At 44.5% G+C, this 57,062-nt stretch carries 58 protein-coding genes and 1 pseudogene; 16 read left to right on the forward strand and 43 right to left on the reverse strand.

The window, feature by feature from the left end:
• Positions 1-13: 13 nt before the first annotated feature.
• The 12 genes from dnaJ to hrcA form a co-directional block, all read right to left on the reverse strand.
• Positions 14-1,141 carry a molecular chaperone DnaJ gene (dnaJ, locus tag KKOR_RS12030; protein ID WP_015781409.1) on the reverse strand — a complete coding sequence of 376 codons (1,128 nt, stop codon included), beginning with the start codon at positions 1,139-1,141 and terminating at the stop codon, positions 14-16.
• A gap of 158 nt (positions 1,142-1,299) precedes the next feature.
• A complete protein-coding gene (gene dnaK / locus KKOR_RS12035; protein WP_015781410.1) occupies positions 1,300-3,228 on the reverse strand; it encodes a molecular chaperone DnaK in 1,929 nt (642 codons plus the stop codon).
• 302 nt (positions 3,229-3,530) lie between these two features.
• Positions 3,531-3,812: a hypothetical protein gene (locus tag KKOR_RS12040; RefSeq protein ID WP_015781411.1), complete on the reverse strand. Its 282-nt coding sequence runs from the start codon at positions 3,810-3,812 to the stop codon at positions 3,531-3,533.
• Between the two features lie 57 nt (positions 3,813-3,869).
• Positions 3,870-4,145: a hypothetical protein gene (locus KKOR_RS12045; protein ID WP_015781412.1), complete on the reverse strand. Its 276-nt coding sequence runs from the start codon at positions 4,143-4,145 to the stop codon at positions 3,870-3,872.
• Between the two features lie 381 nt (positions 4,146-4,526).
• A complete protein-coding gene (locus tag KKOR_RS12050) occupies positions 4,527-5,243 on the reverse strand; it encodes a YebC/PmpR family DNA-binding transcriptional regulator (RefSeq protein ID WP_015781413.1) in 717 nt (238 codons plus the stop codon).
• A 91-nt stretch (positions 5,244-5,334) separates the two neighbouring features.
• Positions 5,335-5,862, reverse strand: coding sequence for a hypothetical protein (locus tag KKOR_RS12055; protein WP_015781414.1), 528 nt, complete (start codon positions 5,860-5,862; stop codon positions 5,335-5,337).
• A gap of 234 nt (positions 5,863-6,096) precedes the next feature.
• Positions 6,097-6,420, reverse strand: a complete 324-nt coding sequence (locus KKOR_RS12060; RefSeq protein WP_015781415.1) for a hypothetical protein — start codon at positions 6,418-6,420, stop codon at positions 6,097-6,099.
• Between the two features lie 91 nt (positions 6,421-6,511).
• On the reverse strand, positions 6,512-6,742 hold the full coding sequence (locus tag KKOR_RS12065) for a hypothetical protein (RefSeq protein WP_015781416.1): 231 nt from the start codon (positions 6,740-6,742) through the stop codon (positions 6,512-6,514).
• A gap of 386 nt (positions 6,743-7,128) precedes the next feature.
• Positions 7,129-7,464, reverse strand: coding sequence for a hypothetical protein (locus KKOR_RS12075; RefSeq protein ID WP_015781418.1), 336 nt, complete (start codon positions 7,462-7,464; stop codon positions 7,129-7,131).
• A gap of 482 nt (positions 7,465-7,946) precedes the next feature.
• Positions 7,947-8,594, reverse strand: coding sequence for a HutD/Ves family protein (locus KKOR_RS12080; protein ID WP_015781420.1), 648 nt, complete (start codon positions 8,592-8,594; stop codon positions 7,947-7,949).
• 55 nt (positions 8,595-8,649) lie between these two features.
• A complete protein-coding gene (gene grpE / locus KKOR_RS12085; RefSeq protein ID WP_015781421.1) occupies positions 8,650-9,273 on the reverse strand; it encodes a nucleotide exchange factor GrpE in 624 nt (207 codons plus the stop codon).
• Between the two features lie 57 nt (positions 9,274-9,330).
• On the reverse strand, positions 9,331-10,359 hold the full coding sequence (hrcA, locus tag KKOR_RS12090) for a heat-inducible transcriptional repressor HrcA (RefSeq protein WP_015781422.1): 1,029 nt from the start codon (positions 10,357-10,359) through the stop codon (positions 9,331-9,333).
• Positions 10,360-10,497: 138 nt separating this feature from the next.
• On the opposite strand from hrcA, the gene nadK reads away from it, so the two are divergent.
• Together nadK and recN are read left to right on the forward strand one after the other, a co-directional pair.
• Entirely contained in the window at positions 10,498-11,373 is an 876-nt protein-coding gene (nadK, locus tag KKOR_RS12095) for an NAD(+) kinase (RefSeq protein WP_015781423.1), read from the forward strand.
• A 41-nt stretch (positions 11,374-11,414) separates the two neighbouring features.
• A complete protein-coding gene (gene recN / locus KKOR_RS12100) occupies positions 11,415-13,073 on the forward strand; it encodes a DNA repair protein RecN (RefSeq protein ID WP_015781424.1) in 1,659 nt (552 codons plus the stop codon).
• Between the two features lie 40 nt (positions 13,074-13,113).
• Here the strand turns inward: recN and KKOR_RS12105 are convergent, their stop codons facing one another.
• On the reverse strand, positions 13,114-13,881 hold the full coding sequence (locus tag KKOR_RS12105) for a hypothetical protein (protein ID WP_015781425.1): 768 nt from the start codon (positions 13,879-13,881) through the stop codon (positions 13,114-13,116).
• A gap of 221 nt (positions 13,882-14,102) precedes the next feature.
• Between KKOR_RS12105 and KKOR_RS12110 the strand changes: the two genes are divergently transcribed.
• Genes KKOR_RS12110 through folA form a run of 4 tightly spaced genes read left to right on the forward strand, consistent with a single transcriptional unit; the run spans position 14,103 to position 17,093 of the window.
• Positions 14,103-14,909 carry a sulfite exporter TauE/SafE family protein gene (locus KKOR_RS12110; RefSeq protein WP_015781426.1) on the forward strand — a complete coding sequence of 269 codons (807 nt, stop codon included), beginning with the start codon at positions 14,103-14,105 and terminating at the stop codon, positions 14,907-14,909.
• Between the two features lie 21 nt (positions 14,910-14,930).
• Complete coding sequence (gene lgt, locus KKOR_RS12115; RefSeq protein WP_015781427.1) at positions 14,931-15,725, forward strand: prolipoprotein diacylglyceryl transferase; 795 nt, start codon at positions 14,931-14,933, stop codon at positions 15,723-15,725.
• A 48-nt stretch (positions 15,726-15,773) separates the two neighbouring features.
• On the forward strand, positions 15,774-16,568 hold the full coding sequence (gene thyA / locus KKOR_RS12120) for a thymidylate synthase (RefSeq protein WP_015781428.1): 795 nt from the start codon (positions 15,774-15,776) through the stop codon (positions 16,566-16,568).
• A gap of 9 nt (positions 16,569-16,577) precedes the next feature.
• Positions 16,578-17,093 carry a type 3 dihydrofolate reductase gene (folA, locus tag KKOR_RS12125; protein WP_015781429.1) on the forward strand — a complete coding sequence of 172 codons (516 nt, stop codon included), beginning with the start codon at positions 16,578-16,580 and terminating at the stop codon, positions 17,091-17,093.
• Positions 17,094-17,505: 412 nt separating this feature from the next.
• Here the strand turns inward: folA and KKOR_RS12130 are convergent, their stop codons facing one another.
• The 17 genes from KKOR_RS12130 to apaG all read right to left on the reverse strand — a co-directional run bounded on the left by KKOR_RS12130 (position 17,506) and on the right by apaG (position 34,671).
• Positions 17,506-18,075: a class GN sortase gene (locus KKOR_RS12130; protein ID WP_041296060.1), complete on the reverse strand. Its 570-nt coding sequence runs from the start codon at positions 18,073-18,075 to the stop codon at positions 17,506-17,508.
• Positions 18,076-18,097: 22 nt separating this feature from the next.
• Positions 18,098-20,167, reverse strand: a complete 2,070-nt coding sequence (locus KKOR_RS12135) for a marine proteobacterial sortase target protein (protein ID WP_015781431.1) — start codon at positions 20,165-20,167, stop codon at positions 18,098-18,100.
• A gap of 194 nt (positions 20,168-20,361) precedes the next feature.
• Entirely contained in the window at positions 20,362-20,760 is a 399-nt protein-coding gene (locus KKOR_RS12140) for a YccF domain-containing protein (RefSeq protein ID WP_015781432.1), read from the reverse strand.
• A gap of 114 nt (positions 20,761-20,874) precedes the next feature.
• Positions 20,875-21,384: a GNAT family N-acetyltransferase gene (locus KKOR_RS12145; protein WP_015781433.1), complete on the reverse strand. Its 510-nt coding sequence runs from the start codon at positions 21,382-21,384 to the stop codon at positions 20,875-20,877.
• Positions 21,385-21,545: 161 nt separating this feature from the next.
• Positions 21,546-22,523, reverse strand: a complete 978-nt coding sequence (locus tag KKOR_RS12150) for a malate dehydrogenase (protein WP_015781434.1) — start codon at positions 22,521-22,523, stop codon at positions 21,546-21,548.
• A gap of 140 nt (positions 22,524-22,663) precedes the next feature.
• Positions 22,664-24,766 carry an ATP-dependent DNA helicase RecG gene (gene recG, locus KKOR_RS12155; protein ID WP_015781435.1) on the reverse strand — a complete coding sequence of 701 codons (2,103 nt, stop codon included), beginning with the start codon at positions 24,764-24,766 and terminating at the stop codon, positions 22,664-22,666.
• Complete coding sequence (locus tag KKOR_RS12160; protein ID WP_015781436.1) at positions 24,766-25,683, reverse strand: LysR substrate-binding domain-containing protein; 918 nt, start codon at positions 25,681-25,683, stop codon at positions 24,766-24,768. Before KKOR_RS12160 ends, recG begins: the two co-directional genes overlap by 1 nt.
• A gap of 87 nt (positions 25,684-25,770) precedes the next feature.
• The gene (locus KKOR_RS12165; protein ID WP_015781437.1) at positions 25,771-26,622 is read right to left on the reverse strand and encodes a rhodanese-like domain-containing protein; all 852 of its coding nucleotides are present in this window, start codon (positions 26,620-26,622) and stop codon (positions 25,771-25,773) included.
• Entirely contained in the window at positions 26,591-27,814 is a 1,224-nt protein-coding gene (locus KKOR_RS12170) for a DUF418 domain-containing protein (RefSeq protein ID WP_015781438.1), read from the reverse strand. Before KKOR_RS12170 ends, KKOR_RS12165 begins: the two co-directional genes overlap by 32 nt.
• A gap of 107 nt (positions 27,815-27,921) precedes the next feature.
• Positions 27,922-28,617, reverse strand: coding sequence for a tRNA (guanosine(18)-2'-O)-methyltransferase TrmH (trmH, locus tag KKOR_RS12175; RefSeq protein WP_015781439.1), 696 nt, complete (start codon positions 28,615-28,617; stop codon positions 27,922-27,924).
• A 3-nt stretch (positions 28,618-28,620) separates the two neighbouring features.
• Positions 28,621-29,007: a RidA family protein gene (locus KKOR_RS12180; protein ID WP_015781440.1), complete on the reverse strand. Its 387-nt coding sequence runs from the start codon at positions 29,005-29,007 to the stop codon at positions 28,621-28,623.
• A gap of 48 nt (positions 29,008-29,055) precedes the next feature.
• Positions 29,056-31,164, reverse strand: a complete 2,109-nt coding sequence (gene spoT, locus KKOR_RS12185; protein ID WP_041296257.1) for a bifunctional GTP diphosphokinase/guanosine-3',5'-bis pyrophosphate 3'-pyrophosphohydrolase — start codon at positions 31,162-31,164, stop codon at positions 29,056-29,058.
• A 46-nt stretch (positions 31,165-31,210) separates the two neighbouring features.
• A complete protein-coding gene (gene rpoZ, locus KKOR_RS12190; RefSeq protein ID WP_015781442.1) occupies positions 31,211-31,459 on the reverse strand; it encodes a DNA-directed RNA polymerase subunit omega in 249 nt (82 codons plus the stop codon).
• A gap of 136 nt (positions 31,460-31,595) precedes the next feature.
• Positions 31,596-32,249: a guanylate kinase gene (gene gmk, locus KKOR_RS12195; RefSeq protein ID WP_015781443.1), complete on the reverse strand. Its 654-nt coding sequence runs from the start codon at positions 32,247-32,249 to the stop codon at positions 31,596-31,598.
• 213 nt (positions 32,250-32,462) lie between these two features.
• Positions 32,463-33,329, reverse strand: coding sequence for a YicC/YloC family endoribonuclease (locus KKOR_RS12200; RefSeq protein WP_015781444.1), 867 nt, complete (start codon positions 33,327-33,329; stop codon positions 32,463-32,465).
• 149 nt (positions 33,330-33,478) lie between these two features.
• On the reverse strand, positions 33,479-34,288 hold the full coding sequence (locus KKOR_RS12205; protein WP_015781445.1) for a symmetrical bis(5'-nucleosyl)-tetraphosphatase: 810 nt from the start codon (positions 34,286-34,288) through the stop codon (positions 33,479-33,481).
• A gap of 5 nt (positions 34,289-34,293) precedes the next feature.
• Positions 34,294-34,671 (reverse strand): Co2+/Mg2+ efflux protein ApaG, encoded by a 378-nt coding sequence (gene apaG, locus KKOR_RS12210; protein WP_015781446.1) that lies wholly within the window; start codon positions 34,669-34,671, stop codon positions 34,294-34,296.
• Positions 34,672-34,862: 191 nt separating this feature from the next.
• On the opposite strand from apaG, the gene KKOR_RS12215 reads away from it, so the two are divergent.
• The 3 genes from KKOR_RS12215 to KKOR_RS12225 are packed head-to-tail and all read left to right on the forward strand — an operon-like array spanning position 34,863 to position 36,587.
• The gene (locus KKOR_RS12215) at positions 34,863-35,645 is read left to right on the forward strand and encodes an SDR family oxidoreductase (RefSeq protein WP_015781447.1); all 783 of its coding nucleotides are present in this window, start codon (positions 34,863-34,865) and stop codon (positions 35,643-35,645) included.
• 28 nt (positions 35,646-35,673) lie between these two features.
• Positions 35,674-36,102 (forward strand): MAPEG family protein, encoded by a 429-nt coding sequence (locus KKOR_RS12220; RefSeq protein ID WP_015781448.1) that lies wholly within the window; start codon positions 35,674-35,676, stop codon positions 36,100-36,102.
• 2 nt (positions 36,103-36,104) lie between these two features.
• On the forward strand, positions 36,105-36,587 hold the full coding sequence (locus KKOR_RS12225) for an FKBP-type peptidyl-prolyl cis-trans isomerase (RefSeq protein WP_015781449.1): 483 nt from the start codon (positions 36,105-36,107) through the stop codon (positions 36,585-36,587).
• Between the two features lie 74 nt (positions 36,588-36,661).
• On the opposite strand, the gene rph is transcribed toward KKOR_RS12225, so the two are convergent.
• Positions 36,662-37,378: a ribonuclease PH gene (rph, locus tag KKOR_RS12230; protein WP_015781450.1), complete on the reverse strand. Its 717-nt coding sequence runs from the start codon at positions 37,376-37,378 to the stop codon at positions 36,662-36,664.
• A 281-nt stretch (positions 37,379-37,659) separates the two neighbouring features.
• Between rph and KKOR_RS12235 the strand changes: the two genes are divergently transcribed.
• Positions 37,660-38,532 (forward strand): DUF4382 domain-containing protein, encoded by an 873-nt coding sequence (locus KKOR_RS12235; protein WP_015781451.1) that lies wholly within the window; start codon positions 37,660-37,662, stop codon positions 38,530-38,532.
• Positions 38,533-38,591: 59 nt separating this feature from the next.
• Here the strand turns inward: KKOR_RS12235 and KKOR_RS12240 are convergent, their stop codons facing one another.
• Positions 38,592-39,467 (reverse strand): hypothetical protein, encoded by an 876-nt coding sequence (locus KKOR_RS12240; protein ID WP_015781452.1) that lies wholly within the window; start codon positions 39,465-39,467, stop codon positions 38,592-38,594.
• Positions 39,468-39,687: 220 nt separating this feature from the next.
• Complete coding sequence (locus KKOR_RS12245) at positions 39,688-41,484, reverse strand: choice-of-anchor B family protein (RefSeq protein ID WP_015781453.1); 1,797 nt, start codon at positions 41,482-41,484, stop codon at positions 39,688-39,690.
• Between the two features lie 176 nt (positions 41,485-41,660).
• On the opposite strand from KKOR_RS12245, the gene KKOR_RS12250 reads away from it, so the two are divergent.
• Positions 41,661-42,698: an alpha/beta fold hydrolase gene (locus tag KKOR_RS12250; protein ID WP_015781454.1), complete on the forward strand. Its 1,038-nt coding sequence runs from the start codon at positions 41,661-41,663 to the stop codon at positions 42,696-42,698.
• Here the strand turns inward: KKOR_RS12250 and KKOR_RS12255 are convergent.
• From KKOR_RS12255 to KKOR_RS12265, 3 genes are all read right to left on the reverse strand, one after another.
• On the reverse strand, positions 42,695-43,888 hold the full coding sequence (locus KKOR_RS12255) for an NAD(P)-dependent malic enzyme (RefSeq protein WP_015781455.1): 1,194 nt from the start codon (positions 43,886-43,888) through the stop codon (positions 42,695-42,697). The genes KKOR_RS12250 and KKOR_RS12255 overlap by 4 nt on opposite strands.
• Before the next feature lie 160 nt (positions 43,889-44,048).
• Positions 44,049-44,639, reverse strand: coding sequence for an HvfX family Cu-binding RiPP maturation protein (locus tag KKOR_RS12260; RefSeq protein WP_015781456.1), 591 nt, complete (start codon positions 44,637-44,639; stop codon positions 44,049-44,051).
• Between the two features lie 24 nt (positions 44,640-44,663).
• On the reverse strand, positions 44,664-46,184 hold the full coding sequence (locus tag KKOR_RS12265; RefSeq protein ID WP_015781457.1) for an FMN-binding glutamate synthase family protein: 1,521 nt from the start codon (positions 46,182-46,184) through the stop codon (positions 44,664-44,666).
• A gap of 189 nt (positions 46,185-46,373) precedes the next feature.
• On the opposite strand from KKOR_RS12265, the gene KKOR_RS12270 reads away from it, so the two are divergent.
• Positions 46,374-47,006, forward strand: a complete 633-nt coding sequence (locus KKOR_RS12270) for an RNA polymerase sigma factor (protein ID WP_015781458.1) — start codon at positions 46,374-46,376, stop codon at positions 47,004-47,006.
• A complete protein-coding gene (locus tag KKOR_RS12275; RefSeq protein ID WP_015781459.1) occupies positions 47,000-47,242 on the forward strand; it encodes an anti-sigma factor family protein in 243 nt (80 codons plus the stop codon). The genes KKOR_RS12270 and KKOR_RS12275 overlap by 7 nt, the downstream gene beginning before the upstream one ends.
• A 15-nt stretch (positions 47,243-47,257) precedes the next feature.
• Here the strand turns inward: KKOR_RS12275 and KKOR_RS12280 are convergent, their stop codons facing one another.
• On the reverse strand, positions 47,258-47,578 hold the full coding sequence (locus KKOR_RS12280; protein WP_015781460.1) for an outer membrane protein assembly factor BamE: 321 nt from the start codon (positions 47,576-47,578) through the stop codon (positions 47,258-47,260).
• A gap of 123 nt (positions 47,579-47,701) precedes the next feature.
• Between KKOR_RS12280 and fur the strand changes: the two genes are divergently transcribed.
• Both fur and KKOR_RS12290 read left to right on the forward strand, forming a co-directional pair.
• Positions 47,702-48,103, forward strand: a complete 402-nt coding sequence (gene fur, locus KKOR_RS12285; protein WP_015781461.1) for a ferric iron uptake transcriptional regulator — start codon at positions 47,702-47,704, stop codon at positions 48,101-48,103.
• A gap of 409 nt (positions 48,104-48,512) precedes the next feature.
• Positions 48,513-49,112 (forward strand): DUF938 domain-containing protein, encoded by a 600-nt coding sequence (locus KKOR_RS12290; RefSeq protein WP_015781462.1) that lies wholly within the window; start codon positions 48,513-48,515, stop codon positions 49,110-49,112.
• Positions 49,113-49,332: 220 nt separating this feature from the next.
• Here KKOR_RS12290 and rppH read toward each other — a convergent pair.
• Positions 49,333-49,809, reverse strand: a pseudogene (rppH, locus tag KKOR_RS12295) (RNA pyrophosphohydrolase); the annotation flags it as partial.
• Positions 49,810-49,887: 78 nt separating this feature from the next.
• On the opposite strand from rppH, the gene mutH reads away from it, so the two are divergent.
• Positions 49,888-50,559, forward strand: coding sequence for a DNA mismatch repair endonuclease MutH (gene mutH / locus KKOR_RS12300; RefSeq protein ID WP_015781464.1), 672 nt, complete (start codon positions 49,888-49,890; stop codon positions 50,557-50,559).
• 8 nt (positions 50,560-50,567) lie between these two features.
• Here mutH and KKOR_RS12305 read toward each other — a convergent pair whose 3' ends face one another.
• The 5 genes from KKOR_RS12305 to gcvP form a co-directional block, all read right to left on the reverse strand.
• Entirely contained in the window at positions 50,568-51,674 is a 1,107-nt protein-coding gene (locus KKOR_RS12305; RefSeq protein WP_015781465.1) for a tetratricopeptide repeat protein, read from the reverse strand.
• A gap of 9 nt (positions 51,675-51,683) precedes the next feature.
• Positions 51,684-52,658: a tetratricopeptide repeat protein gene (locus KKOR_RS12310; RefSeq protein WP_228638645.1), complete on the reverse strand. Its 975-nt coding sequence runs from the start codon at positions 52,656-52,658 to the stop codon at positions 51,684-51,686.
• A 202-nt stretch (positions 52,659-52,860) separates the two neighbouring features.
• On the reverse strand, positions 52,861-53,082 hold the full coding sequence (locus KKOR_RS12315; protein ID WP_015781467.1) for a hypothetical protein: 222 nt from the start codon (positions 53,080-53,082) through the stop codon (positions 52,861-52,863).
• Positions 53,083-53,158: 76 nt separating this feature from the next.
• On the reverse strand, positions 53,159-53,959 hold the full coding sequence (locus tag KKOR_RS12320; protein WP_015781468.1) for an SAM-dependent methyltransferase: 801 nt from the start codon (positions 53,957-53,959) through the stop codon (positions 53,159-53,161).
• A 63-nt stretch (positions 53,960-54,022) separates the two neighbouring features.
• Complete coding sequence (gene gcvP, locus KKOR_RS12325; protein ID WP_015781469.1) at positions 54,023-56,908, reverse strand: aminomethyl-transferring glycine dehydrogenase; 2,886 nt, start codon at positions 56,906-56,908, stop codon at positions 54,023-54,025.
• Positions 56,909-57,062 lie beyond the last annotated feature (154 nt).

A 57,062-nucleotide genomic window follows, 5' to 3' on the forward strand; every position in this document is an offset into this window, starting at 1 on the left:
GTAACTATTAGACCTAACCTGTCATATTTTCCCAGAATTTCTTCACTCCGTCGAACCAGCCTTTTTCTTTCGGACTGTTCTTGCCGCTGGCTAATGTCTCACCAAATTGTTTCAGCAACTCTTTTTGCTCCTTGCCTAAACTGACCGGAGTTTCGAGAACGACGCGACACATCAAGTCGCCGGTGTATCCCGCACGCATGGCTTTAACGCCTTTGCCTTTTAAGCGGAACATTTTGCCAGTTTGAGTTTCCGCTGGGATTTTTAATGAAACACGCCCTTCCAAAGTGGGTACTTCTATTTCACCACCGAGCGCAGCAGCCACAAAATTAACCGGAACTTCACAATATAAGTTAGCACCGTCACGAACAAAAATCGGATGCTCTTTAACATGCACCTGCACGTATAAATCACCCGTTGCAGCTCCAGGGCCACCGGCTTCGCCTTCACCCGACAAGCGAATGCGATCACCTGTATCAATACCGGCCGGAATTTTAACTTGCAAGGTTTTGGTTTTCTGAACACGGCCTTGACCATGGCAGTCCATACAAGGATCTTTGATTACTTGCCCAGTACCACGACAATCTGGACAGGTTTGCTGCACAGAGAAGAAGCCTTGGGTCATGCGCACAGCACCTTGGCCATGGCAGGTGGTACAGGTCGTAGTACCCGAACCCGGTTTTGCACCAGAACCTTCGCAGGTATCACAGTTAACCATGGTCGGAATACGAATGGTTTTGGTCACACCGGATACAGCTTCTTCCAGCGTGATCTCCATGTTGTACTGCAAATCAGAGCCGCGCGCCTGACGTCGGCCGCCGCCGCGACGACCACCACCAAAAATATCACCAAAAACATCGCCAAAGATGTCACCAAAATCAGCACCGTGAAAACCACCATGCCCACCGCCCATATTCGGGTCAACACCAGCATGACCATACTGATCATAAGCCTGGCGTTTTTGCGGATCATTGAGAACTTCGTAGGCTTCTTTGGCTTCCTTGAAGCGTGCTTCAGCTTCCTTGTCATCAGGGTTACGATCCGGATGGTTTTTCATAGCCAAACGGCGATAAGCCTTCTTTAACTCGGCTTTATCCGCAGACTTTGATACACCCAATACTTCGTAATAATCTCTTTTTGACATACTTAACTACTTTGGTTGTTGATCTTCAGGCTGACTTAAACAGCTCACTACAGCAAACGCAGGACGGTATCCCAAAGGACCCTATCCTGCGTTATCGTTTCGTTACTTTACTTTGCTAGACTCCAACAAAGTCAGAAGCAAAAAGGGCTAGTTAGAGCTTATTGCTTTTTATCTTCGTCTTTAACTTCAGTAAATTCCGCGTCGACCACATCATCAGCAGCGCCTTGACCTTGCGCCTGCTCACCACCAGCCTGCTGGCCAGCTTCTGCCTGCGCGTTAGCATACATACGCTCTGCTAACTTGGCTGATGCCTGACTTAAGGCTTCAGTTTTGGCTTTGATGTCTTCGATTTCATTGCCTTTAATCGCTTCTTCCAGCTCATTAGCAGCTGTTTCGATAGCTTCTTTTTCACCGTCTTCGAAAGTGATGTTCTCATCTTTTAGCGATTTACGAGTTGCGTGTACCAAACCATCAGCCTGGTTACGCGCTTCGACTAGCTCCTGGAACTTCTTATCTTCTTCAGCATGCGCCTCGGCATCTTTAATCATTTGATCAACTTCTTCGTCGCTCAAACCTGAAGAGGCTTTAATCTGAATCGATTGCTCTTTGCCAGTCGCTTTATCTTTCGCAGATACGTGCATAATACCGTTCGCATCAATATCGAAAGTCACTTCAATTTGTGGCATACCGCGTGGCGCAGGTGGAATGTCTGCCAGGTCAAAACGACCAAGTGACTTATTCTCTGAAGCCATTTTACGCTCACCCTGTAGCACGTGAACGGTTACCGCAGTTTGGTTATCATCTGCAGTTGAGAAAGTTTGCGATGCCTTAGTAGGAATCGTGGTATTTTTCTCAATTAGCGGAGTCATCACGCCGCCCATGGTTTCGATACCGAGCGATAATGGTGTAACGTCCAGTAGCAATACGTCTTTAACATCACCTGACAATACCGCACCTTGAATTGCAGCACCGACTGCAACCGCTTCGTCTGGGTTAACGTCTTTACGTGGTTCTTTGCCGAAGAAACCAGCAACGGCTTCTTGAACTTTAGGCATACGGGTTTGACCACCCACTAGAATCACATCATTAATTTCTGAGGTTGAAAGACCTGCATCTTTAAGCGCCTGCTTAACTGGCTCCATGCTGCGCTCAATCAAGTCTTCAACTAGCGCTTCTAATTTAGCGCGAGTCAATTTCAAGTTTAAGTGCTTAGGACCTGTTGCATCGGCTGTGATGTAAGGCAGATTGACTTCAGTTTGCGTGCTTGAAGACAATTCAATCTTAGCTTTCTCGCCCGCTTCTTTTAAACGCTGCATGGCTAAAGCATCGCCTTTCAGGTCGATACCTGAGTCTTTCTTGAACTCAGCTGCCAAATATTCGATAACGCGCATATCGAAATCTTCACCACCGAGGAATGTATCACCGTTAGTCGACAATACTTCGAAGGTGTGTTCGCCATCGACTTCAGCGATTTCGATGATAGAGATATCGAAAGTACCACCACCTAAGTCATAAACCGCAATAGTGCGATCACCGCGTTCTTTGTCCATGCCATAGGCAAGGGCAGCCGCAGTTGGCTCGTTGATAATACGCTTCACATCAAGACCCGCGATACGGCCAGCGTCTTTAGTAGCCTGACGTTGTGAGTCGTTGAAATAGGCAGGAACCGTGATAACCGCTTCCTTAACTTCTTCGCCCAGGAAATCTTCCGCTGTTTTCTTCATTTTCTTAAGAACTTCAGCAGAAATCTGTGGCGGAGCCATTTTCTTACCATTAGCTTCAACCCAGGCATCGCCATTATCAGCTTCGATAATGTTGTATGGCACCATACCTCTGTCTTTTTGAACGACGTCGTCTTTAAACTTACGACCGATCAAACGCTTAATAGCGTACAGAGTATTTTGCGGGTTGGTTACTGCCTGACGCTTCGCTGATTGGCCGACCAAAGTCTCGCCATCAGTAAAGGCAATAATAGAAGGGGTTGTACGCGTACCTTCAGAATTCTCGATAACGCGCGGCTTATCGCCGTCCATAACGGCGACACATGAATTTGTTGTACCTAAATCAATACCAATAATTTTGGCCATCTTACTACTCCAAAAATAACGTTAAAACTTGCTTGAAACATATATGGGGGGCGGGTTTTGGAGATCAACCCCTTGAACTTACTTTTTTTGGGGTTAATGGTTAATCACTAAAGCAGAATGGTATTTCGACCAACCCACCGAATATCAGGCTATATTGGTTTTAGGATCCAAATTTCAAGTGTGGAGAGGGATTGCGACTGGGAATGATAAAAAAAGCCGGCCCGAAGGCCAGCTTTTTAGACTTTTAAAGAAACCTCTAGCTAGGAGAGGCTCATGCTAAGCATGAATCTAAGGTTTCTTTATTAGCTACCGCGACAAGCTTGACGCGCCTTAGTCTTAACTTCCTGAACTTTTGCTGCATCGCCATTGCTCTCAGCTTCGACTATCGCTTCATAGTCAGTATTGTCGACGATACACTCGCAAGTTTTTTGCTGCTTCTCACGAACTTCTTCAGGTAACTGCTTAGCTTTTGCCTCACAGGTTTGTAGATCTTGCTGCTTTTTACTGTCAGCTTCATTTGCGTAAGATGTACCAGCTATAACAAGACCAATAACTGCACTTAGTGCTAATAGTTTCTTTTTCATGATAATCACCTTTTACATTTTAAAAGTATATGAGTGGGGGATAAGAGTTTTCCTTAATTATTCAGTACAAGCTTCTTTTGCTTCCTGCTTAATTTTCTGGATTTTCGCTAAGTCACCTTTTTTCTTAGCTTCGGCCAGCGCTTCATAGTCAGTATTGTCGATTTCGCACTCACATGACTTTTCAGCTTGCTGTCCTTTCTGATTGGCCTTTTGCTGTGTTTGTGCTTCACATGCACGCACATCTTGCTGTTTCAAAACATCTGCATCACCTGCATACGCAGCACCAGTTGCCAGACCAAAAATCACACTTAGAACCACAATTGACTTCTTCATAATGTTTCTCCTTTTGTCACAAGTGGAGTTATGTTTTAGCACGCAGAAAATTCAAGAAACACGATTCAGTTCACACTCAATTATTTGTAAGCCCAAGTTTATTGATTTGTTATTTTTATGTGAAAAGAGGCACTACGTTTATGGCTACCAATTGTCACAATGCATGCCAACTCAACCACAACAAAACTCAGGATAACCGATTGATTATAAAGATATTTTTATTGTAAAAAATGTTTGCTCTGTATACTTTGTCACGATTTTAAAGCGAACTTTTTTAGACGGGAACCTCTACCAATTAGCGAGGTCATAACGGGGATAAAAAAACCTCTTTAAGGCTCCAACACTTAAAGAGGTTTGATATAACAATGGCTAAAACGGGAGCTAATATTCTGCGCTGTGATAAACGTTCTGCACATCATCCTGGTCGTTAGCCATTTCTAAAAATTTCTCGAACATTTCCAGATCTTCGCCTGAAATCGGGGTCATAACTTTTGGTACAAATTGAATTTCGTCTACTTCGAATTCGATGTCTCCAAAATGCTCTTGCAGAGCCTGGCTGGCTTTGAAGTAGTCGGTTTGAGGAGCGAAGACCGTAATTTTGCCGTCTTCATGCTCAATGTCGGTGACGTCTACATCCGCCATCATTAAGGCCTCAAGAGCACCTTCTTCATCATCGCTTTTAAAGACGAAAATCGCACTGTGATCGAACATATGCATGACGCTGCCTTCGTTGCCAATCTTCGATTTGGTTTTAACAAAACACTGGCGTACCTCACCAAAAGTACGATTTGGATTGTCGGTCAGGCATTCAACAATCACCATCACATTACCCGGTGCATAACCTTCGTATCGAGCAACTGCAAAGTCTTCGCCGGCACCGCCTTGCGCCTTATCCAGAGCTTTCTGGATAACGTGCGCTGGCACCTGATCGCGCTTGGCGCGCTCCATCAAGCTGCGTAACGCCAAATTACTTTCGGGCTCTGCTCCGCCCTGCTTGGCGCAAACATAGATTTCGCGGCTGTATTTACTGTAAACCCGGGCATTTTGATCCGAGGTTTTGGCCATAGACTCTTTGCGGTTCTGGAAAGCGCGTCCCATAGGATTCTCTCTCAATAAAATGTGATGAATAAATAAGCGGAGTATTGTATTAGGGTTTAGGAAAATTGGGAAATATTAATATAACTCCCGTTTATTCACTCTGTGGTTTTTGTTGCTTCTGTTTATATAGGCCATCAAATATCGTCTTCCATTGCTCACCCCCATCCTGCGACACCTGCCAGACCTGGCGTACATGCTCTTCCTCCTGTGTCCAACGGATACGATTCAAAAGCTTACCCTTGTCACTCTGGGTTTCCCCAGTCAGCTCCATAGCGCCATCCTTAAAACCACCTTCAAGCCTTAACAAGGTTCCAGTATTGTCTACCCAGCTCTGGTGCCATACCCCACGAGAAGCATCATAAATGTTGTAACTATTGCCACGGAATGCGCCTTCACTGTGCCAGTTCTCATGCAAAGCACAGCCATCCAGCACCTGAGTGATCGTATTTTCGCCCACCTTCTGACCTTCAGGGTTGAACACCTCCCACTCCCCAATCCAGAAATCAAATTGCCGATGCTCCTTGCTCGAGCAACTTGGAGGTGGTACCGGATCGGCAGCAACAGCGACACCACAAAAGCAAATGGCAAGCAGTAAAATAAAGCGAACGAATGACATCATGATAGACAACCCTTTAATAACGATAACCCTATTTCTACCCACCGCAACAGATACTGTCAATGACATATTGAGTGGGCACAAAAAAAGCGAGCCAGAGGTCCGCCTTCAGTTTCAATTGACCCTTGTTGGGTTACGGATTAATAGTTTATGGGGAGCCGTCAGACTCTGACCCCATTAATTCAACAGCTTTAAGATTATTTTAATGATTGACATGAATGCACCTTCGGCAGTGAATTAATTCCATACAATTATTGGCTCGCCTGGTATTTCAAGCACTAAAGCTTCTGGTCCATTATAAGATTCATCATCTAAAAAAACTTTTATTGATATTTTATCATCAAATAAAAACTCTATGGATTTATCGCTTTCGTTTACTTCTAATAAATACTTACCTAATATAGTATCTTTGAAATCGTTTATATTTGAGGGCTGTGTTTGCCTTTCATTATGTATAGCTAATCCAATACCGCCTTTAAAGCCAAAATAAATACTTTCCCCATCAAACTCAAAATCAACCACTGTATTATTTATTATTTTATCTATCCCTATTGATCGCATTGCTATCCTCTATTTTTAGCTTATTGGGAAATGAAATCAATTGGATATAAGAACAAGGTGCATCAAGACGCGTCTTGCGCTTAAACTTCAATCACTCACTTCTGGGCCTTAATAGTTTAACTTCTTTTAATTCAACATAATGAATTAATCCGGATTCTTCGGAGTCAACTAATATTCCTGTCTTCAAATATTCCCAATCTTTTTGCTTATACATATCTGAATATATTGAGCCAGAAATGTTACAAACAACAGTGCCGCGAACACCATCTGACCACTCTACAAAATCACCTATTTTCAAAACCTTTCCGTGAGCATATTCCATACTTTACTCTGACCCCATTAATTCCTATTAATTTTCTGCATTAATTCTTGTTTTTTAATTATTTCTTATTAAGCATAACTAAAAGTATTATACTAATTATAATTAAAAAGAGATAAATTCCCGACGTCATAAAGAATTCAATGGGACTGTTTTCGTATAAAATACGACGCCCCCTACGAGTTGTAATCTCTAATGTAATCAAAGCAGAAATTACTTTAAAGGAACTAATACCAAAAAGCCCTAGTGCAAGGATAGAGCCGATTATTTTTGAACTATTATGGGCAGCCACAATTTTCCTCTTCATAGCCATTAAAGATTTCAAAAGTTACATTAATAGGCTTCTCACTCTGATCCCATTAATTCACGCTTACTCTAAATCCCAAAGACTAATAGTTTGATACGATGTCATATAATATCAAGCTATCAAGAAACAGCGCTAATGTTGATGAAATCAGAATAAAAGACACCTTTGATTCTTTTTTAAGAAGTTTACTTAACGAAAATGGTAAAGCGATAAGTAATATAACTAGCACAATAAAGGTTTGCTCCCACCAAAGTGCATCATAACTAGCTTCACCATCAAGTCCGAACCAAGTGGCAATGTAATTACCTGGAGCCCAAACATCGTGTGACATAGACAGATTAAACCAAATACTCCCTATCATCAGCGATAACAATGCCAATAGACTAGCAATAACAAGGCTCATAAATATTTTTTTCATATTACTTCCCAGGAATTAATGGGGTCAGAGTACATTTTATTCTTCTTTGTTCTTCCCGCTGCTCACAGAGTTAATTCTTACTTGGGGCAACCTTCTTATCCTCGAAGAGTCACTTTCAATCTTAAAAGAATGTATGTATAGCATATAACTGCACTAATAAGGGTAGTAGCCAACCCAAGGTAGAGTATCTCAATACATTAACGTATTGCAGAATATTTTCAGCTAGAACATAAGAAATGGGTAAAGTGAGATAAAATACAATATAAGCCTGAAGTTGAACCAGTCCCCTGTTTGAGGTTAGCTTAGAACCACAGCTCTGGCACTCAAATTCATTGACAATCCCATTGAACTTTAATCTTGCTGAGCAAGATGGACACTCAAATTTAATCATCACACTTCCATCCTTAGGTTTATGTACTCGGACTTCATTAACTCCCAAGTCGCGGTGCTTTACAGGTGCGCCCTGCTTGAAGGGCCGATGTTTACTCCTCTGCGGGATTGGTGCAAACTTTTTTCAATGCAACCACAATGGCTCGTTTGCCATCAACATCAATTAATGGCTTGGTTGAGAGGGATATCTTCGGTTCTATTTTTAGTAAACTACCTGACTCTAACAGTATGTTTTCTGTAGCGATTTCTTGTTGAGAACCACTCACTTGGCAATCGCCATTAACCGAATAGACAAAATTAATATCCGCTAGTGGAAAGCCTTCTATCGAACCATTATCCGCAATCACCTTTATCTTAACTTCAAAAGCACCCTGCTTCACCATCAGGTTAAAGTCAGTGATAGGACCATCAGTTAAAGTAGCGTTAGTTGTCAAGCCACCATCGAAAGTGGCTAAATCTAAGGGGGCTAACAAACGGTGAGAGCTTACCCTTTCAGTATTATCAGTCTTAGAGCTGGGCTGATGGGTAAGTTTGATGCCATTTCCGGTAAGTAAAAATAGATAGCGTTGTATACCTGTAAAGTTTGAAAAAGCGCCATCTTCAGTCACTCCCGCAATGCTCAATCGCCAGTCAAAGTCGTTTACATCTCCACCGTCACTAATTGCTAATTCAGTGGTCATTCCTTTGCCATTTTTCCAAGAGATCTGCTTGAACCGTTGGGGAGGTATTATAGTAAACAATCAACTAACCTTAGTGTCTATTTCAGTAGCTAAATCTGACCAGAAAGTTAGTCAACTACTGAGCGACAACAACTCGCGCTGGACGAATCAAGCGTCCATTCAAGGTGTAGCCTTTCTGGAAGACGTCGATCACGGTATTGGATTCATGCTCCGGGCTTTGCACCATGGTCATGGCTTCGTGCAGTTGCGGATCGAATACTTCTTCTAGCGGATTGAGTTGTTCAACGCCAAACTTCTCAAGAGTGGACAATGTCATTTTCAGGGTTAATTCCATACCATCCTGAATCGCTTTGCTTTCTTCGCTTTCTGCTTTTAGTTGCAGACCTTGTTCGATACTGTCAACCACGGCCAGCAGTTCAACGGCAAATTTCTCAATCGCGTATTTGCGTGCGCTTACCACATCATTCTCAGAGCGACGGCGAATGTTTTCGGCTTCGGCTTTGGTGCGAAGGGCTAAGTCTTTATTCTCGGCAGCTTCCTGACGCGCGGCTTCCAGCTCAGCTTCAAGCTCTGCAAATTTACGGTCTTCTTCAGTCATATCTTCAAATACCTGGCCTGGATCCACCTCAGATTGCTCAGCATCATTCTGTTCTGTTTCTGCGGCCTCTTGTTCAACCGCATTTTTGATTTCTTCAATCTTGTCTTCAACCGATTGATTTTTATTGTCTTTTTCAGACATTAGCACTCTCTCCGATCTGCATTCATTAAATTGGTAAACTGGCCGATATATTAGGGTTTAGCTATCCTTTTTCAAGGCTGAGCTGATTAATTTGGCGGTAATATCAACCATTGGAATCACTTTATCGTAGGCCATACGCGTCGGCCCAACAACTGCCAATACGCCCACCGCTTTGCCGTCGATGGAATAAGGCGCACCGACTACGCTGCATTGGGAGAAGCCTTCATAACCGGACTCTTCGCCAATAAACAGTTGTACGCCATCGGCACTCAGGCATTTATCGAGCAAGGTCAGCATTTGTGTTTTTTCGGCAAAGGCATCAAACACCGATTTCAGATCCGATATGTCACCACCATAGTTCAACAGTTGCGAACGGCCCGTGACCTGCACCTCATCATCATTATCGTCTTTGGAAAAACCTTTCTCGGCCACTTCCATCATGGAGGCCATCATTGCATCCATCTGCGCACGGTCACTTTTCAATTCCTGCAACAACTCTTGGCGCACCGCATTCAGCTCTTTGCCAGCAAAATGATGGTTCACATAATTGGACGCCTGCTGCAGCTCATCGCGTGAGACTTCTGAGTCCAGTTGAATAACCCGGTTTTGCACTTCGCCATCATCTAAAATAAGAATCACCAGAATCTTGTTTTGCGATAAGGGCAAAAACTCAACGTGCTTAACGCGCGTCACGTCACGACTGGGCACTCGAATCAGACCCGCCATATTGGTCATGTTAGAAAGCATTCGGCTGACGCTGGCCAGCATTTCGCCGGTTTCCGAGGCGCGTCCCAATTGCTGCTGCAACTGCTGCAAATAGACTTCTTCAACATTAGAGATCGTCAGCAATTGATCGACGAACACCCTAACGCCTTGCGCGGTTGGAATTCGTCCAGCGGACGTATGCGGTGCGGTCAACAAACCCATCGCTTCCAGATCCTGCATCACATTACGCACCGTCGCCGGGCTGACTGTCAGCCCCGTTTGCTCCAATAGCTTTTTCGAGCCCACAGGCTGGCCGGTGGCAATGTAGGATTCCACCAGGGCTTTCATCAGAGTTTGTGCGCGTTGGTCAAATTTGGTCATAGTTCATCTTAACAATTTGGCGTCAATCTAGCCCGCGATTCGATAAAACCACAAATTATGGCAGACGACTTGCCTATTTGCTCTATATATTCTTAAATGTGGTTCAATATGACAATTACAAGTAGTTAACCACTAATCATGCCGTCACACCTGAATTTTGCAACTGTTGGCATCATGGGCAAGCCCAAACACCACGAAGTTGGCGAGACCATTGTCACCTTATTTACCTTCCTGCAACAGGAAAACTATTCCGTGTTGGTCGAAGAGGCGGTTGCAAAAGATCTCGATATCCCTGATACAGTGCAGTGCGACTGGCAAACGCTAGGCGAAGAGTGCGATCTGATCATTGTGGTTGGCGGTGATGGCAGCATGCTCTATGCCTCACGCCTGATGGCTCAATACAATAAGCCCCTGCTGGGCGTCAATCGCGGTTACTTAGGCTTCTTAACGGATATTCAGCCGCAACAGGTGACTGAAAAAGTCAGCGAAATTCTGGCCGGAGACTTCACCGAAGAGCGACGCTTTTTGCTGGAAGCCAATATCGATGGCGATGACCGCTCGAGCGATGCGCTGAATGACATTGTGCTTTATCCCGGTGAGATTTCGCGCATGATTGAGTTCGAGGTCTATATCGACAACTCATTTGTTTACAGCGCCCGCGGCGATGGTCTGATTATTTCAACACCGACCGGATCGACCGCCTATTCGCTATCCGCTGGCGGCCCTATTCTTTCGCCATCCATTAACGCCATCACTCTAGTGCCGATGTTCCCACACACCTTATCCAGCCGCCCCATCGCCATTGATGCCGACAGCAAGGTGGATATTGTGTTCAGCAACAGCAATCCCAACGAAGCGCGCTTAAGTTGCGATGGCCAGGTCCGTTTCCCGGTGCAACCCGGCGAAAAAATCTGTGTCCGGAAACGCAAACAGGACTTGTGGTTATTACACCCAAAAGATTATGATTACTTCCGCTTATTAAGAACCAAATTAGGCTGGGGCTCAAAGCTCTAAGCTGGCCTCCAGTCCAAACCACTAAGAACCTATAACCACTTATGCTAACCAGTATTCACATCAAAGATTTCGCGATTATCGATCAACTGGATCTCGACCTGAAATCCGGCATGACTGTTATTACCGGTGAAACCGGCGCTGGTAAATCGATTATGGTCGACGCCTTGTCTTATGCGCTGGGCGAGCGTGCCGATAGTAATGTGGTCCGCAATGGCGCCAAGCGAGCGGAAATCAGCGCCTATTTTGATATCAAGCAATTGCCGCACGTCAAAGACTGGTTAGACGAACAGATGCTGGATGATGACGACCATTGTATTTTGCGTCGCGTGATTAACCACGATGGCCGCTCTAAAGCTTTTGTTAATGGCCAGCCAGTGAACTTGGCGCAAGTTTCCGAACTGGGTGATTTTCTGGTCGATATTCACGGCCAACATGAGCATCAATCGCTGTTCAAACCGCAAGTGCATTTGCAGTTGCTGGACCGTTATGCGGGACTGACCGAGCAAAGCGCGGAGCTTAGCAAAGTGGCCGCGAAAATCGGCTCCATTTCTTCCAAGCTCAAAGCCTTTCAAAGCGCCTTAAAAGATAAAAATGACCGCAAGGATCTGATCAGCTTTCAGTTACAGGAACTAGAACAGGCGCCGATTGATAAAGCCAACGATATTGAGCAAGAACATAAGCGCGCGGCCAATGCCAGTCGCCTGCTGGAAAAAGGTCAACAGAGTCTCGCTGCTCTGAGCGAAGATGAAGATACCATTTCCTCCAACCTGGGTCGCATTGTTCATACCATCAGTGACATGCTGGCAGTCGATGAAGGCTTAAAGAATACTCATGACTTATTACAATCCGCTTTGGTAGAAATTGACGAAGCCAGTCATGAACTGCGCGATTATCTGGAAGGTCTTGATATCGACCCACAGGCCTATCATGAACTGGATCAGCAAATTTCACTGTTACATGACTTGGCGCGCAAGCATCAGGTCAGCATGGAAGAGCTGCCGCAAACCTTGCAAGAGTTGCAACAGGAGCTGGAAAACCTGGAAGGAGACGAACAAACCTTTGATGACCTTGAAAAAGAACTGGCAAAACTTGAAAAACAGTATCTTGAACTGGCCAAAACCCTGAGCACTAAACGCCAAGCGGCAGCCAAAAAACTCAATCAGGAAGTGGTTAAGTTGATGCAACAGCTTGGTCTAGGTAATGGTGTTTTTGAAGTGGCCTTTAATCAGCAGGATGCCAGTGCCCATAAAAGTACCGGTCTGGAAACTGCAGAATTCATGGTCAGCACCAATCCCGGTCAAAAACCGATGCCATTGCGCAAAATCGCATCCGGTGGCGAGCTGTCGCGTATCAGTTTAGCGCTACAAGTCATCAACGCTCAGACCACCCAATTACCTACTTTGATATTTGATGAAGTCGATGTTGGCATTGGCGGCGGAACCGCCGAAATTGTCGGTAAATTATTAGCCGAGCTTGGTAGCAAAGCACAGATCTTGTGTGTAACCCACCAGGCCCAGGTCGCCGCCCAAGGCCACCACCACCTGCAGGTCAGCAAATCACAAGACAAGAAAGCGACTCAGACACAACTGCTGGAAATCACCGAAGTTCAACGCATCGAAGAAATTGCCCGCATGATTGGCGGCGTTGAAATCACCGAAACGATTCGACAGCACGCCAAGGAGCTGTTGAAATCAGCATAAAAAAAGAGCGGAAACTCCGCTCTTTTTTTGAATCTCCACTTTATTTTTTTGCCGGTATGGAAAGTTCTGGGTGATGACGATAGATGTTATATTTAGTCTTTGTGTAGACTTTACTGAACCGATCAAATATCTCATCAACTTTCTCTTCGGAACCTAAGTGTTTTTCGGCAAGATCACCAAAGCTAGGCTCAGGTGGTTGCATATCTGCAAAGTTTTTAAAAGGGAAAGCCAATTGGAGCTCGTTTGCGCCAGTAATATTATAAGTCCAGCCCCAACTCCGATCCCACTTGATATCCTTTGCCAGCTTGCTGATTTCCTTAACTGAATCACTAGCATTTCCGCCTGGTATCAAATGATAGGAACGAACCCCCACAAACTGGTAGCTTTCACCTTCTTTCCAATGACTATTTTCCATATCCACCCAACTGTAGTGATGGGAGTAGTGCTCAACGTACTTTCCCGCACCCTTTTCCCAGTCAGACATCACTTTTGAATCATCCGCCCACTTATCATAGGCATCTTGATCGGCCCATTTAAAACAACAGTACCTAATAATATATCGATTAAAATGAGATCCTGTGTGAGGCGTATAGACTTGCCAGCTTCGTGTATCGCCAGCTTTTTGACGCGCTTTAATGTGCGATTTGAAGGCAGCTTCGAAATCTTTTTCCGAGCCCGGTTTAACCTCCATTGTCCACATGCTAACCAGCGCAGGAGGCTTTTCTTCCGCTGCAAACACGGTTAATGGATTAAGGAATAAGCAAAACAGCGCGATGATCGCTATCTTTATGAGAGAGTGCTTGTACATGGTAAAACTCCTTATTAGTAGTTAAGTCCATCCCCAGACAAGCACAAGCGGTAGGTGCTAAATCAGCCCCTAAGTACCAATTAGCATACCCACAGCTGTACAAAAATCAATCAATTTCAATCTATTTTACAATCCCTTGGTAACTCACAACTCTTTGCCTATCCCCCCGCCATTCGTCATAATGCCTTGCAAAGAAATCCAACCACTAACTGATCGCTTGCATGCCAATTGAACCTTACTTTTTACTGCTCTTGCTGGCGCTAGGCCTTTTGAATGGCATTCTTGCCGGTTTATTCGGTATTGGTGGTGGTTTGGTGATTGTGCCAGCCATGGTCTGGCTGTTACCGCAAATTGACGTGCCGGATCAGCACATTATGCATATGGCGTTAGCCACTTCGATGGCTACCATCTGCTTTATCGCTGTCTCGTCCGCCTTAGCGCACTATCGTCGTGGCTCGGTTTCCATTCGATTATTGAAATTGTTAGTGCCAGGCATCATGGTTGGCTCCTTGTTGGGCTCCTATTTAGCTAAGCTGATGAATACCGAGTGGCTGGCCTGGATTTTTGGCTTTTTCTCGATATTGATGGGCCTGCGCATGATGATCGATAAATTACCTGTGGCTAAAGGTGAACGCCTGCATTGGCAGCAAGCCACGCCCAGCGCCGTAGTCATGGGCGCTTTGTCATCATTAGTCGGCATTGGTGGTGGCAGTCTGGTAGTTCCCTACCTGCTGTTTCATAAAGAAAAACTGGTGTTGTCGATTGGTACCGCAGCGGCTTGCGGTTTACCCTTGGCGGTGATGGCTGCGGTGGGCTATATTTTATTGGGCTGGAATGTGCAAGGATTGCCTGATTATCACTTGGGCTATGTTTATCTGCCTGCTATGATTGCGATTGCCGTCGGCTCCATCGTGACCGCGCCTTTTGGCGCCTACCTGGCGCACCGCTTGCCAACCAAGGTTATTAAACGATTTTTTGCCTTATTGTTAATCATCGTTGGCATCAAAATTATTACAGAATACTTATAAAACAAATTGTTAGAGAGATAAATGAACTTACCGACTATTGACCCGATTATTTTTGAAATAGGCCCTATTGCGCTGCGTTGGTATGGTCTGATGTATTTGTTGGGCTTTATTACGGCCTGGATGCTAGGTAACTATCGCGCCACTCGCCCCAATTCTGGCTGGACTAAAGATCAGGTTGCTGACTTTCTATTCTATGCCTTTATCGGTGTCATTATTGGTGGTCGCATCGGCTATGTGCTGTTTTATGGTCTCGAGTGGTGGAAACAAGATTTCTGGTATCTATTCAAAATCTGGGAAGGCGGCATGTCTTTCCACGGTGGTATGCTTGGAGTTGCCGGTGGTGCCTGGTATTTCGCTCGCAAAAGCAAAAAATCTTTCTTTGAAGTAACCGACTTCATTATTCCTCTGGTACCGCTTGGTTTAATGTTTGGCCGTATTGGCAACTTTATCAATGGTGAGTTGTGGGGGCGCGAAGCAAGTGCCGACTTCTTCCTTGCCATGCGCTTCCCCAGCGACCAACTTGGTTTATTGCGCCACCCATCTCAATTATACGAAGCGCTATTTGAAGGTTTAGTATTATTTATTATTGTGTGGTTCTATTCAGCCAAGCCACGCCCACGTATGGCGGTGTCCGGTTTATTCCTGCTAGGCTATGGAACGGCGCGTTTCGCAATAGAATTTTTCCGCGAGCCGGATGCCCATCTGGGTGAAATTATTTCCTGGCTCACCATGGGGCAAGTGCTCAGCGCACCAATGATTATTGGTGGCTTAATCTTAATGGTAATGGCATATAGCAAACCAAAGAAACAGGCTTAATTAATTTGTTAGTAATTGACAAGATGACAGGGTAGAACGGTAGTCACTATGAAACAGTATCTCGATATGATGCGTCATGTAATAAACAATGGCGAAGACAAGGGTGATAGAACTGGCACTGGAACGCGTAGCGTATTTGGCTATCAGATGCGTTTTAATTTGCAGGACGGTTTTCCGTTAGTTACCACCAAGAAATTACACCTGCGTTCGATCATTTATGAATTGTTGTGGTTCTTAAATGGCGATACCAACATAAAATATCTAAAAGATAATGGCGTTTCGATTTGGGATGATTGGGCCGATGAGAATGGTGACTTGGGGCCAGTTTATGGTGAGCAATGGCGTTCCTGGAAAAAACCGGATGGCACCACCATTGATCAGATCAGCAGCGTTCTAAATCAAATTAAAACCAATCCTGACAGCCGTCGCTTGATGGTTGTTGCCTATAACCCTGGAGTTGCAGATGAGATGGCCTTGCCACCTTGTCATTCACTGTTCCAGTTTTATGTGGCTAACGGCAAGCTGTCCTGCCAACTTTATCAGCGCAGTGCTGATATTTTCCTGGGTGTGCCTTTCAACATCGCTTCTTATGCATTGCTTACACACATGATCGCACAACAAGCGGGTCTGGAAGTCGGCGAGTTTATCTGGACCGGTGGCGATACCCATCTTTACAGTAACCACTTCGAACAGGCTAACGAGCAGTTGTCACGTGAACCACTATCGCTGCCAGCGCTTAAGATAAAACGTAAGCCGGATTCATTGTTCGATTATCAGTTTGAAGATTTTGAAATTGTCGGTTACGAGAGCCATCCGCATATCAAAGCACCAGTGGCAGTGTAATAGGTACTGATGATGAGTAAACCGATTATCAGCTTAGTAGTTGCCATGGCTAATGACCGCGTTATTGGCAAAGATAACCAGATGCCGTGGCACCTGCCCGCTGATCTGAAACACTTCAAAGCAGTCACTTTAGGCAAGCCGGTCATCATGGGTCGTAAAACTCATGAGTCAATTGGCATGGTGCTGCCCGGTCGCCACAATATCATCATCAGCCGCAATCCAGACTACCGCTCGCAATTTCATAATGAGCGCTGCCAAGTTGTGACCAGTCTTGAGCAGGCATTCGAAGCGGCAGGCGAAGCTCAAGAAGTAATGATCATCGGTGGCTCCAATATCTACCATCAAATGATCGACCAGGCTGATAAGCTCTACCTAACCTTCATTGATCTGGATACAGACGGCGATGCACACTTCCCCGACTGGACGCACTTAGAATGGAAAGAAGTCTCCCGCGACAAACATCAGCCAGATGAAAAAAATCCCTATCATTATCAGTTTGTAGAATTAGAAAGAGTTAGTGCATAAATTTCATATCAGGTAGGGGCAGGCCGGTGTGCCTGCCCATTTCGAATCACACGGTTCGTTATCTTAATAACAAAATCACAATTCCCACCAACATCAACACCAACAAAATCCCCTGAACTAAACGTTTCATATCATACTCCTCACCGTGAATGTATTGATATAACGAGGAGCTTTGAGGTTTATTCCATTCTTATAGTGGTTTTTATCAGATATCTAGTTGTAGGGTACCCCTAGGGCAGGATCTGCGTCGTGACGCACCATGGGAGCTGCATTTTGTCGTAAAGCCTAACCCTCTTTGCTACCCTGCTATTACACCAAGTAGACATTTGAAAAAACTGAGAGCAGATTCTGACTTTCGTCAGAATGACATGTTCTTTACTTTGTGATGTTTAATTAGAAGTTAATGAATAGCTTATATTTTTTCCGCATGAACCAGATAGCGTAACGGTCCGCCAACTTCTAAGGTATTAAAAGGATAGCAGGTGACTAAGGTTAGCTGGTTAATCCCTCTGTCGTGAATCTGATTAGTTTCAATATTGTGAATTTCTGTTTGGGTGACGATGTATTGGTGTGTTACCCCATGTTTATCCTGAATAGAAATTTTATCACCAGTTTTTAGGTGTTGTAGAAACTCGAAGTGGGTATCCCGATGGCCACCTAAAATCGTATGGCCGGGTTGATCGGGCATATTACTAGATAGCAGATGGCCGGGGCCAAAGGCGAGATTGCGGCCTGAAGCGCCGGATAGAACCAGTTGTTCGATGTCCTGGCTGGGCACAGTCAGTTTTGCTACTGGGAATGTATCAGCCCAGTCCCAGGGTTTATGCGCTTGGCCATCGGCTAAGGTCTGTTGCCAGGCATCCTCCAGAAGATATTGCGCAAGAATGGCCTTGGCTTTGATGTAACCAGCCTGACCAAAAGCTGCGAGGCTGATGGTCAGTAGGGCACAGATAACGCCGTATTTGCGTAAGAACTTTTGCATTTTAACTCTCTTAGCATTGCCCTTATGCATTACTACGCTCACGACGGCTCAGTGTGAACTGGTACGCGAGAGCAAGCAGCAATGTGACAAAGCCTATCAGCATGGCAAGATTTGCTGCGGTACCGCCCTGAGGATAACCATGCAGAGAGCCATGAGGTGGTTTCCAGCCTGCTGGTGTACGATTAGCCAGTTGTAATTTTTTCAGTTCTTCCATCACTCGCGCCGGGGTTTTTTCGACCGCAACTAGACTGGTGTAATCTGACATCAAATGATACTCGAGGGCGGTTTTTAAAATCTGCTCGCGCGACTGCTCATGACTTAAATTGAAGTCACTTTTAATGGCATCAATTTTCATGCGTGCCCACAGTCGTGCAATACCTTTGTCTTTGCCGTTGGTAACCGGTGGTAGTTTAAATGACCAGTCGTAAGCATCAGCCTGCCCTTTCACCTGAACGCTGTTAGTGACACCTTTGGGTATTCGATAGGATACAAACAATGGTTCGCCCAGATAAAGATCGCGCAGACGACCGGGATACAGCTCAAGTTGATCAGAATATTTTGATTCCAGCGATAGGTTTTCCAGGGCTGGGTAACGAAGTTTCTTGAACAGTTGTTCCAATTTGGTTTGCACTTCTGAGGCTTTGCCAATGTATGTAAAGGTTCCGCGGCCGTAGTTGGCGGCTTTACTCATAAAATAGCTGTTAGGAGCTGCGCCGATACCAATGGTGAATAAGCGATTGTTGCCTAGCTGATTTTCTATCATTTGAAAAATTTGGCGCTCATTGCCGATACTACCATCCGTCAAGAAGACAACCTGACGCAGTAAGCTACTGTCGGGCTTGTCTAATGCTAAGTTAATCGCTTTGGCAATTTCTGTGCCACCGTCAGCTTCCAGAGTGGCGACAAAATATTTTGCCATTTCAAGATTCGACAGTGTTGCCGGTACTGCTTCATCAAACAGTTTATTTGCGTCATTATCAAAGTCGATGATATTGAAAGTATCGTTAATACTCAGTTGTGATAGCGCGTAATACAAGCCCTGCTTGGCCTGCTGCATAGATTCGCCAGACATAGAACCCGAGGAATCGATGACGAAAATCATTTCTCGTGGCTGTGTCTTTTGTTGAACTAAATCATGAGTGGGCGGCAACATCATCAGTACATGATAGTTATGATCATCATAGCTTTCGCTAAACAAGGCAACTTTAGGTTGCTGGCCTAATTGTGGTTGCCAGTTAAGCACAAAATCACGCTCGGCCTGAGCGGGGTTTTCCAACTGAATCGTATATTGGCCGCCAGTCTGTTGAGTGTTCATTTTATGATAAGGACTTTCTAAAAGTGACAAGTCAAAACCAGGGTTAAGATGAACGGTTACACTGACGGGACGATCAGGTTGCGACCCCGTATTGAATTGTGTGAACGCTGGCGACAGCTCAGCGCTATGGTGAGCAGGCGTGTCCAGGTAGACTGTTTCGGAATCGTCCGAAGAAAAGTAATTATAGTCATCATTATTATCGTTATTACTAAATTCGTGGGTTGCATCAACCGGCTTATAGCGTGGGGTAATGCCTAGCGGCATACGCATAGAAAAATGAGTGCCATCATTATGAACCAGTTGTTGAAACTCAATATGGATAGTGATGCTTTCGCCTGGTGCAATATTAGCAAGTTTGGTCGTGAATAAGTTGTCACGGATCTGTTCAACTAAGCTGGTGCGCTTCCCTTCTGCTTTAGCTTTTTCGTAAGTCCGTTTTGCCTGTTGTTTTTCCTGAACTTCTCCTTCGATAATACGCTGCCCGATATGCATTTTTAGCGTATCGACCGCTGCATTTTCAGGCAAAGGAAACTGGTAAACACCCTCGAGCCATTGGTCTGATTGGTTAGAAAATGTTTGCTTAACTGACACGCGAGAAACAATACTGTTGATGTGCATCTCGATGTCGGTAGAAAGAGGTAATTGCTTAAAGGTCAAATCACTTTCTAGTGAACGATAGTTGATACTGGAAGGAAATGCTTCTTCGACAGCATGGCTGGCAGTATTAATGGCTAGAAAAAAAGATCCCCACAATAAATAGAAAAGTGTCCGCTTCATGATTGCTCCTGACTCATTGGTTGTTATGGGCCATTAGAACAATAGACTGTGACGTGAATCGATTGGGAAAATGGAGACTGATTATCAAATGTGGCAGCAATATGGCGGCCACTGCTATTGAGCTAACTGAGAAAAAAAAAAGCCTGCCGAAGCAGGCCGAACAGTCTCTTGGGTAGAGAGGTTATGAAACTGGTTTAGGCAGGTTGTAATGACTTGAGATCGACAATCACTCGCCCGAAAGGCCACACACCAAGTTTAACCATCTTGAAGTGCTGGATACCGAATGGAATGCCAATGATGGTTAAGCACAGGAATAAGCCCCAGAACAGGTGGTTAAGCACCACCCAGACACCACCGAAAACTAACCAGATGATATTCAACAGTACATTGGGTACGCCTGCAAAAGGTTGGTCGTGGCGCATTCGAGTGTCCTGACCAAATGGAAAAAGCGAAAAGATGGCCAGTTTAAACAGCTGCACGCCCCATGGTATTCCTATCAGGGTTAAGCATAAGGCAATACCGCCCGCGATATAGCCTAAAAAGACAAAAATACCGCCAAACAATAGCCATAAAATATTCATTAATAGTGACATAGTGTGTTCCTCACTGAATCTATAGCTTTATTTAAGCGTAAGGCAGTAATGTTTTAAAGCAATCAATCGCAACAAAGTTACCTGAAATGTTAACAGGTGTTGCGTTTGAAATAGTTATGAACCAAAGTCTAGCTGAAACAGGTTAATAGGCGAAGTGCTATTGTCGAAGTAGTCCTGGCGCTGAAATTGAAAGCCAAGTTTTTTAAGCAGATGTTCTGACAGGTGGTTATTAGGAGAAGTGATGGCATAAAGGTGGTTGTGGCCTTTTGCTTTGCTATGTTGAAGGATTGCTAGAGAGGACTCTTTGGCATAACCCTGACCACAGAATTGAGTCGTCAGCGCAAAGCCAATATCCGGTGCGTCCAGATAGTCGCGTTGGATTAAACCATTAACACCAATCGGCTGGTTGCTATCTTTGCGTTCCACAAGGTAGAGCCAGAAGCCGTATTGCTGGTAGTTGTCCTGAACCTTTTGAATAAAAGTCTCGGCATCTTTTACTGAGTGAACACCACGGTCACCAATGTATTTAATGAAACTCGGTTGGTTATAGAGTTGGTAAATAAAATTGGCGTCAGGTAGTTCTATATGACGTAAACGTAAGCGCTCTGTTTCAGCAATGATCATGATGATGAGTTATTAATTGGTATGCAGGTACTTTGCCACGAAGTCAGGATAGAAAGAAATAGTATTAACTTAAATTCGTGAGGAAATTAGAATTAATAGTTTTAACAGAGCAAAAAAAACCGGCTACGAGAGCCGGTTTTTTTAAAGTGCCTGAAAGACTTTTAGAATAAGTCTTTGCAAGTTTCTGCTTCTTCCTGCAATTCTTTTTGTGACTCGATCATTTTGTCTTTGATGAAGTCTGACACTTCGAGACCTTGAACGATTTCGTAATCACCGTTTTTGCACACTACTGGGTAAGAGTAGATTAAACCTTCTTCGATACCGTAGCTGCCATCTGAAGGAACGGCCATGCTGACCCAGTCGTCTTCTGCAGAACCTAGTACCCAATCATGCATGTGATCAAGAATAGCGTTGGCAGCTGAAGCAGCTGATGAAGCACCACGTGCTGCGATTACTGCTGCGCCACGCTTGGCAACGATTGGCATGAACTCTTCTTTTGCCCAGGTTGCGTCAACTTTGTCAGCAGCTTTGTCACCGTTAACCGTCGCGAAAGAAATGTCTGGCACCTGAGTCACTGAGTGGTTACCCCAGATGATCATTTTCTTGATACCAGCAATGTCAGCATCAGCTTTCTCAGCTAATTGATAAATTGCACGATTATGATCAAGACGAGTCAATGCAGAAATATTGCGCTGATTAATGCTTGGAGCATTTTTAGCAAGGATATAGGCATTAGTGTTAGCAGGGTTACCTACCACCAAAATTCTAATGTTTTTATCAGCAACCTGATCAATCACTTTACCTAATGCGCTGAAAATTTTGCCGTTATCAGTTAATAGGTCTTTACGCTCCATACCTGGGCCACGAGGCTTAGCACCAACCATCAGGCCGATGTTAGCGTCTTTAAAGGCAACCGCTGGGTCGTCGGTAACAACGATGTCTTTAACTAATGGGAATGCACAGTCATTCAACTCCATAGCAACCGCTTCGCACACTTTAAGTGCTGGAGTGATTTCTAGAAGGTTAAGAATAACGGGCTGATCTTTGCCAAGCATTTCGCCACTGGCGATACGGAATAATAGTGAATAACAAATTTGGCCGGCTGCACCGGTAACAGTAACGCGAACAGGCTGTTTCATTCCTGAATCCTCAGTTATTTGAGATGATGAAATAAGGGCGCAACTTTAGCATAAATTAAGTCTAAATCCTATGATCGGCGGGCTATAAAGCAGAGTTTAGGCAAAAAAATTATGGTCTAATTTGGAGGGTGCTATCTAAACTATACGTCAGCAAATTCCTGACGCGAGCCTAGCCAACGTTGGCAGATCTTATGTGCAAGCTGACTATTTTCGGCAATTAAATCATGTGCTTGTTGCTGAATGGCCGGAATCAATTCGGCGTCGCGCACTAAATTGGCAAAACGCAGGCTAACTTCACCGGTCTGGCGGGTGCCTAACATTTCGCCGGGACCACGCAAACGCAGGTCTTCTTCGGCAATAACAAAACCATCATTGGTTTCGCGCATGACCTGAATACGAGCCTTGGCGTTATCGGAAAGCGGGTGCTGATAGAGCAGCACACAATGGCTTTCTACTGAGCCGCGACCCACTCGGCCACGTAATTGATGCAATTGTGACAAGCCAAGACGTTCCGGGTTTTCAATGACCATCAAACTGGCGTTAGGAACATCAACTCCCACTTCAATGACCGTGGTTGCTACCAGAATATCAAGATCCCCTTGCTTGAACTTGTCCATAACCAACTGTTTTTGTTCCGGCTTTAAGCGGCCATGCAACAAGCCGACGCGACAATTGGGTAGTTGTTCGGTGAGAAGATTGGCGGCAGACTCAGCAGCCTGACATTGGATTTCTTCCGATTCATCAATCAGGGTGCAGACCCAATAGACCTGCCGGTTTTCATCACGACAGGCAGTTTCGATGCGCTGAATGACCTGATCGCGTTTTTGATCGGATAAAGCCACCGTTTGTACGGGCGTTCGGCCGGGTGGCAGTTCGTCGATAATCGAGACATCCATATCGGCATAGACGGTCATGGCCAAGGTTCGAGGAATCGGGGTGGCCGTCATCATCAGCTGGTGCAGTTGCATACCATCCGGTGCTTTTTGTTTCAGCATCAGGCGCTGGTTTACGCCAAAACGATGTTGTTCATCAATGATGGCTAAACCTAATTTGTGGTATTCGACGCCTTTCTGGAACAGCGCATGAGTACCGACGATTAATTTTGCTTCGCCGCTGGCAATGGACTCGAGAGCGCTCTTGCGCTGACTAGCCGTTAATTTGCTAGCCAGGAAAACGCAAGGAATATTCATCGCCTCAAACCATTGACCAAAGGATTGATAATGTTGATTCGCTAATAATTCGGTTGGCGCCATAATCGCCACTTGATAACCCGCCTCAATCGCTTGTAACGCAGCAAGGGCGGCGACCAGGGTTTTACCTGCACCCACATCACCCTGTAATAAACGTAACATGGGATGCGGTTGTTCCAGATCGCTGATAATTTCTTGTGTAACTCTTTGCTGCGCTTTAGTCGGCTTAAAGGGCAGCTGCTGCAATAGCTGGTCTTGTAATTTACCGGAGTTTTTTAGCACTGGTGCTGAATAATCTTTTTGTTGATTGCGCTGTAACAATAAACTTAACTGCTGGGCTAATAATTCTTCACTGATCAGGCGTCGCACGGCAGGCGTCTGATTTGATTGTAACTGTACTAAGTCAGCATCCTTAGGTGGTGAATGAATCCAGGCCAATGATGCATTAACGTCAGGTAACTTAAGAGATTGCAGCAAAGATTGCGGCAACAAATTATCAATCGGATGCTTTTTAAGTAGCGCAACAGCTTGGCGCATCATATGCCGAAAACTGGCTTGATGCAGACCTTCGGTAGCTGGATAAATCGGCGTTAAGGATTCGAGCAAAGGTGCGCTAGTGGTCGAGTTAATCGCGGTTAATTCAGGGTGCACCATAGAGAATTGGAAACCATAACGTCTGACTTCGCCAAAAGCATAAAATTCGGCTCCACGTTGCAGCCGCTGTTGCTGACCTTTATTAAAATAGAAAAAACGAAAATCAATGCTGGCACTTTCATCACTGGCGCGACAAACCAGGGAACGGCGCTTGCCGAATTTAACTTGTGCCAGCTCAACGGTGACTTTAATTAAGGCGCGCTCACCGTCTTTTAGAGAAGCAATGGTACGCACTCGGGTTCTGTCTTCGTAGCGCAATGGCAGGTGGAACAATAAATCCAGTACCGATTGGATATGCAGCTTTTCCAGTTTCTCAGCCACTTTGGGTCCTACCCCTTTCAGACTGGTGCAGGGCAGTTTTTCTAAGTTGATATCAGCTGCAAGTTTGGAAATGGCCATTAGTCGAGTGGTTTGGCACCTTCAATGGTGATTTGTGATAGTGCGTTATTGATGATTTCCAAAGCCTTCTTGCGCGGGAAGCTGCGACGAAAAGCCAGCGCCACTTTGCGGCTAGGTTTGGGATTATCAAATTCTCGCGTGACCAGACCCAGTTTTTCATTGTGGAAATTGGCTGCCGAACGCGGAATCACGCTAATGCCTAAGCCACTGGCGACCATTTGACGAATCGTTTCGATAGAGCTGCCGGTGATCCAGTCTTTTTGCGGGTTGAGGCTCGAATCTTTGCATTGAGGACAAGCTTCTATGACCTGATCACGGAAACAGTGCCCTGCACCCAACATGATCATGACCTCATCGGCGATATCGACAATGTGTAATTTATCGCGCTTTACCCACGGATGCTTCTCAGGCAGCAAAGCAATGAATTCTTCTTCGTATAGCGGCACGACATCTACTTCGGGCTCGTCGAAAGGCAACGCCACGAAAATCACATCTAATTCGCCGTTACGAAGTTTAGTGCGCAAATTGTGGGTGTAGTCTTCATCAATATGCAGTGGCATTTTGGGCGCCAGTTTTTTTAGCATGGGAATTAATGAAGGAAGTAGATAAGGACCAATGGTGAAAATAGCACCGATTTTTAAAGGGCCATCGAGTTGATCAGAATTCTGTTTGGCCATTTGTTTTAACTGGCTGACTTGCTCAAGGATGTGTTGAGCTTGCTCGATAATAGGCTTGCCTTCGGGGGTTACTTTGACATCGGATTTACTGCGTTCAAACAGGATCACGCCGAGCTGTTCTTCCAGCTTGCGTACGCCAACGCTTAGGGTCGGTTGGCTGACAAAGCAGGCCTCTGCGGCACGGCCAAAGTGGCGTTCGCGGGCAACTGCAACAATATATCTAAACTCTGTTAATGTCATTTTTAATAGCCTCTGCCTATCTATGATCAAGAAGTGGCACAAAGAAGTCAACGACTATAGGCTAATTGCGTCATTTAAATGTGAAGGTTAAAAAGGCTTTCGAGCTAAGAACAAGGATAGCGGGCGATGGTCGCTAAGTACATGCTCTTGATCGAGCAGTATGTCCCAGTCGGCAAATTTTTCGGCCAGCTCCTTTGGCTTCAGCAAGTATGCCGGCTTTTTCGGACTACCATACTTGGCTGCCTCTTCCATAAACGTATGAATAGCCACCAGGCTACCGGCTGGTAAATGCTCATGATAAAGGTCAAGTAAGGGACGATGTAGATAGCGACACTGCAAAATCATCGAAGGCTTTTGTAAATGAATCAGCTGGATTAGCTGCTGATAATCTGCTTCACAATTCAACTTCATCGGCGTGACCTCAACCTGCCAGCGTTCAATAAAGTTGCTGATGCGTTCGATGGCCATTGGATTGCGATCAATTGCTAATACTCGAAAGCCATGCAGACCGAGAAAGATACTGTCTCTGCCGGAACCACAACCGATATCGAAAGCCAGAGGTTCGGTATCAGGCAGGTGTTGCTCGATCAACTCAATGTAATCTTCCAGTAGCGGACTGGCTCGCCACAATCGTCGGCTGTTGTGATCGGTGACCCAGTTTTTACTAGAACGTTCTTGTTCTGTAAAGTCCTCGGCTGTAAATACGGCTTCGATCGGATATTGCTGTCGCTCAAATAAAGATTGAACATCTTGATGATCGTTTGTATTGGTAAATAATATCAGCGTCGTATCTTTTGGCGGTAATTCGTACCAACAATCTTCAATTTCTGATAACGGAATATTGGTGGCGCCTTGTATATGACCCTGCCGATACTGCTCGACAGGTCGCAGGTCAATAATAGGGAAATCAGTGTTTTCTAAAAGCTTGGATTTTTGCATACGTCAGTGAGCGCCATAACCATTCAAGAGGGCCGTAATGGTAGCGTTTCAACCACCAGGGTGACCAGACAAGTTGTAATAAAAACACTATCGCAACAATGCCCATTAACTGCAAGCGAGACAGTTCTGCGAATAAGCCGAAACCAAAGCTATAAAACAGGGTTGTGCAGATTAAACTTTGCGCGATGTAATTGGTGAAGGCCATGCGACCCACAGCCTGGAACGCTTTGCGAATTGTGCCCTTTGAAGATGATTTACACCACAGTGCCAATAAAGCGATGTATCCCAATGCAATAAATAGGGCCGCGATATTGGTCAGGGTCATGTAGGAAAACATGAGCTCTTCAAATGCAAAATCATGAGCAATTAAATTTTGCATATCATAAGCAGTTAATCCGAAACCAATAGCAAAACAAATGAACAGCAAGACTAGATAAAACTTAGAAGAGCGTGCGGCCGTTAAAACTCCGAACTGATATAACGCCATGCCGATTAACATCGAGCCACCGATGCGGAAAATACCGAAAGTTAATCCCATGGATAAGACGTTTTCTTTAAAGAAATCGACTCTGTCACTGACCTGAGCCGCATAGCTGGTCAGGTAAGGCAACGTTTCTTCCTGAATGGTTGCCTGATCAGGGTAGAACATGCTGAGCATAAACTCTAAATCTTCAGCAGGAATTCTATCGATGTAAATACTTGCCATTGACATGTAAGCGCTATAAAGCAGAACAAGCACAATACCAGTGATCAGTTTGGTTTTTGGCGTTGTATCGGTGAAAAGAAATACCCACAGCCCCATGCATGCATAAATGAACAGAATATCACCTAGCCAGATGAATAAAGCATGGATCAAACCAAAAATCAGCAACCAGAATATGCGACGGTAATGATATTTGGCAGCCGATATACCTTGTGCTTTGGCGCGCTCAGCCATCAGCATAATGCCTGCGCCAAACAACATAGAGAACAGTGTGTAAAATTTTTGATCGGCAAAAATGTGAGTAATCGACCATACCCAAACATCAGAATCAGAAGGCTCGCCTAACGCATACGGATTCATGTAGTAAGCAAAAATGTTGGAAAAGGCGTAGATATTCATAATCAGAATACCAAGAACAGCAACGCCACGAATCAGATCCAAGGCTTGATAACGTTGCTCAGAGGAGGTTGGTAATAGTGCAGTCGTCATGACTAATCCTTTAGTGAGAATTATTAGATAGGTTGTTATACCTTATTCTTACCATGAAAATTAACTATTACCAACTATAGCTTGTAGCAAAATGTAAATATCTGGAACTATTTTGCTTTAATTGATTTACGTAATTTATTCCACTCGGGATCATCAATGTCACCGAACTCATCCATCTTAGGGTAGCGGATTTTATGTTTGTCACAGAATCTGGTAATGGTCGGATGCAAAGCCTTGAAGCAGATTTCATCGACTTCGGCTTGCGGAATTTTGCATTCGCCATACATCTCGGCGTCAGAACGTTGTCGCTGTGCCTCGTAAAGAATGAGAGCCGTGGCAACCGAAACGTTAAGCGATTGCACCATGCCCACCATCGGAATAATCACGTGCTGGTCGGCAATCTCGGCAGCTTCGTCAGAAACACCGACTAATTCGGAGCCAACCAGAAGGCAAGTGGGTTGAGTGTAATCAATAGTTCGAAAGTCTACCGCTGTGTCAGAAAAGTGAGCTGCCAGAACCTGCATCCCCTTGGCCTTCATTTCAGCAATACCAGACTTTAAGTTGGAGTGTTTATGGGTAGTGACCCAACGCTTGCTACCACTGGAGGTGTGATGCCCAGTGAACTTTACATCTTCCGGAAAGACCGCGTGCACATGGCCGATGCCAACTGCATCGGCTGTTCGCACGATAGCAGCGAGATTATGCGGCTTATGAACTTGGTCCATGAAAACCGTCAGATCGGGCTGACGGTTTGACAGTAAGGTTAATATCTTTTGTAAACGGGCGGGACTACGGGGCAGCACACGTTAGTCCTCATTCAAAGTGACGATAGCATCCATTTCAATTTGCGCGCCTTTGGGTAATTCTTTAACACCGATAGCAGCACGTGCAGGATAAGGTTGCTCAAAATATTGCGCCATGATTTCGTTAACAGTGGCGAAATGACTTAAATCAATCATGAAGATATTCAGCTTGGAAATATGATTAAGTGTTGCGCCAGCTGCTTCACATACCGCGCTTAAGTTTTTAAAAACTTGGTGAACCTGATCGTCAAAAGCTTCGACTAACTCCATGCTTTCAGGAATCAATGGTATTTGTCCGGACAGGTAGACAGTATTACCTGCTTTAACAGCCTGCGAATAAGTGCCAATAGCAGCGGGGGCTTTATCAGTTTGAATAATTGTTTTGCTCACAGCAGTTTCCTTAAAGATTTCCTCAATGAGGGTTAAATGAAGTTCTAATTAAGGGTGACGATGAACTTTATTGACGAAAGGAATGACCCTTAATTTTTTGATGATGTTGGCCAAATGAACACGGTGATGCACGCCCATCTGGAACGTCAGAATATTGGTTGAACCATCCTGTTCATTAATATCGACATTAACGATATTAGCTTCCTGATTGGAAATAATATTAGTAATCTGTGCTAGAACGCCTCGCTGATTAAAGACTTCAATGCGTAGTTCTGCAATATAATCGCCCTGCACATCGTCTGACCATTGTACTGGTACATAACGATCATTATGTTTGTGGGCACGTTGTACATTGGGACAAGTTTCGCGGTGAATGGTAAAACCTTTGCCAGCACTAACGTAAGCTAAAATTGGATCTCCAGGAATCGGACGACAGCAACGTGCATATTTAACCACCAAGCCTTCAGTGCCTTTAATGGCCAACGGAGCCTGATCTTTTTGTGGCATTTCAACCACCGTTTCATCCACCTCTTCTTCGCCACGGGTTAAGCGATGGGCTACTAACACACTGGCAATTTTACCGAGGCCAATACCGGCTAACATATCATCTACCGTTTCGTGATGAGTAATTTTAGCAACTGCTTCCAAATGATCAGCCGAGAACTCTTCGAGCGGTTTTTTCAACACTTGTTCGAGCAAGCGGCGGCCAAGATGAACAGCTTCATCCTGACGAATATTTTTTACAAAGTTACGAATATTGGAGCGCGCTTTGCCGGTAACCACATAACTGAGCCAGGCCGGATTCGGCTTTGCGCCAGGAGCGGTGATAATTTCAACGGTTTTGCCATTAGTTAATGGTGTGCTCAGTGGTGAAAATTGCTTATCAATTTTACAGGCGATGCAGCTATTGCCGACATCAGTGTGAATGGCATAGGCAAAGTCTACTGGTGTTGCACCTTTTGGTAACTCTATGATTTTGCCTTTCGGCGTAAAAATATAAACTTCATCCGGGTAGAGATCGATTTTTACATTCTCAATGAACTCCATTGAGTCGCCAGCACTTTGTTGTAACTCAACCAAACTTTGTAACCATTCGCGCGCTTTAGTTTCCGCTGGATGAGCGCTGCCAGTTTTATAGAGCCAATGCGCTGCCACTCCATTCTCCGCCATCTGGTCCATCTGCTCGGTACGGATTTGAACTTCGATATGCATACCGGTTTTATTACGCAGAACGGTGTGCAGAGATTGGTAACCGTTGGCTTTGGGGATTGCGATATAATCTTTGAAGCGACCGGGGATGGGTTTGAAAAGGTTATGAATTTGTCCAAGAATACGGTAACAGGAATCTTCGCTATCGGTGATGACGCGGAAGGCGTAAATGTCCATCACTTCGGTAAATGTTCCCACCTTGTCGCGCATTTTTTTATAAATACTGTAAACGCTTTTTTCGCGACCAATCACCTTACTGGTAATGCGGGAATCTTTTAACCGCGTTCGTAATTGTTCGGTAATGCGTTCAACAATTTCTTTACGATGGCCGCGAACTTTCTTCACCGAGTGCTGCAAAACTCGGTAACGCAATGGATACATGTTGGCGAATCCCAACAGTTCCAATTGTTCTTTTAAGCGGTAGATCCCTAGACGATTGGCAATCGGTGCGTAAATTTCCAGCGTTTCACGGGCAATACGACGACGTTTATCAGGACGTAGCGCGCCCAGTGTTTGCATATTGTGTAAACGATCTGCCAGCTTGATCAAAATGACGCGAATATCCTGCGTCATCGCCATCATCATTTTACGGAAGTTCTCGGCTTGAGCCTGCTCTTTGGATTGGAAATCAATCTGGGTCAGTTTGCTGACACCTTCAACCAGATCGGCAACCGTTTCGCCAAACTCACCGGAGAGATCTTGTTTGCTCACATCACAATCTTCAATCACATCATGCATTAAAGCTGCCATGATGGTTTGATGATCTAGGTGTAAGTCAGCAAGAATATGCGCAGCGGCGACTGGATGGGTAATATAAGGGTCACCGCTGGAGCGCATCTGTCCTTCATGGGCACGCTCCGCCAGCTGATAGGCGCGCTCAATATCGGCTACCTGGTTAGTTTCCAGGTACCCGCCGAGCACATCCCGCAAACTGTCGAAATGTGACATATCGGACATTAATAATTAACCTTCGGTTTGAGTATTAACCAGTCTATTAAAATAGAACTGGTCTTTGCTCACGCTCACGCTTAGCTGCGCGCTCGTCTGCTTCAACTGTTTCACGCGTGGTTAACTCGTCTTCGATTTCACGCAAAGCAACGACTGTTGGCTTATCATTGTCCCAATCCACTTTAGGATCGTGACCGCCGGTTGCGATTTGACGAGCTCGCTTAGCCGCCAACATGATTAAATCAAAACGATTACCAACTTTCTCAACAGCATCTTGTACCGTTACACGTGCCATAATTTACCTCTACATACATAATGTGGCGAAAGTGCCAAGGGTTAAATTCGGTGCTTTAATATAAGGCTTTTAGCAAAAAACCAGTGAATAAAGCGTTAAAAAGACTTATTAAAGTAAGTGTACCTTAAAAAACTGCTTACTCCATAGAATCTGATAGCAGGTCATGAATTAAATGGTGTTGACGAACCTTTTGGCTGGCAGTGCGCAGGCGTCGAGCAGTATAAATCGCCTCCAACTCCTCGCAAGCCGTCTCAAAGTCATCATTGACGAGTACATAATCGTACTCATCATAGTGTTTCATTTCTGCAGTTGCCGCTGCCATACGTTTAGCGATCACTTCATCGCTATCCTGGCCGCGATTTGTCAGACGATTTGATAGCTCTTCCCGCGATGGCGGCAGAATAAAGATACCGCGACATTCTGGCATCAACTCACGTACTTGGCGCGCACCCTGCCAGTCAATCTCCAGAATCACATCATGTCCCTCGACCAACTGCTGCTCCAGCCAGGCGCGACTGGTGCCGTAAAAGTTGCCAAACACCTCGGCATGTTCTAAAAATTGCTGCTCATCCAACATCTTCTGGAAAGTCGCCTGATCAACAAAATGATAATCCACGCCATCCTGCTCCCCCGGTCTTTGCGGGCGAGTTGTATGCGAAATAGATAGCTTAAGTTCGGGTAACTTCTGCAAAACAGCCTTCAACAGACTGGTTTTACCCGCCCCGGAAGGCGCCGAAACTACATAAAGCGTACCTTTAGCGATGGTGTTGATAGGCGTCATAGTCGTCATCAAATCCTGCTACAATCCAATTCAGATAATATAAACAAACCAAGCCAAACCTTTATAGCACAAGGCCTGCAGGGATAATAGAGCTTGGAAGGTCAAACGGAAAACACAAAGGCGCGATCATAACACAAGACAAACCCCGCGCGGTATAGAAAGTAAGCAATAAATCGAGCGTTTTATGGAGGGCCAGCTTGGCCAGCCCCTTCCATGAGTAATCTATTCCATATTCTGCACTTGTTCGCGCATCTGCTCGATCAGCACCTTGATTTCAACAGCGCTCGAGGTGATGTCGGCGTTGATGGATTTTGAGCCGAGGGTGTTGGCTTCGCGGTTAAACTCTTGCATTAAGAAGTCGAGGCGTCGACCAATGGGGCCGCCCTTCTTAAGCATACGCTGCGCTTCAATAACGTGAGTTTTGAGGCGGTCGAGTTCTTCGGCGACGTCGAGTTTTTGCGCCAGGAAGACCAGCTCTTGTTCACGACGCTCCGGATCCAGCTCTACTTCAGCTTCTTTGAAGCGGGTAAGTAGTTTATCGCGTTGCCATTGCATTACTTGTGGCATTTGTTCCGATACTTTGTCGACTTCGACGCTGATACCGCTTAAGCGTTGTTCGATCATTTCGGCCAGGGCTGAACCTTCGCGTTCGCGGACGGTGATGAGTTGTTTAACTGCATCGTCAAAGGCATTTCGTACGTCCTGCTCCATAGTATCGGTGTCGGCTTCTTCTTGCTGCAAAATACCAGGCCAGCGAAGAAGTTGCGTTAAATCCGGGGATTGGTTGTCTTGCGCAAGTACTTGTAGCTCTTCGTGGGCGGTCAGAAGTTGCTGGGCCATTTCTTGGTCAAGTTTAATCTTGCCCGCGCTTTTAGAGTTCATCTCAACGCGCAAGGTGCAATCGAGTTTGCCACGACTTAGTTGCTTGCGCAGTACTTCGCGTAGAGAGAACTCCATATGACGGAAGGTTTCCGGCATTCTAAAATTAGGTTCGAGGAATCGTTGGTTTACGGATTTGATTTCCCAGGTTACGTTGCCCCACTCGGTCGCCACTTGTTGACGGGCGAAGGCTGTCATGCTTCTAACCATGTAAATTAATGACCTTTTGCAGTGTGTTCAGCTCGATTTACGAACGAAAGCCCAGTAATTACCGGACGAAAAGGGCAATTGTACCGATCTTTAGGGGGATTGGCGATAGCGGCAATATTAAGAGCGGATAGACAGCTCACGCCTATCGTCTAGAGAGCTTTAACACGGAAGCGCTTTTCATCTTCCAGACGCAGGGCGGTCAGCTTGTTACCCCAGACGCACCCGGTGTCGAGGGCGTGTAGGTTGGGAGTTGGGCATTTACCGTTTAATGCAGCCCAGTGACCAAAGACGACGCGGGTCTGATGGCCAATATCGGTCAGTTCATACCAGGGGAAGAGGCCTTTGGCCTGTTTGCCCGGAGAGGATTTACTCTTAAAGTCCAACGTTCCATCGTGATGCACAAAGCGCATCCGAGTGAAGGCATTGGTGATATAACGCAGACGTTCTATTCCTTCCAGTTTCTTACTCCACAAGGCTGGCTTGTTGCCATACATGTGTTTGAAAAAGTCTTTAGCGGTTTCTGTTTTGCTGAGCACTTCTTCGAGCTCGTAGGCGCAGGCTAGTGTGGTTTTCAGATCCCACTGCGGCGGTACGCCGGCATGGGTCATCAGCACGTTAAGATTCTTGTCGTAAATTGCCATCGGTTGTTTGCGCAACCACTTCATGAGTTTTTTGATATTGTCGGCGGCAAATATGCCGTTGAACTCACTCTTCTTGGGTAGCTTGGCTTTAGTGTAATAGCTGGCCAGCATACTCAGATCGTGATTTCCCAGCACCAGCTGGCAGACATCCTGATGCTCATAAGCAAATTGCAAAACTTCCAGCGATTTCGGGCCACGGTTGACCAGATCACCTGCCAGCCATAGATTATCGTGCGCCGGATTAAACTGGATTTTTTTTAGAAGAAGGCGAAACTCATCATAACAGCCTTGAATATCGCCGATTGCATAGGTCGCCATAGACTCTAATGAAGTGCTCCCGGGGCTGCCAAACTGAAGACAGGGATTGGCGTGTCAAACTCTGTACCACTGTCGGTTGCCATCTGATAACTGCCTTGCATGGTGCCAATCGGAGTATTGAGCACAGCGCCGCTGGAATACTCATAGCTTTTTCCGGGTGCGATATAGGGCTGTTCGCCAACCACGCCCTGTCCTTTAACCTCGGTTACCTCACCATTGGCATCGGTGATCACCCAGTGGCGAGCATTTAAAGTCGCACCATGTGAGCCGGTGTTGGTGATTTGAATGGTGTATGCGAATACATAACGCTCATTCTCAGGCTCGGACTGTTCGTCGATGTATTGGGTCTGTACGCTAATCTGAAATTGATATTCTTGAGTCATTTTTTAATCAGTATCGCCAGTTGTTTGTGATTGACTAGATAACTTCATTGTCTATGGAACGTGGATAGGGTGCAACCCCGTATCAACTCTTTGATAGTGTGGTCAGAGTTTATTTGACGATGTGAAAGCCATTAGCCTGTGCTAATATTCAAACAATTCATTTCAAGCATTATTGTTTAGAGAAATAGTTTATGAGCCATCTAAAAGACAAAACCGTCATGGTCACTGGCGCAAGCTCAGGCTTTGGCTTAGCCTGCGCTAAAGCGTTTGCACAAAAAGGCTGTAAAGTTATTGCTGCCGCGCGTCGCAAAGAACGATTACAGGATCTGAAAGAAGAGCTTAAGCAGGAGCTGGGTGAAGATAGAGTATTTGTATTGCCTCTGGATGTCACTTCCGAGGAGCAGGTTGATTCTATGTTTAATGCCATTCCAGAAGAGTTTTCCGATATCGATATTCTGGTTAACAATGCAGGGTTAGCATTAGGTTTAGAGCCTGCGCATCAAGCGGACCTGACTGACTGGAATCGCATGGTGGATACCAACATTAAAGGTTTGTATCTGATGACTCGCAAAGTATTGCCCGGCATGGTTGAGCGCAAATCAGGGCATGTCATTAATATCGGTTCAATTGCAGGCACTTATGCTTACCCCGGTGGCAATGCCTATGGTGCAACCAAGGCTTTTGTTAAACAATTCAGTCGAAATTTGCGTGCGGATTTATTGGGCACCCAGGTTCGTGTAACCAATATTGAGCCTGGTCTGGCGGAAACAGAGTTTTCATTGGTACGCTTTCATGGTAATCAGGAAAAAGCTGATAATATCTATAAAGGCACTAACCCATTAACGGCCGACGATATTGCAGAGTCAGTGCTCTGGGCCGCTGAGCAACCGCAGCATGTGAATATTAATAGCATTGAATTGATGCCAACTTCCCAGACTTGGGCTGCTCTGGCGATTGATAAAGTGTTGGGCTAACAGTCTAGATTAAAACTAAGGAACCGCTATGACACAACCGATTATTTTGCCACTGGTGGCGATGGTCTTTTTGACTTTGATTGTTGCGATTGTGATGTATCGACGTCGCGTCGGTTACATGAAGGCCAAGCGGATACACCCACAGAAAGTTCATTCAAGACAAGGTGGCGTTGAACATATTGCCGATACACGAGCTTCTGATAATTATATGAATTTGTTTGAATTGCCCGTGCTATTTTACGTGGCGATATTTACTATCATGCTGACCAATAACGGCTCACACTTGTTGGTTGCACTAGCGTGGGCATTTGTCGCTTTTCGAGTGATACATAGCTTTATTCACTGCACCTATAATAAAGTCATGCATCGATTTGCAACTTTTATCCTAAGCTTTATTACCGTTACGGCGATGTGGATTGTATTAGCTTCTAACTTAATTTTTGGAACCAATTTATAGTTATGAATATTGAAAAAGATACTGTTGTTGAACTGGATTATAAATTGATGGACCAAGCAGGTCAGGTCTGGGAAAGCTCTGCCGAAGGTGGCCCCTGGATGTATTTGCATGGTTATGGTGAAGTCATGCCCGGACTGGAAAAGGAATTAACCGGCAAGGCGATAGGTCAGAAAGTTAAAGTTGAACTACCACCTAACGAAGCCTATGGTGAATATGAGGATGACCTACGCACCGAAGTCCCGCGCGAAGCCTTCGCTGACGTGGAAAATTTATGTGAAGGCATGCGGCTTGCTGCGGAAAGCAGTGATGGCGTGCATGCGGTGGTGGTACGCGAGATTTCCGAAGACACAGTGATAATTGATGCCAACCATCCATTGGCTGGTCAAACCGTAAAAGTTGAAGTTAAAGTGTTATCAGTGCGTAAAGCCGACGATGACGAGGTTGCTCACGGGCATGTGCATCAACATGGGAAATGTGGGGAGTAGTTCAGACCCATATGATGTAATTTGTGTTTAAGCTAAGGGCAGGCCAATGTGGCTGCCCTTTTTTATTAAACGATTTAAACCGCAACTGCTTTATGTTGCAGATCAAAAATTTCGCGAATACCTTGTTTTCCTAACTCCAACATTTGCATCAATTCATCACCGGTGAAAGTTTCGCCTTCTGCGGTGCCTTGAATTTCGATAAAGCCGCCATTTTCATCCATCACTAAATTCATGTCGGTTTCGGCTGCGGAATCTTCGAGGTAGTCAAGATCCAGAATAGGTGTGCCTTTGTATATTCCGACAGAAACTGAACCTACCATATGTTTAAGAGGGTTAGTTTTAATCATGCCGGTCTTGCGCATGTGAAATAGGGCGTCATGCAAAGCAATGCTCGCTCCTGATATAGAAGCAGTGCGAGTACCACCATCTGCCTGAAGCACATCACAGTCCACATAAATGGTGTTTTCACCCAATTGTGACAGGTCAACGGCAGCACGCAGTGAGCGACCAATAAGTCTTTGAATTTCTAGCGTTCGTCCACCTTGCTTGCCTCGAGAAGCTTCGCGATCCATACGGGAGTGTGTTGAACGCGGTAACATCCCGTATTCAGCCGTAATCCAACCCTGGCCTTTGCCTTTTAAGAACCGTGGAACATTATCAACCACGCTGGCATTACACAGCACTTTGGTTTCACCAAATTCGATCAGTACTGAACCTTCTGCGTGCTTGGTGAACTGGCGTGTAATAGTGATTGGACGAAGCTGATTGCTGGTGCGGCCACTTGGTCTCATGGGGATCCCTTGGTTGGATTGTTTTAAGTGGCGCAATTATACGAAAAAGCCAGCAGATTTCCTATGGCAGTAATGCTTAATGATCATAATAAGTAGTGATTAAGCAATCGAGTACATTTGATATAAGTTCTTGTTTTGTGAGGTTAGTTGTCAGGATTTTTGACATTGCTCACAATTCCATGATGAAAGATCACTGTTTAAATTGCTTTGCGATTTGTATCACAATGTATCAATACTAACTGGAGTAACCTAGCGTCCACTTGTACGTGGAGGTAGATATTATGAAATTTAAACATAGCTTAGTGCTAACCAGTGTCTTATTAGCTTTGGCTGGCTGTAAATCTGATGACGACCCAGATAAAGGTAAATTAGCGTTAGCAATCACAGATGCGCCGGTCGATGGCGCCGAAGCAGTAGTCGTTGAGTTTACGGGCATTGAAGTTCAAGGGCCTGGCGAGCGTTTGAATTTTGATTTTGATACTCCAATGACTATTGACTTATTGCAGCTGACTGGCGATGAGTCGCTTGAGCTACTGCCTGAAACGACGGTTAATGCCGGTCAGTACCAATGGATACGGCTAAAGGTTAATGCTAATCAAGGTGTGACCGACTCTTATATTGATATTGATGGTGCTCGTTACTCCTTATATGTTCCAAGTGGCGCCCAAACAGGACTAAAACTGAATCGACCCTTTACAGTTGCTGCCGGTGGCATCTCGAATTTCACCATTGATTTCGATTTAAGAAAATCGGTGCATCAACCACAAAATGGTAGCGATGATTATTTCTTACGACCAACTTTACGTATCGTAGATAACCTGGAAGTCGGCCATATCAATGGTCTGGTGGATGAAGCTCTCATCAATGCAGAGGGTTGTTCTGACACCAGTGGTGTCTATTTATTCGCAGGTTATGATGCGGAAACTGATGATATCGATGCTAATGAGCCTGAGCCAATCACTACCACCAATGTTGAGATGAATAGTGACGGTTTCTATGAGTATGAAATCGGTTTCGTACAGGCAGGTGACTACACCTTGGCCTTTACTTGTGAAGCCGCAAATGATGATCCTGAAACAGATGATGCAATAACATTCAGTACGACTCAGAATGTTACTGTAACCCTTGATGAAACTGCTACTGTAGATTTCTAGGTTGTTAGATACTTAAGATAAAGTAGGTAAGAAAAAAGGTCGGCATTCGCCGACCTTTTTTATGAACGATGATTTAGTTTCAAGTCTGGATGAGCATAACTTTGAGAGCGAGTGATTAACAAACTGCGCCCTGAACGAAAAATCAACCATAAGAAAAATATCGGGAACAAAACCGTTTGCACCACAAATACGGTGATGAGTTCAATCACATTTTTACTAGCCCGTTCAGCCGCATCTTGATAAGCCTTAATTTGCTTTTTAATATCTAGCTGGCTGATAGCCTTACCGAGCCAATCCTTAGCTCCCTCATAGGCTGATTGTTGTTGCTGAATGTCAGCTTCCTGCTCTGAGGTATTGCTTTCGATGGTCTGGCTTACTCCTTCAAGCTCTTGATTGGCCTCTTGGTAGTTAGGCGCAAGAAAAAGGTTATAAAGTCCCTCATTAGTCAATGCCATAACCGGTGTGGCAAAACGCACTAAAATGAGAAAAATGACAGTTTTATACCACATAGGATGCAAACCTTTTGAGCTATTGCGCTTGGCAATTAACATAACGCCATACAAGAGCCAAAAGCCTATAACCAGGTAATTGAAGACATCCCAAGCTGACATAGATAATAAAAGTTTCTGCACGCCAATTGCTGATGCTGCAATCAACATCACCATAGAGAAGCGTTCCACCAAGTCGTTGATGGGGTCGAGAATTTCCCCGGGCGATACATTCACTCCTAACCCAGCCGGCTGCATAGCAACTTCGGCTTCTTGCGCCACAGAAATAAGCCCATTCAGCGTACGAGCAACAGCGAAAGAAATTAAGGCACGTTTCAAAGCCTGGTCAGTGTATTCCTCACCAAAGTGATCTAATGCCTTACTTCCGGCTAATAATGAGGCGAGCAACAAGCCTAAAATATAAATCCAAAGATTGATTTTTTTCATAGAGTTACCTCGTTACGATAAGAATATCCTAGCAAGAGGCAGTCGACAAATCTTGAAAAGGTTTATGGATTGAGTAGTAGTCATGATTTGCTAAATAAAGAAAAGCAACTGGGGCCGCACTGCTACCCATCCTGCCAGAGGTTTGGAGGGGTAGGATTTCCAGCAATGGATAGCAGCTTAATGCGGCGAATCCCAGAATTGCTCCTCCTTGAGGAGTCGTTTAGTTAGACATAATTTTCCTTCTTATGCCGAACAGAGTCAGTCCAAGTAATAGCCAAATTGGTGTGGAGCCCCCGCCGCCTGAATCTGGTTCGGGCTGTGGGCTGGGTGGGGGAGCGGGTGGCTCTGAACCACCGATCTCGCTGTTGTCTTTCAATATAAACAGTCCATTGGAGATATCGCTCACTAGTATATTTCCGCTCGGAAGGTAAGGATAAGTCCCCCAAGCTCCATCAAACTGTGAGTCGTTGCCTTCAGGAATTGGATAAGTATCGAAGAAACCAATTTCTTTGGGGGCAACAGGATTGGATACGTCGAGAACTGTTAACCCACGTTTGTAGTTGGACATATAGTATTTGTCTTCGAGCGTAAAACCGTTGTGGTCAATCGCTGGTGTCGAACCGACATAAGAGCCGGCAATCCTGGGTGAGGTTAAATCCTGAATATCCATCACATAAAGGGTTGAGTTGACACCTCGATTCCGCTCGTCGAGTTCGTCCTGAATAAAGATGTAATTTTTATCTTTTGAGTACCAGCCGGAGTGGGTATAACTGGCGCCGGCATAACTGGTTGTGCTGATCTTAAATGGATTGGATTTATCGGTGGTGTCCCAGATATCGACCGTATTTTCATTAAAGTCGATAAAAAGCTCACAAGGATTATGACCGCTGGCACATTGACCAGTGCGCGTATCATCAATAATCAGATTAGTTGCATCATGCACATAACCGGCTGAACTGGGGGTTGTGACAAGCGCTGGATTAACTGGGTCAACCAGATCAAAGACTCGATAAGAGCCATTATCAAGATTCGACCCCGTAATGTATAAGTAGGCTTGGTGACCATCAAGAGCTGTACCGTCGGCGTAATTGATATTGCCGAGATAGACATTGTGAGCAGTCTGAAAAACATTGATGGTATTCACTAGTTCAATCGAATCAGGTGCATTGCTCAAGTCGATAATTTGCAAGCCACCCTGCCCTTCGGTGGTGACATATGCATAAGTTTTGTATTGTGATGTATCTCCATCAAAATACTGATATACCTTCACATCACGCCAAGTACTATTGGCGCCAGTAATGGTATCAACTTCAACCGGGTTTACCGGGTCAGTGACATCAATTAGTACTGTGCCGTTATAAAGTCCCATGACAGCGTATTCACGATTATTGTTGAGGTCTATATAACCCCATATATCATTAGCGCTTGAAGGAGATGAAGTCAGCTGGCTTAAAGGCAAGTGAGATTCTAAATCGATATTAAAGCAAGGGTATTCACCGGCTTGGCCATTAGCGCAGGTTAATTGCTTTTCGACACTGGTAGTGATTTTTTGGTAACGCTCAAGTAAATCGAGGTATTCGGGTTTAAGGCGTTGTTCGGGCAAACCTTTAGCATCCCGTACTAAGTGAAAACCTTTGTTGGCCAGTTTCTCGCGGTAGTCGGCAGGTATGCCTGTGATGGTTGTCAGGTGCTGGTCAGGATTTTGCTTCGTGAAATTATCTTGAGTCGAAAAACCGCCTGAAATTGCCACCATATCGTTCAATAAATAGAAAATATCCATCTCACCAGCATGATAAGTACCTGATGCTACGTGGATTTTGTCGCCTTTACTGGACTGGTTTACGGCATAGGCAATGCTGGCGCAGGGAGCGGATGGCTTAGAGCAGTCGCCCTGATCAGAGCCATTTTCTGCAACATAGCGCACCGGATGCGACCCACTATGGGCAGAAACTGATGAGTTCAGTAAAGAGGTGAGTACTAAGACAATACTTCCTGTGACTGTAATTATTGATTTCATTTGAGCTACCCCGCTTCTATCATGTCAATCTATCGGAGAACGTTTTTCAGAACTTACGACAATATCACATTAAAACAATAAGACGCTGAACAGTTACAATTGGTTACAGAAATCTGCATTAAATCAGTGGGTTAAGGAATAGAATAGGGAGCTTAACAAAAATAAGAGGCAAGGTAATGAGGTCGCTATTGTTATTAATTCTGATGCTACTGATCAGCGAATCAATTTATGCTATCGAGAAAGACTCAGTAGCCGATAGAGCTCTGCCTGAAGCTAGCGAGCTGATAAATATTAATGGTCATACATTGCACTTTCGTCAATTAGGAAAGAGTCAAAGAGCGAAACCATATTTATTGCTATTATCAGGCCCTACCGACAATTGGCATAGCGATAGCGGCTGGTGGTCATTAGCACAAAATATTCTCGCACAAGATTATCAGACAATAAGCATTGACCGTGCCGGCCATGCTTGGTCCGAGTCCTTGGAAAATCCATCTTACCAGTACTTTGCGAAGGATTTAGCTAAGTTTATTGTGCAGCAAGATAACCCCGTCATAATAGTGGCGTTTGCCAGTTCAAACCTATCGCTACACATGCTCTTGCAAGATAATGAAACTGCAGCTTATGTAAAAGGCGCCGTGCTAATTGATCCCGATGTTTTGACCGATCATTCCATTGAACATTACACCTCAGAAACTGAGCGTTATCGAAAAGGCTGGAGCGAGATCGAGCAGTTTATCAATGACGGTAAATACGATGAAATTATGCAGCAGAAAATCAGTGAGGAGAGAGAACATTTAAAGTCGATTATTGCTGCGGAGCATGAACATTATATGGACTGGGATTATTACTCTGCCATTGAAAAGGTCAGAAATACTCGACGTTATCAGTTAGAAAAATTTTGGGAAACAACTCATTACCGTGAAGATTTACTTGAAGCGCAAATAAACCCACTACCAGTCGGTCTGCCTTTGGTGATTATTGATAGTGATTTTGAAACTGGCTACTTGCCGAAGATTGAGGATGAATCAGTCAGAGCATCTGTTATTCAATGGCGAGATGACGGAAGGAACTGGTTTTTTCAGCTATCCCAAAATAGCGAATGTGGCGCATACTGGCCAGTCGCATCTCAAGAACATCTAATCATGATGGAGCAGCCCGAGCTAGTAACTCGGGCCGTTGAAAAAATATTAAGTTGCGAGCAAAAAAATTAAAGAGGTCGTTGCACGCCATCTTTAATCGCTTGCTGCTTTACCGCTTCAGCAATTTTTTGTGCCACATTGCGGTTCAATGGATCGGGCAGAACGTGATCAGCTGCTAAGTGATTGACCGCATCGGCTAGAGCATAGGCAGCGGCAATTTTCATCGCTTCCGTAATACGGGTTGCGCGAGCTTCTAATGCGCCGCGGAAAATACCAGGGAATGCTAAAACATTATTAACCTGATTGGGAAAATCACTGCGCCCAGTTCCCACTACGGCAGCGCCTGCAGCAATTGCCTCATCCGGCATAATTTCCGGAATGGGATTAGCCATTGCCAGAATGATGGGGTCCTTGTTCATTAGTTTGATATCGGCGCCGGTTAATAAATTCCCTTTAGAAACACCAATAAAGACATCAGAATTACTCAAAGCATCCAACAATTTGCCATTACGATTATGGCGGTTGGTATAGGCTAGTAATTTCTTCTTTTCATCATTCAGATCAGAGCGATCAGGTGAAATGATGCCTTGTGAATCGCAAACCAGCACATCTTCAACCGGAATACAGGCTGCTTCATCATGGCCAACACAACGTAGCAGTTTCGCAATGGCGGTACCGGCAGCTCCAGCGCCATTGATGACCACTTTAAGTTGCTTAATATCTTTACCAGTGACTTTACAGGCGTTAATTAATGCCGCTAACAATACGATTGCTGTGCCGTGTTGATCATCATGGAATACTGGGATACCAATGTCCTGTAGCGCTTCTTCGATTTCGAAACATTTAGGCGCTGCGATATCTTCCAGGTTAATGCCACCAAAAGTTGGCGCGATTGCCTTAACTGCAGTAATGATTTCCGCAGCACTTTTAGCGTCGAGTACCAATGGCACACCATCAATATCTGCAAACTCTTTAAACAAAATCGCTTTGCCTTCCATCACAGGAAGCGCCGCTTCTGGCCCAATGTTGCCAAGCCCCAATACCGCAGATCCATCAGACACGATAGCGACGGAATTACCTTTCATGGTGTAAAGGTAGCTGGAGTTTTTGTCTTTTGCGATGTGATTAGAAACGGCGGCTACACCGGGAGTGTAGGCAATGGATAAGTCTTCACGATTTTGAAGTGGGACTTTGCTTTTGATAGCCCACTTGCCGCGTAAATAACGGTGAATATCTAGAGATTTTTTGAAGTAGTCGCTCATAAGTTAGTCAAACTTAATTGGGTTCGCCATAAATGGGTGCAATGATACGCTTATTGTACGGGAATTGTGGTCGGATTAGCAGGGGTCATCGAGATTGTAGGGAAATAAATAGAGCTAGCGCAAAGTTTTAAGTGCTCGCGCTAGCAAATACCATCCGTCATTATTTTTTATGGGGAAACGCTTTGCTTAACCAGTAATCTGTCGAAAAGTATCGCCCAGCCCCTGTGAAGAATAAGGATAGCAGCATGATAAAGTAAGTTGCTGCAAATTCGATACCGTTTTGCAGTATCACAATATTACCTTTTTCAGTTAACCAGCTATAGTTACCATTATTCTGTAATATAGTTCGCGCTCTAGAGAGTCGCTCTGATATTTCAGGGTCGGTGGATTGAGCGATGGCAAACCAGCCGTTATCCAAGTGGACAGCAAAAATAGCGACCAGCATGGTAATCATCAGTGGAATCGTGATCCAGCGAACAGCGAAACCAGTCAATAACAAAACGGCACCAACGGTTTCAGTGCTAGCCGCTAGAAAAGTCATGACATCGGGAAACGGTAATCCTAATCCCCATTCGCTATTACCAAACCAGTTTGAAGTGCTTTCGAAATTGGCAAATTTTCGTGTCCCAGCTTCCCAGAAAGGGAAGAACAGCAGTACTCGAAACAGTAAGGGTGGCAACCCATCAAGGTGCTTGACTGAATTACAGACCGCCCCAGTAAAACTGTAATACTTGTCCGCTAAAGTTTGCATCAATATGCTCCTTTTGGTGTGAATTTATAGATTCTTGGTCGGAATCTTGTTTTCGTGATAAGGATGAACCTTATCTATTGGAGTCGAAAGTCCGGTTTCTGTTACAACTCGCATATGATGGCGCTTCAATCGGCGAGGTTCTTTTACCCCGCACGAGTGCGCAATCATACCAACCGCTTTAACCATGTTCTTATGATAATGATAGACCCGAACCGATTTGTCTGTGATATCCAGCCCTTTTTGAAGATCGGGATCGTGAGTGGTAACGCCGGTTGGGCAGGTGTTTTTGTTGCACTGCATGGCCTGAATACAACCCAGGGCAAACATAAAGCCACGGGCGGAGAGTGCAAAGTCAGCGCCCATGGCTAAAGCCCAGGCTACGGCCGATGGGTTAATCATTTTACCTGAGCAGACAACTTTAATGCGATCACGCAAACCCTGCTGCTGCAGAATATCAATGGCCATAGGCAGGCTTTCTTTAATGGTTAAGCCAACGTAGTCGAATAAAGGCTGCGGTGCAGCGCCCGAACCGCCATCGGCGCTATCAATAGTAATAAAGTCCGGGGCAAACTCAATGCCGCGTTTATGGATCTCACCACAAAGGTCAAATAAGAAATGTTCGCCACCAAGAACCGTTTTGAAGCCAACCGGCTTTCCGGTAACTTCACGGATGTGATTAATCATATCCAGTAAGTCACCAACGTTATGAATCTCACGGTGGCCATTGGGGCTAATCGAGGCTTCTCCCTCGGGGATACCTCGAATTCTAGCAATTTCAGCAGTCACTTTCTCTGCAGGGAGAATACCGCCCTTACCCGGCTTGGCACCTTGCGCTAGTTTAAGTTCGATCATTTTAACTTGTGGATGTTGAGCAACTTCCATGAGTTTGTCATCGCTTAGTTTGCCTTCGGCATCACGAGCACCATATTTTGCGGTACCTATTTGGAATACCACATCACCGCCTCCTGCTAAGTGATAAGATGATAAACCGCCTTCACCGGTATTAATCCAGCAGCCTGCGCGTGCCGCTCCACGAGATAAGGCTTCTACCGCGACTTTCGACAAGGCGCCATAGCTCATACCCGAGATATTGAAGAAGCTGCGAGCAAGATAAGGCGTACGACAATAGGGGCCAATCATCACCGGAGGTGCTTCAACAGCGTTTTCCTCCTGAGTTGGAAACTGGTCATTCATGAACAGAACCGTACCGGTCTGATTTAAATTTCGAGTCGAACCAAAAGCCTGTGTTCGACTGATATTTTTAGCCGCTCGGTAGACCCAGGTTCGTTCTGCTCGATTAAAAGGCAGCTCCTCACGATCCATGGAAAAGAAGTACTGACGGAAAAATTCACCGAGATGTTCAAACCAATAGCGAAAACGACCAATCACCGGAAAATTATGGCGGATTGCATGTTTTTTTTGTGTCGAATCAATTATATAGAAGACAATAATGGTCAAAACCAAGAGGATGATAGCGATAACAAAAATGCCCGCTATCCATTCCATAACAGTTTTAACAAATGACATAAAGCCTTCAGATTGCATCGTGTATTTCCTTTCTAGTTTATTAAAGAGAGAGCGCTGACATAATTTATCATTCAATATACTATTGATGGTGAAAACTGCAATTGTTGGCTTAAGTGTAATGTTGCGCTAATGTCGTTATTCTAATAGGGATAGCCACCTTGAGCCTAAGTGGACAATATTGATGTAGACAACTTATAAAGAGGATTGATGAATACAACTGACTTGCCCGAAGAAAGTACACTGATTAAGAGGCTCATCAACAATGACCAACAGTTATTTGTGACTGTCGTTAAAACCTGGCACCCCTCTTTATATAGTGTCGCTGCTGCAATCGTCGGTCATTCAATTGCGGACGAAGTGGTGCAAGAAGCTTGGCTTTCGGTGATTAAAGCCCTGCCTAAATTCGAGGGCCGCTCGGCCCTGAAGACCTGGGTCACTCGAATTGTTGCCAATGAAGCCAAAAACCGTTATCGCAAAGAGTCGCGTTCCGTATCTTTGGAGTCGGTAGATGAAAACTGGGCGACCGACTCAAGAGTGATTAGCGATCCGCGTTTTGACAGTAGTGGGCATTGGAATCAGCGAAATCCGGCCTGGGAGATGGGTTCCCCTGACGAGCTTTTAGCTGCTGAAGAGCTACAAGACTGTGTGGATAAACATCTCACTCGCTTGCCTGATCAGCAAAAATACATTATGGAGTTGCGTGATTCAGCCGGCATGGAGATGGAAGAAATTTGTAACATTTTAGAAGTCAGTTCATCCAATGCTAGAGTGCTGCTGCACCGAGCCCGAGATAAAATTCAGCAGGTAGTAGCCAAATTCCAGAGGACAGGCGAATGTTAAGTTGCAAGCATCTGGTCGAGCAGGCCAGTGAGTACATCGATGATGAAATGAGCGCAGGAAAGAAAATCCAGGTAAAACTGCATCTCTTTATGTGCGTGAGCTGCCGTCGATATCTAAAGCAATTAAAACTGACTATGGCCATGCTAGGCAGGAAAAAAAACCATCAGGCATCAGAAGAAATGTGCTACCAATTGTTGAAAGAATATCAAAAAAACCTGCCGAAGCAGGGTTCTTAACCAAATTGCTTAGGGTTATTCCTCTGCTTCAGGCTTAATGGTCCCTTCCATCGACTGCAATACCTCGCCATTAAAATGCAGAATCAAACGCTCTTCGCGTCGATCACCCTTCGACGGCACCATATAATACAGGTAATACCAAGTGTCTGAATCAAGATTGGTGTTCAAAGCTGGATTCCCTAAAACGTAGGAAATCTGATCCTTGGTCATGCCAGGTTTAATCTTATTCACTTCTGATTGCTCAAGGATATTACCTTGCTGGATGGTTGGTTTATATACGCAAGCGCTTAACAAGCTGAGGCTGACTAAAAGCGCAGAAAGGAAAATAGTTTTCATGAATATCCTGATAGTTAGTGTTTTTTGCTGTAATCGCCATTCACAAGTATACTGAATGGCTTTTCATAAATTCTTGGCATAGTATAATCATTTTGCCGCGCAAATCTATTGGAGGATGAGTTTTTGGAAAATCAGCAGCTAAAAAAAGCCGGATTAAAGGTTACCCTACCGAGAGTTAAGATATTACAAATCCTGGAAAGTTCAGAAGATCGTCATCTTAGCGCGGAAGACGTCTATAAATTGTTGCTCGAAGCCGGAGACGATGTTGGCTTAGCAACAGTTTACCGTGTATTAACCCAATTCGAATCAGCAGGGCTTGTCACTCGCCACAATTTCGAAGGTGGCCACTCTGTATTTGAGATTGATGATGGTGAGCACCATGACCACATGGTCAATGTGGATGATGGTACTGTGATTGAGTTTTTCAGTGAAGAAATCGAAGAGTTACAGCACAAGATTGCCAAGAAGCATGGTGTTGAAATTGTTGATCATAGTCTAGTCTTATACGTCAAAAACAAAAAGTAAAATGGTCTTTTGCTGAGATTGCTTTGTTAAATTCACTAGCTCTCTCAGTCATGCATTAGATATGCTCTCCTTCGATGCGCGGTAAATTTGCCGCACCGAGGGCATTTCTTCCAGTCACGCACTCTCTAGCAAAATCCTCATTTTATGTATCCTATTTGTGGGTATTCGAAAGAAAATCCTGCGTTTAAACTCGTGAATTGAACGTCACCTCCGTTTTTTCGCCACTTGCGCCTTGCTCTTGGCCGAAAATCCACATTTTTGTATTACTTATCATCCTGCGTCTGAAGCAATGATTAGTAACATCATCTCTTTTAACAACAGTTTTCATTTGCTAATCGGTAGCTTGTTCCTGTTTAGAATCATCGGTTACTATAATTACCATAGCATTTGATATGATTAAGGATTAACAATGCGCCAATTTAGCGAAGCATGTGAACGCAATAAAGGGCCCATTCTGGACGTAATTAAGCCCTATTTACAACATAGCAATGAGGTTCTCGAGGTTGGCTCTGGCACAGGCCAACATGCCGCCTGCTTTGCTGCAGCTATGCCCCACCTGATTTGGCATACCAGCGATCTGCGAGAAAACCACCCCTCGATCATGGCCTGGGTTGAATCGAGTGAACTTCCGAACCTTAGGAAGCCTCGTACTTTGGATGTGAGCCAAGCCGTATGGCCAGTCAACCAGGCCGATGCCATCTTCACCGCTAATACCTGCCATATCATGTCCTGGGAGCGTGTGCTCGATTTATTTCAAGGAGCCAACCGCGTCCTAAAACCTGGTGGTCACTTGTTAATTTATGGCCCATTTAACGTCAACGGCGAATACACCTCCGAATCTAACAAAGCATTTGACGCCTCATTAAAGCAACGCGATCCCGAAAGCGGCCTGCGAGATTACGAGGATATGAATCGTGTCGCACGCCATAATGGCTTCTCCCTGGTACAGCGCCACGAAATGCCCGCCAATAATATGCTATTGGCCTACCAAAAGAATTCAGCTTTTTAACTGTCCATAAAAAAAGAGCAGCTGGTTAGCTGCTCTTTTGATCTTTATTGCCTCGATAAGGGTGGCGTGGGCGGCGCTTGCGGTTACCTTGCTTACTTCCACCATCATTCCGGTGCTGATGGTTGGAACGAGACTTAGCTTCCTCGCTCGGTGGAGTCACACCACGCTGGTTGGTGTCATTTTTCTCCGACTTATAATGCTTTGAGGGCTTGCCTTTAAACTGAAAGCGGAACATGCTGCCCATCAGTTCAGATAAGGCCGCGCGATAAACATCGCGCTTGAAATTCACCACATTACGCACTGGATACCAGTAGTTAACCCAGATAAACCCATCAAACTCGGGGTGGTCGGTGGCAGCAAAATCGATTTTACTCTCATCAGCCAACAGCTGGAGTAAAAACCACTTTTGCTTCTGCCCAAGACACAATGGTTGTGAGTTTTGCCTAATTAAACGCTGCGGCAATCGGTATTTATACCAATGCTGCGTACTCCCTAGAATACGGACATCATCTTTTTCAAGGCCAACTTCTTCGTGTAATTCTCGGTACATGGTCTGCTCGGCGCTTTCGCCGGGATGCACCCCTCCTTGGGGAAACTGCCATGATGTTTGACCGAAGCGGCGTGTCCAGAGCAACTGGCCCTGGTCATTACAAATGATGATGCCGACGTTGGCTCTAAAGCCTTCTGCGTCGATCATCGATCTATCCAAATCATAAAACTTTGTTATCATTGTTCCACAGACTTCGATTTTCGACAATAAAAAATTATATGCCCTATGAATCAGCACACCTATAACACTGCACAAGAGCTTCTAGACAAAGCTCAATCACTCGCGGGACTGACTCTTGGTGAGCTGGCTGAACAACACCAATCTGAGTTACCCCAGCACCTTCTTCGAGAGAAAGGACGTATAGGGCAATTTTTTGAATATCTACTCGGCGCCACCTCAGGTTCGCTAGCGCAACCTGACTTTCTTGAGCTTGGTATAGAACTTAAAACCTTACCAATCGACAGTGCTGGCCGTCCGCTCGAATCAACCTACGTCAGCGTTGTTCCTTTAAAAGATCTACATGGTCTCAACTGGTACAACTCGGTTGTTCGTCACAAATTAATGAAGGTGTTGTGGATTCCGATTTTAGCCGAAAGAACGATTCCAGTTGAACAGCGACAAGTAGCCATGCCTTTCATCTGGCAACCCAATGCACGACAGGAAGGCTTATTAAGAAAAGATTTTGAGGATACGATTGAAACCGTTGCACTGGGTCAAATTGAACAGATTGACGCGCGTTTTGGTGAAGTGATGCAGGTTAGGCCCAAAGCAGCCAACGCTAAAGCGTTAACTGAAGCGATTGGGCCAGAAGGAGAGACGATAAAAACTTTACCAAGAGGGTTTTATTTAAGGCCGTCTTTTACACGGCATATACTAGAGGATTTCTTTAAGCAATAATATTGCGATTATTTTCTCCGGCTCACCATGTAATAAGCCATTTTTCTTTTGTTGGTCATAATATCAATTTCTTTTTCAAGCTCAATATACTGACGATAATAATCGACTGCTTTCTTCAACTCTCCAGTTTCTGAATATACACTCGCCAAAATCTTCGACAACTCCATTAGACGTACCTTATCATTCAATTCTTCAGCTCTTTGATAAGCTAATTCAGCAATTGCCTGAGCATTAATAAAGTCTTTTAATTCGAGATAAGTAGAAGCGAGCCTGATCTCAAATACATTCGTCATTGTTTTATAATCAACAGACTTTACGACAGGATAATGTTCCTTGAGAAGTTCAAGTGCTTTATCACTTTTATTAGCCTGGGCCATTAACTTTGTTTGTAAATCTAAAGCCAAAGTATAATAAATAGGATCATTAGCCTTGCTGCAATGTAGCATGGCTTCTTCGCTATGTATGCGCGCCATATCGACACTTTTTATGCTCAACTCTAAATCTGCCAACTCAAAATAACTACCACAAAGTTGTAACGAATGTTTATTCTGATTGACAACCTTTAGCATTTGTCGCGCATAGACAATGGCTGTATTTGTCATCCCGGATTGCCTGAACAAACTCGTCAAATTCTGTAATGCAGCATACTTATGCCAAGGGTGAGAATCCATAGACTCCAAGCCCTCAATTGCATCAGAAGCATGCTGGTAAGCCTGCTCATAATTTCCAGAAAATAAATAAATATTTGAGACTAACGCATGAGCTCTAGTAATAAGGGTTTCATTTTTGGAGTTATCGATAAGCTCTTCAAGTTTCTTTGTAGATTCATCAAACTTCCCTTCAAGTGCTAATGCATGCCCTTTGAAGAGGTTGAATAATTCTTTTTCTTCTGTATTTAATTTTTCATAGTCTGTCTCAAGAAGCGCTATGTACTTCTTTGCCGACTCAATATCCGATGTTTTATCGACTTCAATTGCTTCTAGAATATTGGAATAAGTCTGTGTCTCGACACTTTCTTTAGCTTGCGAAACATGGTTAATCCCTATCAGCATTACCATGATATAGATTATTGTGCCGATTGTTTTCATTGCTTTTTCAAAATAATATTTGTTCATGTTGCAGCCCTATTCCATACTCTGCATTGCAATAAAATAAGCCATCTTACGCTGCTTCAATTGCAACTGAATTTGTCTTTCTGTGTCGATATACAGTTGATAATACTCTATGGCTTTATCGTTATTCCCAAGATTTGAATATGCGGTTGCGAGTATTCTAGTGGCCTCTTTTTTATGAGGGAAATAATTGTCAGTGGTTTCGGCAGCGAACGCCTTCTCCGCATATTTTACTGCTTCTTCATTTTTCTTTAATTTGAGTAGTATATCTGCAATTTTAATAAGTCCATTAACCTCTCCAATATCCCAATCTATAGCTCGAAACTTATCCTGTATAAGCTCAAGCTCTTTTAAACTATCTTTAGTATTTTTGCCTGTTATGTTTATAGACGCTAACTCTTGCGAAACTAATAAGAAGAAGAGATCTTGGCCAGAGCTTTTACAGTTTTTACTCGCTTCAATAAAATAATCTTTCGCCTTCGCATAACTTTGTAGCTGAACTTCTATATTTCCAGAATTGAAATATGCATAACATAATTCCTTTTCTAGTCCAGCTTTGCTAACTTCCTTCAAATAGCTGTTTGAGTACTCGTAAGCCTTATCCACAAATCCCACTTCTGTATATATGGTTGCAGCATTTGCTAATACTGTTTTTATAGCTCTTGAGTCTGTTAAGTCATTTAACATTAATCTTGCTTTCTCAATATTAACAAAAGCATTCATGAACTCTGAGTTACTTGCAAAAATAACTGCAAGCATCGAATAGGCTTGTGCCTTTACGTCAGGACTTTGATTAGTTTCCAACAAATTATTAAGAAGGGCTGTAGCTTGTTGATAATCTCCTGCCATCAACAGACTATGGCTTTTATATAGGGCAAACCGACTAGATTGCGACTCATTAAACTGTTCTTTTGACAGCTCTAAGTCAGCAATATACTGAGAACCGGCTTTGGGGTCAGACGATAGTAAATGCTGAACTTCATCCAATCTCGCCTCTAAACTCTGAACTGCAAAAGCCCTTGACGCTACTGAAAGTAGCATCAATATAATGCATAGTTTTATTAAGAAAGGTCTCATTCAGTGATTGCCCTAAACTCCATTTCGATATTATTCCCTGACGGAAGCTGTACGCCTAGCTTAGCATACAGCCCGCCTAACTGTACGATTTTCAATCATCCTATTTTAAATTTTACTTTTTTACTAGATGAATAATACCGGTAATTACAAGTTCAGCATCCTGCCCAAGTATTGCTGATATCTGTCTTTTATCTCCAGACATAATTGCCTTTATTTCTTGCTTTTCTAAGCCAATTTTCTGCATAACAGCTGTTGGGTTCTCAATATAGGATTGTTTAAGCTCGGAATCTTCGCTTAGCTGAATTATGAATTCTTCTAGCTTTTTCTTTGACATACAATACTCCCTCTTTTTTAAATATAAGAATAGTAACTTACTGCTTATACAGGATTATTAGATAAGTTCCAACATCTTAACCATGTGCTATATCTTCTGGCTGCAGCCCCATCCTTTCTAACACCTTCGAATTTAGCTCAAGATTTCTGACAGGTGGGATAATCAACGTTGTCTTAGTCGACATCTCAGCAACAGGTAGATCCTTTAGCTGCAAGTACTCAATTCTTGGTTCTTCAATTGGCAATACCGCAGCCTCATAAAGAATAACTTCATGAGACAATGGATACCATTCTTCTAACCTTTCAACAAAAACCTCAACCCACTCTGGCTTAGTTTCAAATTGTGTGGCTGTATGTTCGCCAACAATCCCTATTTGCCACATAACAGCATGGGCTGCATTATTAAGTGATTGATTATAAAATAAAAACTGTGACGCTTCGTACCCTTGTATACCATGCACACCAGGGTCGATACCTATATCAGCGTATAGACATGCCTCAGCTGAAATCCCTGGTTCCATTAGCGCTCGGAAACCTTCTTCTCTGGCTTTATCTATCGTTAAGCGTGGCACACAAGCAAAAACACCAGCATGACCATAAAATGCACCACATACTTTTTTACCTTTTCTGACTTCATCCATCATCGCTTCAATCATCTCTTCGTATGATTGCATGCGATATTTACCTACTCCGTAAAAAGGCTGCAAGCTTTTTACGTTAGGGTTAAGTCTTTCTAACCACCGTTCAGCCAATGTATGAGGCATCAACGCAAAAACCACATCTGCTTTTTGAATGTAGTCCTTGGCTATAACCGATATTTGTCCTCCTAAATTCATGCCTGTACTAACGGCAATAAATTCACCTTTTACTTCGGACATTGAGTAATTTCCTTCTTATTGTTACAAAAAAACCAGCAAACGCTGGCTTTTCTGTCTTACTGATTAGTCCTGATCCTGATAGCTTTCAATGCTTGGGCAGCTACAAATCAGGTTACGATCACCATAGACATCATCGATGCGATTGACCGTTGGCCAAAACTTCGACTCGATAGTTGATGGCGATGGATAAACTGCTTCAGTAATTGAATAAGGCTTATCCCAGTTACGTATATCGGATTGAGTATGCGGGGCATTTTTCAATGGATTATTTTCCGCATCCCATTCACCCGAACGAACTTTCTCGACTTCCTGACGAATACTGACCATGGCATTAATAAATCGATCCAGTTCGTACTTGGATTCACTTTCTGTTGGCTCTATCATGAAAGTGCCCGCTACCGGAAAACTCATGGTCGGTGCATGGAAGCCATAATCCATTAGACGTTTTGCGAAATCCACTTCGCTGATACCGGTTTCAGCTTTAATTTGACGCAAGTCGATAATACACTCGTGCGCGACTTTGTCGTTACGACCCATGTACAGCACTGGGTAGTGTGGAGCCAGTTTGTTTTTCAGATAGTTTGCGTTTAACAATGCCACTTCGGTGGATTTACGCAACCCTTCACGGCCCAGCATTTTAATGTATGCCCATGAAATTGGCAGAATCATACCGCTACCGTATGGTGCTGCTGAAACTGCGCCATCGCGCGCTTCGACACTATGAACTTTACGAACCGCATGGCCGGAAACAAATGGCGCCAAGTGTTTTTTGACACCAATCGGTCCCATACCCGGACCACCACCACCGTGTGGAATGGCAAAAGTTTTATGAAGATTTAAATGCGATACGTCTGAGCCAATTTCACCAGGCTTAGAAATACCGACCTGAGCATTCATGTTAGCGCCATCCATATAAACCTGACCGCCGTTGTCATGAACGATCTGACAGATATGTTTAATCTCTTCCTCAAATACACCGTGAGTCGAAGGATAAGTCACCATCAATGCTGCCAAGTTATCTTTTAACTCAACCGCTTTGGCTTCCAGGTCTTCAACATCCACGTTACCTTTTTCATCACACTTAACGATAACCACTTTCATGCCAGCCATTTGTGCTGATGCAGGGTTGGTACCGTGTGCTGAACTTGGAATCAAGCAGATATTACGGTGTTCTTCACCAATGCTTTCAAAGTATTTTTTTATCGCCAATAAACCAGCGTATTCACCCTGCGCACCTGAGTTAGGTTGCATCGACACAAAGTCATAGCCAGTGATTTCGACTAGATCGGCTTCTAGCTCTTTTATCATGTCGAGATAACCGGTTGTTTGCTCTTCTGGTGCAAAGGGATGGATATTGGCAAATTCAGGCCAGGTCACAGGAATCATTTCACTGGTCGCGTTCAATTTCATGGTGCACGAACCCAATGGGATCATGCCATGCGCCAATGAGAAGTCTTTGTTCTCTAGACGCTTCAAATAACGCAACATATCCGTTTCAGAATAATAGTCATTAAAGGTAGGGTGCGTTAAGAAATCTGAGGTGCGCTCAAGGCTGGCAGGAATACTGCTCTTTGCTTCTGAATCCAGTTCAAGCACATCAGCTTTAGCGCCAGTTAATACTTCAATCAATTCTTCGATGTCTGTCTGATTTTTCGCTTCATCGATTGAGAAACTAACCTTGTCGCCATCATAACGTAAATTGACCAAAGCAGCTTTGGCGCGATCCTGAACGGCATCCATGTCTTTCGCTTTAAAAGTTACCGTATCAAACCAACTATCATTTACCAATTCCAGACCTGCATTTTGCAGAGCTTTGGCAACTATCGTGGTATAACGATGAATACGGTTAGCAATAGTGGTTAAACCTTTCTTGCCATGGTAAACCGCGTAGAAACCAGCAATGTTTGCCAGCAAAACCTGCGCAGTACAAATATTGGAAGTCGCTTTTTCACGGCGAATGTGTTGTTCACGAGTTTGCATCGCCATACGCATGGCCTGATTGCCACGGGTATCCACAGACACACCGATAATGCGGCCCGGCAATGAACGCTTAAAAGCATCACGAGTCGCGAAGAAAGCTGCGTGTGGACCACCAAAGCCCATCGGCACACCAAAACGCTGCGCAGAACCAAATACCACATCAGCGCCCATTTCGCCTGGTGCTTTCAACATCACTAAACTCATGATATCAGCGCCGACACAAGCTATCGCTTTGTTGTCGTGTAATTTGCTGATGATGGGCTCTAAGTCGGTGACTTGTCCATTTACATCGGTATATTGCAATAAAGCACCAAACACATCATGACTGGTCGCTTCAGTTACTGGGCCAACAATCACATCCCAACCATAATGCTCAGCGCGGGTTTGCACCACGTCCAACGTTTGTGGGAATACTTTTTCATCTACGAAGAAGCTGTTGGATTTTTTATTCTTGGAAGAACGTTTCGCTAAAGCCATCGCTTCGGCAGCCGCTGTCGCTTCATCCAGCAATGAGGCGCTGGCCAGCTCCATACCGGTCAAATCCATGGTCATTTGCTGGAAGTTCAAAATAGCTTCCAGACGACCCTGTGCGATTTCAGGTTGATAAGGCGTATAGGCAGTGTACCAGCCTGGATTTTCAAGCACGTTACGCAAAATAACGGTTGGCGTAATGGTGTCATAATAACCCATACCAATGTAGGATTTTGCAATCACATTTTTATCAGCTAACGACTTTAGGTATTTCAAAGTCTCCGCTTCAGAACGTGATTCTTCAACCGCCAGCGGCGCATTAATTTGAATTTTATGTGGGACAGCCTTATCCACCAAATCATCCAGCGAGCTTAGCTTAAGCTCTTCCAACATCTCCTGGATTTCGTCCTCACGAGGGCCTAAATGACGACGTACAAAGTCATCAGACTGTTGCAATTGTTGCAAAGGTGCCCCTTTCAAACTCAATGTGTCAGCCATAGCTTTCAATTACCTACTTTGGTTAAACGGCCAAAATCGGCCATTAATTAAAACAGAAAAAGCCCCGATATTGATTCGAGGCCCTTAAATCTTACACTTATCGTAATTTCTTAAACTTGGAAATTCTTTCCCAGCTTCACGCGGCATAAAAACT

Source organism: Kangiella koreensis DSM 16069 (assembly GCF_000024085.1).
Lineage (GTDB): Bacteria > Pseudomonadota > Gammaproteobacteria > Enterobacterales > Kangiellaceae > Kangiella > Kangiella koreensis.

What these genes read in the sequence shown, in the direction of transcription:
- dnaJ (WP_015781409.1), bottom strand. Translation starts at nt 1,141, where the DNA reads ATGTCAAAAAGAGATTATTACGAAGTATTGGGTGTATCAAAGTCTGCG.
- dnaK (WP_015781410.1), bottom strand. Translation starts at nt 3,228, where the DNA reads ATGGCCAAAATTATTGGTATTGATTTAGGTACAACAAATTCATGTGTC.
- KKOR_RS12040 (WP_015781411.1), bottom strand. Translation starts at nt 3,812, where the DNA reads ATGAAAAAGAAACTATTAGCACTAAGTGCAGTTATTGGTCTTGTTATA.
- KKOR_RS12045 (WP_015781412.1), bottom strand. Translation starts at nt 4,145, where the DNA reads ATGAAGAAGTCAATTGTGGTTCTAAGTGTGATTTTTGGTCTGGCAACT.
- KKOR_RS12050 (WP_015781413.1), bottom strand. Translation starts at nt 5,243, where the DNA reads ATGGGACGCGCTTTCCAGAACCGCAAAGAGTCTATGGCCAAAACCTCG.
- KKOR_RS12055 (WP_015781414.1), bottom strand. Translation starts at nt 5,862, where the DNA reads ATGATGTCATTCGTTCGCTTTATTTTACTGCTTGCCATTTGCTTTTGT.
- KKOR_RS12060 (WP_015781415.1), bottom strand. Translation starts at nt 6,420, where the DNA reads ATGCGATCAATAGGGATAGATAAAATAATAAATAATACAGTGGTTGAT.
- KKOR_RS12065 (WP_015781416.1), bottom strand. Translation starts at nt 6,742, where the DNA reads ATGGAATATGCTCACGGAAAGGTTTTGAAAATAGGTGATTTTGTAGAG.
- KKOR_RS12075 (WP_015781418.1), bottom strand. Translation starts at nt 7,464, where the DNA reads ATGAAAAAAATATTTATGAGCCTTGTTATTGCTAGTCTATTGGCATTG.
- grpE (WP_015781421.1), bottom strand. Translation starts at nt 9,273, where the DNA reads ATGTCTGAAAAAGACAATAAAAATCAATCGGTTGAAGACAAGATTGAA.
- hrcA (WP_015781422.1), bottom strand. Translation starts at nt 10,359, where the DNA reads ATGACCAAATTTGACCAACGCGCACAAACTCTGATGAAAGCCCTGGTG.
- nadK (WP_015781423.1), top strand. Translation starts at nt 10,498, where the DNA reads ATGCCGTCACACCTGAATTTTGCAACTGTTGGCATCATGGGCAAGCCC.
- recN (WP_015781424.1), top strand. Translation starts at nt 11,415, where the DNA reads ATGCTAACCAGTATTCACATCAAAGATTTCGCGATTATCGATCAACTG.
- KKOR_RS12105 (WP_015781425.1), bottom strand. Translation starts at nt 13,881, where the DNA reads ATGTACAAGCACTCTCTCATAAAGATAGCGATCATCGCGCTGTTTTGC.
- KKOR_RS12110 (WP_015781426.1), top strand. Translation starts at nt 14,103, where the DNA reads ATGCCAATTGAACCTTACTTTTTACTGCTCTTGCTGGCGCTAGGCCTT.
- lgt (WP_015781427.1), top strand. Translation starts at nt 14,931, where the DNA reads ATGAACTTACCGACTATTGACCCGATTATTTTTGAAATAGGCCCTATT.
- thyA (WP_015781428.1), top strand. Translation starts at nt 15,774, where the DNA reads ATGAAACAGTATCTCGATATGATGCGTCATGTAATAAACAATGGCGAA.
- folA (WP_015781429.1), top strand. Translation starts at nt 16,578, where the DNA reads ATGATGAGTAAACCGATTATCAGCTTAGTAGTTGCCATGGCTAATGAC.
- KKOR_RS12130 (WP_041296060.1), bottom strand. Translation starts at nt 18,075, where the DNA reads ATGCAAAAGTTCTTACGCAAATACGGCGTTATCTGTGCCCTACTGACC.
- KKOR_RS12135 (WP_015781431.1), bottom strand. Translation starts at nt 20,167, where the DNA reads ATGAAGCGGACACTTTTCTATTTATTGTGGGGATCTTTTTTTCTAGCC.
- KKOR_RS12140 (WP_015781432.1), bottom strand. Translation starts at nt 20,760, where the DNA reads ATGTCACTATTAATGAATATTTTATGGCTATTGTTTGGCGGTATTTTT.
- KKOR_RS12145 (WP_015781433.1), bottom strand. Translation starts at nt 21,384, where the DNA reads ATGATCATTGCTGAAACAGAGCGCTTACGTTTACGTCATATAGAACTA.
- KKOR_RS12150 (WP_015781434.1), bottom strand. Translation starts at nt 22,523, where the DNA reads ATGAAACAGCCTGTTCGCGTTACTGTTACCGGTGCAGCCGGCCAAATT.
- recG (WP_015781435.1), bottom strand. Translation starts at nt 24,766, where the DNA reads ATGGCCATTTCCAAACTTGCAGCTGATATCAACTTAGAAAAACTGCCC.
- KKOR_RS12160 (WP_015781436.1), bottom strand. Translation starts at nt 25,683, where the DNA reads ATGACATTAACAGAGTTTAGATATATTGTTGCAGTTGCCCGCGAACGC.
- KKOR_RS12165 (WP_015781437.1), bottom strand. Translation starts at nt 26,622, where the DNA reads ATGCAAAAATCCAAGCTTTTAGAAAACACTGATTTCCCTATTATTGAC.
- KKOR_RS12170 (WP_015781438.1), bottom strand. Translation starts at nt 27,814, where the DNA reads ATGACGACTGCACTATTACCAACCTCCTCTGAGCAACGTTATCAAGCC.
- spoT (WP_041296257.1), bottom strand. Translation starts at nt 31,164, where the DNA reads ATGTCACATTTCGACAGTTTGCGGGATGTGCTCGGCGGGTACCTGGAA.
- rpoZ (WP_015781442.1), bottom strand. Translation starts at nt 31,459, where the DNA reads ATGGCACGTGTAACGGTACAAGATGCTGTTGAGAAAGTTGGTAATCGT.
- gmk (WP_015781443.1), bottom strand. Translation starts at nt 32,249, where the DNA reads ATGACGACTATGACGCCTATCAACACCATCGCTAAAGGTACGCTTTAT.
- KKOR_RS12200 (WP_015781444.1), bottom strand. Translation starts at nt 33,329, where the DNA reads ATGGTTAGAAGCATGACAGCCTTCGCCCGTCAACAAGTGGCGACCGAG.
- KKOR_RS12205 (WP_015781445.1), bottom strand. Translation starts at nt 34,288, where the DNA reads ATGGCGACCTATGCAATCGGCGATATTCAAGGCTGTTATGATGAGTTT.
- apaG (WP_015781446.1), bottom strand. Translation starts at nt 34,671, where the DNA reads ATGACTCAAGAATATCAATTTCAGATTAGCGTACAGACCCAATACATC.
- KKOR_RS12215 (WP_015781447.1), top strand. Translation starts at nt 34,863, where the DNA reads ATGAGCCATCTAAAAGACAAAACCGTCATGGTCACTGGCGCAAGCTCA.
- KKOR_RS12220 (WP_015781448.1), top strand. Translation starts at nt 35,674, where the DNA reads ATGACACAACCGATTATTTTGCCACTGGTGGCGATGGTCTTTTTGACT.
- KKOR_RS12225 (WP_015781449.1), top strand. Translation starts at nt 36,105, where the DNA reads ATGAATATTGAAAAAGATACTGTTGTTGAACTGGATTATAAATTGATG.
- rph (WP_015781450.1), bottom strand. Translation starts at nt 37,378, where the DNA reads ATGAGACCAAGTGGCCGCACCAGCAATCAGCTTCGTCCAATCACTATT.
- KKOR_RS12235 (WP_015781451.1), top strand. Translation starts at nt 37,660, where the DNA reads ATGAAATTTAAACATAGCTTAGTGCTAACCAGTGTCTTATTAGCTTTG.
- KKOR_RS12240 (WP_015781452.1), bottom strand. Translation starts at nt 39,467, where the DNA reads ATGAAAAAAATCAATCTTTGGATTTATATTTTAGGCTTGTTGCTCGCC.
- KKOR_RS12245 (WP_015781453.1), bottom strand. Translation starts at nt 41,484, where the DNA reads ATGAAATCAATAATTACAGTCACAGGAAGTATTGTCTTAGTACTCACC.
- KKOR_RS12250 (WP_015781454.1), top strand. Translation starts at nt 41,661, where the DNA reads ATGAGGTCGCTATTGTTATTAATTCTGATGCTACTGATCAGCGAATCA.
- KKOR_RS12255 (WP_015781455.1), bottom strand. Translation starts at nt 43,888, where the DNA reads ATGAGCGACTACTTCAAAAAATCTCTAGATATTCACCGTTATTTACGC.
- KKOR_RS12260 (WP_015781456.1), bottom strand. Translation starts at nt 44,639, where the DNA reads ATGCAAACTTTAGCGGACAAGTATTACAGTTTTACTGGGGCGGTCTGT.
- KKOR_RS12265 (WP_015781457.1), bottom strand. Translation starts at nt 46,184, where the DNA reads ATGCAATCTGAAGGCTTTATGTCATTTGTTAAAACTGTTATGGAATGG.
- KKOR_RS12270 (WP_015781458.1), top strand. Translation starts at nt 46,374, where the DNA reads ATGAATACAACTGACTTGCCCGAAGAAAGTACACTGATTAAGAGGCTC.
- KKOR_RS12275 (WP_015781459.1), top strand. Translation starts at nt 47,000, where the DNA reads ATGTTAAGTTGCAAGCATCTGGTCGAGCAGGCCAGTGAGTACATCGAT.
- KKOR_RS12280 (WP_015781460.1), bottom strand. Translation starts at nt 47,578, where the DNA reads ATGAAAACTATTTTCCTTTCTGCGCTTTTAGTCAGCCTCAGCTTGTTA.
- KKOR_RS12290 (WP_015781462.1), top strand. Translation starts at nt 48,513, where the DNA reads ATGCGCCAATTTAGCGAAGCATGTGAACGCAATAAAGGGCCCATTCTG.
- mutH (WP_015781464.1), top strand. Translation starts at nt 49,888, where the DNA reads ATGAATCAGCACACCTATAACACTGCACAAGAGCTTCTAGACAAAGCT.
- KKOR_RS12305 (WP_015781465.1), bottom strand. Translation starts at nt 51,674, where the DNA reads ATGAACAAATATTATTTTGAAAAAGCAATGAAAACAATCGGCACAATA.
- KKOR_RS12315 (WP_015781467.1), bottom strand. Translation starts at nt 53,082, where the DNA reads ATGTCAAAGAAAAAGCTAGAAGAATTCATAATTCAGCTAAGCGAAGAT.
- KKOR_RS12320 (WP_015781468.1), bottom strand. Translation starts at nt 53,959, where the DNA reads ATGTCCGAAGTAAAAGGTGAATTTATTGCCGTTAGTACAGGCATGAAT.
- gcvP (WP_015781469.1), bottom strand. Translation starts at nt 56,908, where the DNA reads ATGGCTGACACATTGAGTTTGAAAGGGGCACCTTTGCAACAATTGCAA.